52 protein-coding genes and 1 pseudogene (2 of these 53 cut by a window edge) are annotated in these 56,673 nt (G+C 62.2%); 26 read left to right on the top strand and 27 right to left on the bottom strand.

The window, feature by feature from the left end:
- Positions 1-1,054, top strand: partial view of a methyltransferase family protein gene (locus DLM46_RS11485; RefSeq protein WP_115100874.1) — the 3' portion only. Its footprint begins 215 nt before the window's first position; the window shows 1,054 of its 1,269 coding nt (coding positions 216-1,269); its start codon lies off the left edge, out of view; the stop codon is at positions 1,052-1,054.
- Between the two features lie 94 nt (positions 1,055-1,148).
- Here the strand turns inward: DLM46_RS11485 and DLM46_RS11480 are convergent, their stop codons facing one another.
- Positions 1,149-2,015: an EAL domain-containing protein gene (locus tag DLM46_RS11480; RefSeq protein ID WP_244306088.1), complete on the bottom strand. Its 867-nt coding sequence runs from the start codon at positions 2,013-2,015 to the stop codon at positions 1,149-1,151.
- A gap of 385 nt (positions 2,016-2,400) precedes the next feature.
- On the opposite strand from DLM46_RS11480, the gene DLM46_RS11475 reads away from it, so the two are divergent.
- Complete coding sequence (locus tag DLM46_RS11475) at positions 2,401-2,673, top strand: transposase (protein ID WP_115100872.1); 273 nt, start codon at positions 2,401-2,403, stop codon at positions 2,671-2,673.
- A gap of 149 nt (positions 2,674-2,822) precedes the next feature.
- Here DLM46_RS11475 and DLM46_RS11470 read toward each other — a convergent pair whose 3' ends face one another.
- Together DLM46_RS11470 and DLM46_RS11465 are read right to left on the bottom strand one after the other, a co-directional pair.
- Positions 2,823-3,242, bottom strand: a complete 420-nt coding sequence (locus tag DLM46_RS11470) for a histidine kinase (RefSeq protein ID WP_115100951.1) — start codon at positions 3,240-3,242, stop codon at positions 2,823-2,825.
- Between the two features lie 109 nt (positions 3,243-3,351).
- Complete coding sequence (locus tag DLM46_RS11465; protein ID WP_115100871.1) at positions 3,352-4,107, bottom strand: COG4705 family protein; 756 nt, start codon at positions 4,105-4,107, stop codon at positions 3,352-3,354.
- A 500-nt stretch (positions 4,108-4,607) separates the two neighbouring features.
- Here DLM46_RS11465 and DLM46_RS11460 point away from each other — a divergent pair, with 500 nt between their 5' ends.
- The 4 genes from DLM46_RS11460 to DLM46_RS11445 all read left to right on the top strand — a co-directional run bounded on the left by DLM46_RS11460 (position 4,608) and on the right by DLM46_RS11445 (position 8,903).
- On the top strand, positions 4,608-5,798 hold the full coding sequence (locus DLM46_RS11460; RefSeq protein WP_115100870.1) for a CaiB/BaiF CoA transferase family protein: 1,191 nt from the start codon (positions 4,608-4,610) through the stop codon (positions 5,796-5,798).
- Between the two features lie 15 nt (positions 5,799-5,813).
- A complete protein-coding gene (locus DLM46_RS11455; protein ID WP_115100869.1) occupies positions 5,814-6,788 on the top strand; it encodes a hydroxymethylglutaryl-CoA lyase in 975 nt (324 codons plus the stop codon).
- A 1-nt stretch (position 6,789) separates the two neighbouring features.
- On the top strand, positions 6,790-7,176 hold the full coding sequence (locus tag DLM46_RS11450) for a VOC family protein (RefSeq protein WP_115100868.1): 387 nt from the start codon (positions 6,790-6,792) through the stop codon (positions 7,174-7,176).
- A 269-nt stretch (positions 7,177-7,445) separates the two neighbouring features.
- Positions 7,446-8,903: an MFS transporter gene (locus DLM46_RS11445; protein WP_115100867.1), complete on the top strand. Its 1,458-nt coding sequence runs from the start codon at positions 7,446-7,448 to the stop codon at positions 8,901-8,903.
- Between the two features lie 74 nt (positions 8,904-8,977).
- Here the strand turns inward: DLM46_RS11445 and DLM46_RS11440 are convergent, their stop codons facing one another.
- Positions 8,978-9,904, bottom strand: a complete 927-nt coding sequence (locus tag DLM46_RS11440) for a LysR family transcriptional regulator (RefSeq protein ID WP_115100866.1) — start codon at positions 9,902-9,904, stop codon at positions 8,978-8,980.
- Between the two features lie 230 nt (positions 9,905-10,134).
- On the opposite strand from DLM46_RS11440, the gene DLM46_RS11435 reads away from it, so the two are divergent.
- Entirely contained in the window at positions 10,135-11,124 is a 990-nt protein-coding gene (locus DLM46_RS11435; RefSeq protein WP_115100865.1) for a D-2-hydroxyacid dehydrogenase, read from the top strand.
- Between the two features lie 28 nt (positions 11,125-11,152).
- Here the strand turns inward: DLM46_RS11435 and DLM46_RS11430 are convergent.
- The 6 genes and pseudogenes from DLM46_RS11430 to DLM46_RS11405 all read right to left on the bottom strand — a co-directional run.
- A pseudogene (locus DLM46_RS11430) lies at positions 11,153-11,425 on the bottom strand (IS30 family transposase); the annotation flags it as partial.
- On the bottom strand, positions 11,419-13,011 hold the full coding sequence (locus DLM46_RS11425; protein WP_115100864.1) for a T6SS phospholipase effector Tle1-like catalytic domain-containing protein: 1,593 nt from the start codon (positions 13,009-13,011) through the stop codon (positions 11,419-11,421). The pseudogene DLM46_RS11430 and the gene DLM46_RS11425, both read right to left, overlap by 7 nt.
- A gap of 22 nt (positions 13,012-13,033) precedes the next feature.
- Positions 13,034-13,513 carry a DUF3304 domain-containing protein gene (locus tag DLM46_RS11420; RefSeq protein WP_165847957.1) on the bottom strand — a complete coding sequence of 160 codons (480 nt, stop codon included), beginning with the start codon at positions 13,511-13,513 and terminating at the stop codon, positions 13,034-13,036.
- Positions 13,514-13,562: 49 nt separating this feature from the next.
- Positions 13,563-14,021 carry a hypothetical protein gene (locus DLM46_RS11415; protein ID WP_133300327.1) on the bottom strand — a complete coding sequence of 153 codons (459 nt, stop codon included), beginning with the start codon at positions 14,019-14,021 and terminating at the stop codon, positions 13,563-13,565.
- 100 nt (positions 14,022-14,121) lie between these two features.
- A complete protein-coding gene (locus DLM46_RS11410) occupies positions 14,122-14,916 on the bottom strand; it encodes a DUF4123 domain-containing protein (RefSeq protein WP_115100862.1) in 795 nt (264 codons plus the stop codon).
- Positions 14,916-17,549, bottom strand: coding sequence for a type VI secretion system Vgr family protein (locus DLM46_RS11405; protein WP_244306084.1), 2,634 nt, complete (start codon positions 17,547-17,549; stop codon positions 14,916-14,918). The genes DLM46_RS11410 and DLM46_RS11405 overlap by 1 nt, the downstream gene beginning before the upstream one ends.
- 568 nt (positions 17,550-18,117) lie before the next feature.
- Here DLM46_RS11405 and DLM46_RS11400 point away from each other — a divergent pair.
- Positions 18,118-18,618, top strand: a complete 501-nt coding sequence (locus DLM46_RS11400; protein ID WP_165847956.1) for a CPBP family intramembrane glutamic endopeptidase — start codon at positions 18,118-18,120, stop codon at positions 18,616-18,618.
- A 58-nt stretch (positions 18,619-18,676) separates the two neighbouring features.
- Here DLM46_RS11400 and DLM46_RS11395 read toward each other — a convergent pair whose 3' ends face one another.
- The 4 genes from DLM46_RS11395 to DLM46_RS11380 form a co-directional block, all read right to left on the bottom strand.
- Positions 18,677-21,790: an efflux RND transporter permease subunit gene (locus DLM46_RS11395; protein ID WP_115100860.1), complete on the bottom strand. Its 3,114-nt coding sequence runs from the start codon at positions 21,788-21,790 to the stop codon at positions 18,677-18,679.
- Positions 21,787-23,136, bottom strand: coding sequence for an efflux RND transporter periplasmic adaptor subunit (locus DLM46_RS39830; protein WP_115100859.1), 1,350 nt, complete (start codon positions 23,134-23,136; stop codon positions 21,787-21,789). The genes DLM46_RS11395 and DLM46_RS39830 overlap by 4 nt, the downstream gene beginning before the upstream one ends.
- Positions 23,133-24,545: an efflux transporter outer membrane subunit gene (locus DLM46_RS11385; protein ID WP_165847955.1), complete on the bottom strand. Its 1,413-nt coding sequence runs from the start codon at positions 24,543-24,545 to the stop codon at positions 23,133-23,135. Before DLM46_RS11385 ends, DLM46_RS39830 begins: the two co-directional genes overlap by 4 nt.
- Before the next feature lie 216 nt (positions 24,546-24,761).
- Positions 24,762-25,439 carry a response regulator transcription factor gene (locus DLM46_RS11380; protein WP_115100857.1) on the bottom strand — a complete coding sequence of 226 codons (678 nt, stop codon included), beginning with the start codon at positions 25,437-25,439 and terminating at the stop codon, positions 24,762-24,764.
- A gap of 223 nt (positions 25,440-25,662) precedes the next feature.
- On the opposite strand from DLM46_RS11380, the gene DLM46_RS11375 reads away from it, so the two are divergent.
- Positions 25,663-26,346, top strand: a complete 684-nt coding sequence (locus DLM46_RS11375; RefSeq protein WP_115100856.1) for a response regulator transcription factor — start codon at positions 25,663-25,665, stop codon at positions 26,344-26,346.
- Entirely contained in the window at positions 26,333-27,688 is a 1,356-nt protein-coding gene (locus tag DLM46_RS11370) for a sensor histidine kinase (protein WP_115100855.1), read from the top strand. Before DLM46_RS11375 ends, DLM46_RS11370 begins: the two co-directional genes overlap by 14 nt.
- A 64-nt stretch (positions 27,689-27,752) precedes the next feature.
- Here DLM46_RS11370 and DLM46_RS11365 read toward each other — a convergent pair whose 3' ends face one another.
- Positions 27,753-28,451 (bottom strand): response regulator transcription factor, encoded by a 699-nt coding sequence (locus DLM46_RS11365; RefSeq protein WP_115100854.1) that lies wholly within the window; start codon positions 28,449-28,451, stop codon positions 27,753-27,755.
- On the bottom strand, positions 28,448-29,860 hold the full coding sequence (locus DLM46_RS11360) for a sensor histidine kinase (protein WP_115100853.1): 1,413 nt from the start codon (positions 29,858-29,860) through the stop codon (positions 28,448-28,450). The genes DLM46_RS11365 and DLM46_RS11360 overlap by 4 nt, the downstream gene beginning before the upstream one ends.
- A 92-nt stretch (positions 29,861-29,952) precedes the next feature.
- On the opposite strand from DLM46_RS11360, the gene DLM46_RS39370 reads away from it, so the two are divergent.
- On the top strand, positions 29,953-30,159 hold the full coding sequence (locus DLM46_RS39370; RefSeq protein WP_165847953.1) for a hypothetical protein: 207 nt from the start codon (positions 29,953-29,955) through the stop codon (positions 30,157-30,159).
- Positions 30,160-30,321: 162 nt separating this feature from the next.
- Here the strand turns inward: DLM46_RS39370 and DLM46_RS11350 are convergent, their stop codons facing one another.
- Together DLM46_RS11350 and DLM46_RS11345 are read right to left on the bottom strand one after the other, a co-directional pair.
- Positions 30,322-31,716, bottom strand: a complete 1,395-nt coding sequence (locus DLM46_RS11350) for a sensor histidine kinase (RefSeq protein ID WP_115100852.1) — start codon at positions 31,714-31,716, stop codon at positions 30,322-30,324.
- On the bottom strand, positions 31,706-32,383 hold the full coding sequence (locus DLM46_RS11345) for a response regulator (protein ID WP_115100851.1): 678 nt from the start codon (positions 32,381-32,383) through the stop codon (positions 31,706-31,708). Before DLM46_RS11345 ends, DLM46_RS11350 begins: the two co-directional genes overlap by 11 nt.
- 294 nt (positions 32,384-32,677) lie before the next feature.
- Here DLM46_RS11345 and DLM46_RS11340 point away from each other — a divergent pair, with 294 nt between their 5' ends.
- The 7 genes from DLM46_RS11340 to DLM46_RS11310 all read left to right on the top strand — a co-directional run bounded on the left by DLM46_RS11340 (position 32,678) and on the right by DLM46_RS11310 (position 40,210).
- Positions 32,678-33,700, top strand: coding sequence for an ABC transporter substrate-binding protein (locus tag DLM46_RS11340; protein WP_115100850.1), 1,023 nt, complete (start codon positions 32,678-32,680; stop codon positions 33,698-33,700).
- A gap of 39 nt (positions 33,701-33,739) precedes the next feature.
- The gene (locus DLM46_RS11335; RefSeq protein ID WP_115100849.1) at positions 33,740-34,534 is read left to right on the top strand and encodes an ABC transporter ATP-binding protein; all 795 of its coding nucleotides are present in this window, start codon (positions 33,740-33,742) and stop codon (positions 34,532-34,534) included.
- A 16-nt stretch (positions 34,535-34,550) separates the two neighbouring features.
- On the top strand, positions 34,551-35,414 hold the full coding sequence (locus DLM46_RS11330; protein WP_115100848.1) for an ABC transporter permease: 864 nt from the start codon (positions 34,551-34,553) through the stop codon (positions 35,412-35,414).
- 490 nt (positions 35,415-35,904) lie between these two features.
- The gene (locus DLM46_RS11325; RefSeq protein WP_133300326.1) at positions 35,905-36,165 is read left to right on the top strand and encodes a hypothetical protein; all 261 of its coding nucleotides are present in this window, start codon (positions 35,905-35,907) and stop codon (positions 36,163-36,165) included.
- A gap of 335 nt (positions 36,166-36,500) precedes the next feature.
- Positions 36,501-37,964, top strand: coding sequence for a tetratricopeptide repeat protein (locus DLM46_RS11320; RefSeq protein ID WP_115100846.1), 1,464 nt, complete (start codon positions 36,501-36,503; stop codon positions 37,962-37,964).
- Between the two features lie 191 nt (positions 37,965-38,155).
- The gene (locus tag DLM46_RS11315; RefSeq protein ID WP_115100948.1) at positions 38,156-39,709 is read left to right on the top strand and encodes an alkaline phosphatase family protein; all 1,554 of its coding nucleotides are present in this window, start codon (positions 38,156-38,158) and stop codon (positions 39,707-39,709) included.
- A 183-nt stretch (positions 39,710-39,892) separates the two neighbouring features.
- Complete coding sequence (locus DLM46_RS11310) at positions 39,893-40,210, top strand: DUF4148 domain-containing protein (RefSeq protein ID WP_115100845.1); 318 nt, start codon at positions 39,893-39,895, stop codon at positions 40,208-40,210.
- 458 nt (positions 40,211-40,668) lie between these two features.
- On the opposite strand, the gene DLM46_RS11305 is transcribed toward DLM46_RS11310, so the two are convergent.
- The 4 genes from DLM46_RS11305 to DLM46_RS11290 form a co-directional block, all read right to left on the bottom strand.
- The gene (locus tag DLM46_RS11305; protein WP_115100844.1) at positions 40,669-40,917 is read right to left on the bottom strand and encodes a hypothetical protein; all 249 of its coding nucleotides are present in this window, start codon (positions 40,915-40,917) and stop codon (positions 40,669-40,671) included.
- Positions 40,918-41,094: 177 nt separating this feature from the next.
- Positions 41,095-42,219 carry an aminotransferase gene (locus DLM46_RS11300; protein ID WP_115100843.1) on the bottom strand — a complete coding sequence of 375 codons (1,125 nt, stop codon included), beginning with the start codon at positions 42,217-42,219 and terminating at the stop codon, positions 41,095-41,097.
- Positions 42,220-42,268: 49 nt separating this feature from the next.
- Complete coding sequence (locus DLM46_RS11295) at positions 42,269-43,510, bottom strand: NAD(P)/FAD-dependent oxidoreductase (RefSeq protein ID WP_115100842.1); 1,242 nt, start codon at positions 43,508-43,510, stop codon at positions 42,269-42,271.
- 66 nt (positions 43,511-43,576) lie between these two features.
- Positions 43,577-44,365 (bottom strand): ABC transporter substrate-binding protein, encoded by a 789-nt coding sequence (locus DLM46_RS11290; protein ID WP_115100841.1) that lies wholly within the window; start codon positions 44,363-44,365, stop codon positions 43,577-43,579.
- A 227-nt stretch (positions 44,366-44,592) separates the two neighbouring features.
- Between DLM46_RS11290 and DLM46_RS11285 the strand changes: the two genes are divergently transcribed.
- Both DLM46_RS11285 and DLM46_RS11280 read left to right on the top strand, forming a co-directional pair.
- Positions 44,593-45,567 carry an ornithine cyclodeaminase family protein gene (locus DLM46_RS11285; RefSeq protein ID WP_115100840.1) on the top strand — a complete coding sequence of 325 codons (975 nt, stop codon included), beginning with the start codon at positions 44,593-44,595 and terminating at the stop codon, positions 45,565-45,567.
- Between the two features lie 96 nt (positions 45,568-45,663).
- Complete coding sequence (locus tag DLM46_RS11280; protein WP_115100839.1) at positions 45,664-46,308, top strand: helix-turn-helix transcriptional regulator; 645 nt, start codon at positions 45,664-45,666, stop codon at positions 46,306-46,308.
- A gap of 2 nt (positions 46,309-46,310) precedes the next feature.
- On the opposite strand, the gene DLM46_RS11275 is transcribed toward DLM46_RS11280, so the two are convergent.
- Positions 46,311-47,363: a phytoene/squalene synthase family protein gene (locus tag DLM46_RS11275; protein ID WP_115100838.1), complete on the bottom strand. Its 1,053-nt coding sequence runs from the start codon at positions 47,361-47,363 to the stop codon at positions 46,311-46,313.
- A 351-nt stretch (positions 47,364-47,714) separates the two neighbouring features.
- Positions 47,715-47,846 carry a hypothetical protein gene (locus tag DLM46_RS40905; protein WP_279635182.1) on the bottom strand — a complete coding sequence of 44 codons (132 nt, stop codon included), beginning with the start codon at positions 47,844-47,846 and terminating at the stop codon, positions 47,715-47,717.
- 209 nt (positions 47,847-48,055) lie between these two features.
- On the opposite strand from DLM46_RS40905, the gene DLM46_RS11265 reads away from it, so the two are divergent.
- The 5 genes from DLM46_RS11265 to tehA are packed head-to-tail and all read left to right on the top strand — an operon-like array spanning position 48,056 to position 52,581.
- Positions 48,056-48,400 carry a DUF2345 domain-containing protein gene (locus DLM46_RS11265; RefSeq protein WP_115100947.1) on the top strand — a complete coding sequence of 115 codons (345 nt, stop codon included), beginning with the start codon at positions 48,056-48,058 and terminating at the stop codon, positions 48,398-48,400.
- A 4-nt stretch (positions 48,401-48,404) separates the two neighbouring features.
- On the top strand, positions 48,405-49,355 hold the full coding sequence (locus tag DLM46_RS40175; RefSeq protein ID WP_244306081.1) for a M23 family metallopeptidase: 951 nt from the start codon (positions 48,405-48,407) through the stop codon (positions 49,353-49,355).
- Positions 49,267-51,342, top strand: coding sequence for an ImcF-related family protein (locus DLM46_RS11255; protein WP_244306078.1), 2,076 nt, complete (start codon positions 49,267-49,269; stop codon positions 51,340-51,342). The genes DLM46_RS40175 and DLM46_RS11255 overlap by 89 nt, the downstream gene beginning before the upstream one ends.
- Positions 51,339-51,512, top strand: a complete 174-nt coding sequence (locus DLM46_RS39365) for a hypothetical protein (protein ID WP_165847952.1) — start codon at positions 51,339-51,341, stop codon at positions 51,510-51,512. The genes DLM46_RS11255 and DLM46_RS39365 overlap by 4 nt, the downstream gene beginning before the upstream one ends.
- Before the next feature lie 58 nt (positions 51,513-51,570).
- Entirely contained in the window at positions 51,571-52,581 is a 1,011-nt protein-coding gene (tehA, locus tag DLM46_RS11250) for a dicarboxylate transporter/tellurite-resistance protein TehA (RefSeq protein ID WP_115100835.1), read from the top strand.
- Here the strand turns inward: tehA and bla are convergent.
- Positions 52,574-53,512 (bottom strand): class A beta-lactamase, encoded by a 939-nt coding sequence (gene bla, locus DLM46_RS11245; protein ID WP_115100834.1) that lies wholly within the window; start codon positions 53,510-53,512, stop codon positions 52,574-52,576. The two genes, tehA and bla, sit on opposite strands and share 8 nt — an antisense overlap.
- Positions 53,513-53,611: 99 nt before the next feature.
- On the opposite strand from bla, the gene DLM46_RS11240 reads away from it, so the two are divergent.
- Complete coding sequence (locus DLM46_RS11240) at positions 53,612-54,490, top strand: LysR family transcriptional regulator (protein WP_115100833.1); 879 nt, start codon at positions 53,612-53,614, stop codon at positions 54,488-54,490.
- A gap of 56 nt (positions 54,491-54,546) precedes the next feature.
- Here DLM46_RS11240 and DLM46_RS11235 read toward each other — a convergent pair whose 3' ends face one another.
- Both DLM46_RS11235 and DLM46_RS11230 read right to left on the bottom strand, forming a co-directional pair.
- Entirely contained in the window at positions 54,547-55,824 is a 1,278-nt protein-coding gene (locus DLM46_RS11235) for an NAD(P)/FAD-dependent oxidoreductase (protein WP_115100832.1), read from the bottom strand.
- Between the two features lie 72 nt (positions 55,825-55,896).
- Positions 55,897-56,673 carry the 3' portion of an ABC transporter substrate-binding protein gene (locus DLM46_RS11230; RefSeq protein ID WP_115100946.1) on the bottom strand. The gene runs 756 nt beyond the window's last position, so the window shows 777 of its 1,533 coding nt (coding positions 757-1,533); its start codon lies off the right edge, out of view — the gene reads right to left on this strand; it ends in the stop codon at positions 55,897-55,899.

Here is a 56,673-nt window from a genome sequence, read left to right as displayed (position 1 = left end):
GTATCTGCGCCCAAGCGCCGGACTGGCCGGCTGCGCCGTTCGGCCGCTGAGCACCGCGCGCGTCGGTTTGCGTCTTGCCGCGCTTGCCTCCGTGTATGCAGGCATCGGTTTGCTCTACTGGCTCTTGCCCGAGTATCACGGCGCGTTCTACAACCCGTTCTGGTCGCTGATCGGCACGCTCGCGCCGTATCTCATCGTGGCTGCGCCGTTTTACTTTGCGTGGATGGACAGGCATCAGCGCGAGCTCGACGATGCCTATATGTTGTGGGGCCGCCTGCTGTTTCGCGGACAGCGCCCGGCCAACTGGCGCCCCGTGCGTGAAATGCTGGCCGGATGGCTGGTGAAGGCGTTCTTCCTGCCGCTGATGATCGTCTATCTTTCGACCGATGCGGATCATCTCAATGCCTCACTAGCGACGGCGCTAAACGCACCGTTCTCGCTTTCGACGTTCAGGTTCATGTACGACTTGTCCTTCACGATGGACCTGATGTTCGGCACGGTGGGCTACCTGTGCACGCTGCGCATTCTGGACAGCCACGTGCGCAGCGCGGAACCGACCGTGCTCGGCTGGCTGGTCGCGGTGATCTGCTATCAGCCGTTCTGGTCGCTGATCGCCAACCAGTACATCCACTACGAAGGCTCGATGTTCTGGGACAGCTGGCTGATATCGATGCCGGCTGTCAGAGTGATCTGGGGCACGGCAATCATTGCCCTGCTGATGTGCTACGCGCTCGCCACCATCTCGTTCGGACTGCGATTCTCGAACCTGACCAATCGAGGCATCATCACCTCCGGGCCTTACCGGTTCACCAGGCATCCTGCGTACATCGCGAAGAATCTCTCGTACTGGATGGTCTCGGTGCCGTTCATCGAGCCGTTGGGCTGGCGGCCGGCGCTCACGCACTGCGCGGCGCTCGTCGCGGTCAATCTGCTGTATTTCCTGCGCGCCAAAACCGAGGAAAGACATCTGATGAACGATCCCGACTATCGCGCCTATGCTGAATGGATTGCAAGGAATGGCCTGTTGGCAAAGCTCTCGCGTGCGTTTGCCTGACGGCCGCCGAATCAATGGCACTGTGCATCTTGCGATAAGCCGTGACACCCTTCGCGGTTGTCACGGTATGCCGCGTGGCGCCGAGGTCCCTGCTCTAACCAAGCAGGCTATCCAGATCGGGCTTTGGCCGCGAGAAGAGCGCCCCCTGCGCAAGCACGCCTGGCCACGCGCTCAGCCACTGCAACTGCGCCTTCGTGTCGACGCCGTGCATCAGGACTCGCACGTCAAGGGCATGAAGCAGATCCAGCACCGCCGACGTCACGACGCATGCACGAGGGTTGCGGGGGACCGCGGCCATCAACTCGCGCGCCAACGTCACCGCGTCCACATCGAGCGCGCCTAGCGATGCGAGCGACGAAGCGCCATTGCCCCATTCGCCGAGCGAGATACCGGCGCCCGTTGCCCGGAGTCCGGCCGTCAAGGTACGCAACGACAACAGCTGCGCCGCATCGGCGCTATCGGGCACGTCGATTTCCAGCAAGGCTGTGTCAACGCCATATGAGCGGGCCACGCTGGCAAGGTGCGCCGCAAACGAATCGAGCACGGCCACCTGAGCCGGCACGGTGATCGCGATCGGTTGAAGCAGCACGTTGGAGGACAGGTAGTCGCGAAGCTCGCGGCACACACCGTCGATCGCGAACGAAGCCATTTCGATCGCCACCTGCGGATGCTCGAGCGGCATCAGAAAGCTGCCGGGGAGCAATAGTCCGTAGTCCGGATGCGTCCACCGGACCTGCGCATGGATGCGCGCCAATGCTCCGGTCGCCGCGTGGTAGGCGCCTTGAAAGACAAGATGAAACTCGCCCGCGCGCAGTCCCTCGCAGACGCGGCTTTCGAGTTCGCTCAGTGCCACGGGCTCACCGCCGGAGTCGTTCCAACCGGTCTGCGCAGCGCGTACGGTACCCGTACCGAGCGCGAGTGCGATATGCGAAGCAGGTTTTTCATAATCGAGCGTGTGCATGGCGTAAGCGTGTTTTTTATCGCGTCGATTTACGCACATGTCGTGCCAGGTGAAGTGTCCACCGCGCAAGCCAATCGGACGCCAACCGGACGCGAGGTCCGGGACGCCCGCTGGGCGGGGGTTAGCGGAGAATCGATCGAAACACTTTGCGCGTGATTCGCCACGCCGAACGATCGCGAACCGGTCACGAAAAAGTCACGAAGCGACCGACGTTACGTAGCGTGCGTTGGCCACGTTACGCTACATCGCACATTGGCAGAATCAAAGATTTACCGTCATGCACTGCAACAAGACTATTTGACCGAGCAAAATAGATTGACTAGTATCGGCACGAACGCAGCACGCAACGACTGCGACCTTCCAATACAGACATTCCGGGTGGCCGATGCTCCAGATTCCCCTCACTGACGCCGATTGGGATCGCGTCCAGCGTTTCTTTCCGGCGATATCGTCGGCGCGCGGCCGACCACGCCGCAACGATCGGGACATCCTCAACGCAATCCTGTGGATCCAGCAGAACAAGGAAAAATGGCACAGGCTCCCCGCGACTTTTCCGCCGCAGCAGACCTGCTACCTTCGCTATATGACGTGGAAGAAGATGGGGGTGCTCGATCAGGTGAATGATCTTCTGGTCCGCGACACGGCTCTTGCCATTTGAAGGCGCATAGCGGCGCCGAGTCGATTCCGGTTGCTTTAAACGCCGGTTTCAAGCGTCATGCGAACCCGACGATGATTCGCACACCATATCGATCGATGGCGCCACTCGTGGTCTCGCGGATGGCGCCAGATTCGATTACGGTGAGGACGTCAGGCCTTGCCGCTCATCCGGTCGATAACGGCCAGCAGATCAGCGAGCGATTGCTTGCAATCCGCCGCATTCGGCGTGCCGGCGCGCAATGCGCTCAATGCGCGATCGATTGCCTTGTCGACGGTGTGCCAGTCGGCTGCGGCGCGTGGCTTCAGCGATGGCTCGGCATCGTCCCAAGCGAGCTCCAGATCCTTGATGCGCGCTTTGCCGCCCGCGAGATCGCCTTTGCCGACCAGGGCCGCGGTATCGGCGGCAATCTTGCGGAACGGCGACAGGTCGCCGAGCTTCGACGCCTTGGCCGGTTCGGCAGCCACCGCGGACGAAAAGCCGATCCTGCCCGGCTCGAGGTGGCCAAAACTGGCTGCGGAGATCGCGATGAACGAAGCAATGACGGCTCGACTCAGGGTACGTTGATTCATGATTGTTCTCTTCGGTTGGATTCGATATTCGGTGACAAACGAAGGCATCGCGCGTGGCTTTCCGCACGACGCGGATTCAGGGCTCGAGGTTCAAGGTTCGCGCACAGGTTCAAGGTTCGCGTACGGTGACCGCGCGCATGGACCGCTGTTCGATAGCGCTGGCGAAGATAACCAGCACGACGATCGCGCTCAGGAACAACACGCTCGTATTGATCGTGCCCAGGCCGAGACCGCCGTATGCGCGTGACTGCGAGAGCAGATCGCCGAACGAGGCGCCCAACGGCCGCGTCAGAATGTAGGCAATCCAGAAGGTCAGCACAGGATTTCCGCCGACGTAATAGCCGATGCCCACCACCGCAATCAGCGCGCCGAACGCCACCACACCGATCATGAAGCCGAGTCCCAAGGCTTCTGTCGCGAGATCGCCGGCGGCGGTGCCCAATGCGAACGTAAATAAGATGGTGGCCCAGTAAAACAGTTCTCTGCGTGTCGTGACGATCGTGTGGATCGATAGCGTTCGCTCGCTGCGATACCAGAGCGCGAACACCACGGCGAGCGCAAGGGAAAACGCAATCGTGCTGGCGTAAAGACTGACGCCGAGACCGTCGGTCAGCGCATCGGTGATCTGCGTGCCGACCACGCTGACCAGAACCACGGTCAGCCAATAAATCCACGGTACGTACTTGCGCTTACGAAGCTGCGCGGTCAGTGCGGCGAGCAGCAACGCAAGCATCATCCCGCCGGTGAGCGCCGTGCCGAGACCGACGTGCACGGCCAGATAGTCCGCACCGGTCTCGCCGACGGTGGTTGCCATGATCTTGATCGCCCAGAAGACAAGTGTCGCTTCAGGCACTTTGTTGCTCATGTCGGCAACGCGATGGTTCGAGATCTCTGCCAAGCTGGTTCTCCCGTTAACAGGCATATAGATCGACGCTGCGAGCGAGGCGGCTCGCGTTTCGTCCAGGCGCCAATATGCGACGGGGAACCTTATGGAAGGCTTACGACGATGCAAAAAAGATTCGCGAGTCGCTGTCGTCGCCCGCATCAGGAAGACAAGCTTCGATCGAGCCTTAAGAGATGCTTAAGGGCCGCGCGAAATGCCAGAAATATACCGCTCAAGCACTCGGGTTCCAGGCTGATAGACAGAGCGCAGTATGAACGTCTTCTCTCGGAGGATTTAGATATCCTGAACTGACGCCACGGCGGCGAAACTACCGCGCGGGGCCGGCCATCCCGTTACAAGCATGAGGTCACCGTTCCCGCGCCTTTCCCGCCCGGAAAGCATGCTTGACGATCCGTCGATTATCGCGCCCGCGAAAATCCCGCAACATGGTCGCCATGGATTTCACATAGGGAGACAGGGTGATGCAGCGCCCTCTGGAAGGCATTCGGGTACTTGAGATGGGGCAGCTCATTGCTGGCCCTTTCGCCGGAAAAATGTTGGCGGAGTTCGGCGCCGACGTCATCAAGATCGAGCCGCCGGGAACCGGTGATCCGCTGCGCAAATGGCGCCTGCTTCATGAAGGTACCTCGGTCTGGTGGGTGGTGCAGTCCCGCAACAAGAAGTCCGTGTCGCTCGATCTGCGCTCCACTGAGGGTCAGGAAGTCGCTCGTCGCCTGATTGCACAAAGCGACGTGTTGATCGAAAACTTTCGTCCCGGCACGCTCGAGAACTGGGGGCTCGGCTGGGACGAGCTGCGACAGATCAATCCCGGTCTGGTCATGTTGCGCGTGTCCGGATACGGCCAATCCGGGCCGTATCGCGACCGGCCGGGCTTCGGCGTCGTGGCCGAAGCGATGGGCGGATTGCGGCACCTGACGGGCGAGCCCGGCCGCACGCCCGTGCGCGTCGGCATCTCGCTCGGCGACTCGCTTGCCGCACTGCATGGCGTCATCGGCATACTGCTTGCCCTTCGGCACCGGGAGCAACAGGGAGGGCTGGGGCAGGTGGTCGACGTCGCCCTCTACGAGTCCGTGTTCAACATGATGGAGAGTCTGCTTCCCGAGTACGCGGTGTTCGGCACGGTCCGGCAGCCTGCCGGCAGCAGCCTGCCAGGCATCGCACCGACCAACGCGTACAAGTGCCGCGACGGCAAATACGCGCTGATTGCCGGCAACGGCGACAGCATCTTTCGTCGGCTCATGGAGCTGATTGACCGGCCCGATCTCGGCATCGACCCGGCACTCGCACAGAACGACGGCCGCGTGAAGCAGGTGGAACGCATAGACGCCGCCATCGGCGCGTGGACGGCCCAGCTCTCGCTCGACGACGTCCTCGCCGCGCTCAACGAAGCGAAGATTCCCGCAGGCCGCATCTACGACGTCGCCGACATCGCCGCCGACCCGCACTACAGGGCACGCGACATGATCTTGAATGCCGAGCTTCCCGACGGCACGTCCGTCCAGGTGCCGGGCATCGTGCCGAAGCTGAGCGAGACGCCCGGCGCGATCGCGCATCCTGCCCCGGCGCTCGGCGAGCACACCGACGAGGTGCTCGCCGAGCTGGGCATCGATGCGGACACCCGCGCCGCATGGCGCTCGCGCAATGTTATCTAGCAAGGAGCCGACGACATGTCGACAGCACCAAAGAGACTAAATATCCACGAAGTCGCCACGCGCGACGGCTTGCAGAACGAAGCGCGATTCGTGGACACGGACGCGAAGATCGCGCTGGTGAACCGTCTGAGCCAGTGCGGATTCGCCAAGATCGAGGTCACCTCGTTCACCTCGCCGCGAGCCATCCCGGCGCTGCGCGATGCCGAAGCCGTGATGCAGCAGATCACGCGTGTGCCCGGCGTGATCTATACGGTGCTCGTGCCCAACGTGCGCGGTGCGCAACGGGCGATGTCGTGTGGCGTCGACGAGGTCAATCTCGTCATGTCGATCAGCGAGAGCCACAACCGCACCAATCTGCGCATGACACGAGAGCAGTCATTTGCGCAGCTTCGCGACGTTGTTTCTGTCATGCGCGAAACCGGCGTTGCGATCAACGTCTCGCTTTCCACCGCGATGGGCTGTCCGATGGAAGGCGACGTGCCCGTCGCGAAAGTGCTGGGCTGGATGCGGCGCTTCGCCGATCTCGGCGTGCATGGCATCACCCTGTGCGACACGACGGGCATGGCTTTCCCATCCCAAGTGAGCGATCTGTGCCGTCAAGCGATCGACGCCTTGCCCCAGCTCGAACTCACTCTCCATTTCCACAATACCCGCGGCATGGCGCTCGCTAATACGCTCGCAGCGCTCGATGCCGGCATCGACCGTTTCGATTCGTCGCTCGGAGGCCTCGGCGGTTGCCCGTATGCGCCCGGCGCAACGGGAAACGTCTGCACGGAAGAGCTCGTTCACATGCTGGATCTCGACGGCTACGACACAGGCGTCGATCTTGCCGCGGTACTCGATGCGGCAGCCCTTCTGCCGGACCTCATCGGTCACGACGTCCCAAGCCAGCTGCTAAAAGCCGGCCACCGCCTCGACCTTCACCCAATGCCCGCTTTCGCGGCCGACGGCATTCCCGAACAGCGCGCGTTCGCGCAACAAGGAGCATGAAATGGCTCTGATCGATCATCTCGATCACCTGGTCCTCACCTGTGTGGACCCCGAGGCAACGAAAGACTTCTACACCCGCGTGTTGCAGATGGAACTGGAAACCTTCGGTGCGGGCCGCCTTGCATTTCGTTTCGGCAACCAGAAGATCAACCTGCACGTGCGTGGCGCCGAGTTCGAGCCCAAGGCGCACGTGCCGGTGCCTGGCGCACTGGACCTCTGCTTCATCGCCACGGTGCCGCTCGACGACGTCATTGCGCATCTGAACCGGATGGAATGGCCGATCATCGAAGGCCCCGTCGTGCGTACTGGCGCCACGCAGAAGATCCGTTCGGTATACGTGCGAGACCCCGACCTGAACCTGATCGAGATTTCCGAAGTTTCGAAGTAACACCCAAGGACCTGCTTTCGCACCGGGGCAAAGACCCCGGGCCGCACGGTCATACCTGTACACATCAAGCTTTGCATGGGACCCGAGTAGGTGCTTTGCATGGGACCGGAGTAACACGCTAAAGCGTGAACTCCGGTCGACAGCTAAAGCGCCAACTCCGGTCGACCGCTGCGGGCCTGGAGTAAGTGCTCAAGCACTAACTCCAGGCAACCTCAGCATGGGACCGGAGTAAGCGCTAAAGCGCCAACTCCGGTCGACAAGGAGACGTCATGAGCATCAACCAGTTCGATCTGCGCGGCGACGCGGCCGCGGGCACCCCGATACCCATCCCTCACGACAGCGTCGCGCAGGATCCGATCAGCCGGTTCGCCGGAGACGCAACGCTCGGCAGCCTGATGGACGACATGCCCGTAGGCGCGCTGCACAGGTTCGTCGTCTGGGTCGTCGGCATTGGCCTTTTCTTCGACATGTACGAGATATTCCTCGTCAGCTCGATCGGATCCGCGCTGCAGCACGAGTTCGGTATCAACAGGCAAAGCGCCGACTTCAAGCTGCTGCTGGCGTCGGCCTTCATCGGCATGTTTTTCGGCGCGTTCTGCCTTGGAAGCCTCGCCGATCGCATCGGCCGGCGCAAGGCGTTCGTATTTACTCTGCTCTGGTACAGCGCCTTTTCGCTAATCGGCGCATTTTCGGTCAACGCCAGCATGCTTGTGGCCTGCCGGTTTCTTACGGGTATCGGCGTGGGTGCGATCTATCCGGTTGCGGACAGCTACCTGTCCGAAATCCTGCCCCGGGAGCGCAGAGGCCGGCTGGCCGCATGGGCCTACACGACGTCGTACGTCGCGGTGCCTCTGGTCGGCTTTCTCGCGGTGTGGCTCAATCCGCTGCAGGTCGGCACCGTGGCGGGATGGCGCATCATTCTGGCCGTCGGCAGCCTCGGCGCCGTGTTCGTGCTGCTCGTCCAGCACAGGCTGCCGGAAAGCCCGCGCTGGCTGCTGGCCCGCGGGCGCGTCGAGGAGGCGCACGCCGAGCTGCGCCGCTTCGCCGATAGTGCAGGCGCGAGCCTGCCCGCGATCGTCTCCGCTGGCCCTGCAAAGCCGCACGCGTTGGGCATAGGCGAGCGCATCGCGGCGCTGCGTCAGGCACCTTATGGCAAGCGGTATCTGATGCTCGCAGTCTTTCACCTGTTTCAGGCATTCGGCTACTATGGCTTCGGCACACTGGCGAGCACCGTCGTGAAAAGCAGAGGCTTCGACGTCACCGACGGAACGCTGTTCATGGCCCTGTCTTTCCTCGGTTATCCCGTGGGTTCGCTGCTGTCGATACCGCTGCTCAACTGGATCGAGCGCCGTACGCTCGTCGTCGCGTCCATCCTGTCGATCGCTGTGTTCGGTCTTTGCTTCGCGTATTCCGCCAACACAGTCCTGATCGTCACGTTCGGCGTGCTCACGACCTGCGCTTCGAACGTGTTCAGCAACGCGTACCATATTTACCAGGCCGAAATCTTTCCTGCACGCGTGCGCTCGACGGCGATCGGCAGCACCTATGCGTTGTCCCGCATCATGAGCGGCTCGCTGCCTTTCCTTCTGTTACCGGTGTTGAACCAATATGGACCCGGCGCCATGTTTGGGGTCATCTCCGTAGCGCTGTTGATCGTGGCATTCGTCGTGCGCGTGCTTGGTCCGCTGACCACTCGCCGCAGCCAGGACGAAATCAACCCTGTCTAAAGGCTCGTCGAGGCAACGACGAACACGCTGGCCGCGGGCGGTATTCGACGATCGCCGCCTGCGGCAATCTTCCGTCAGCGCCGGGAACTCGTGGGCTCCACATCTGCCTCGCCCGACAGGAAGTCGAACAGCCTGGCGACCTCCGGCGCGGCCATCGCCGAATCGTTCACGCCGATCCACAGTGTTCTGGCCGCCCATGGATCCGTGAGCCTTACCATGCGCAACCGGGTGGTGACCAGCTCCGGCCTCACGGCCGCGCGCGGCAGGATGCCGATGCCGAGCCCGCACTCGATCATGCGGCAAATGCCGTCGAAGCTAGACACCTGAATCCTGAGCTTGAGCGGCCGCCCGGCCTCGAATGAGGCGTCGGTCATCCTTGCAAGCAGCGAGCTGCCGGTACTCAGTCCGACATAGTCTTCGTCGAGCGTATCCACGAAGTCGATATGTTCCTCGCGAGCCAGTGAATGAGACTGCGGAACGAGCAGGACCAGTTCGTCCTGCCTGTACAGACGCCGCTCGATCCCGTACGCGGGCACGTTGTCCGCGAACACGCCGAGATCGGCCTTGCCCGACTTCACCGCATCGACGATCTCACCGCTGAGCCGCTCCTCGAGGCTGATCTTGATGGTCTGGTTCGCATCGAGGAACCGCGCGAGATCGGCTGGCAGAAACTGGACGATGGACGAAGTGTTGGCCCACAGTCTGACGTGTCCCCGCACGCCGACGGCGTAATCGCCCATTTCGCTGGCCATGCTGTTCACCTGATCGAGGATGCGGGACGCGTGCTCGACCAATCCCCGGCCTGCTGCCGTGAGCTCGACGCCACGCGGCCGGCGAATCAGAAGCGGACAGTCTGTCACGCTCTCCAGTTCCGCGATGCGCTTGCTGATTGCCGATAGCGTGAGCTGGCCGCGCTCGGCCGCTTTTGTCAGGCTGCCATGCTCGGCGACGAGCAGAAAAACTCTCAGGGATTGCAGGTCGAAGTGCGTGGGGTTGACCATGGCGGCTATTCCGGCGGATGAGATTCAGTGAGACGGCCCGATAGAGTCTACACGCCCGTGTCACGAGCCATCCTGCCAGTCGCCCGACCCTTTCCCTGACGCCAAGCATCGTGGAGCAAGCAGCAACCGAAACATGGAGCGAACTGCGCACAATGCCGGTTGGAGGCGTACTTCGTTCGGTTGACGAGTCGCCAATGCCCGAACGCATTTTTTCTACATGAGGTTCCGATATGCATGGCACTGCGCGACCGCTGCGAGTGGTCTTTCTCGACCGGGCTACGATTTCGCCCCAGACGAAATTGAAAGAACTGCCGTTTCCGCACGTGTTCGAACTTTTCGACCACACAGCAGCCGAGCAGGTCTCGTCGCGCATCCGATACGCTGATATCGTCCTGACCAACAAGGTGCGCCTGACTGCGCGCGATATCGCGGACGCCAGCAACCTGAAGATGATCGCCGTTGCGGCAACCGGCACTGACCACATCGACCTGCAAGCTTGCGTTGCACGCGGTGTGGTCGTGAGCAACATACGGAACTACGCGGTGCAAACCGTCCCGGAACATACGTTCGCGCTGATCTTCGCCTTGCGCAGGAGCCTCACAGCCTACCGTGACGCCGTGCGTGCCGGGCGCTGGTTTGAGTCGGGCCAGTTCTGCTTTTTCGATTATCCGATCCGGGACCTGAAGGGTTCGACACTCGGCGTCATCGGCGACGGTGTACTGGGCCGGGCCGTTGCCGAAATCGGCCGGGCGCTCGGCATGCGCGTGCTCTTCTCCGCGTACAAGGACCGAACCGACATGGGACCGTTGTACACGCCGTTCGACGAGTTGCTCCAGCAATCCGACGTTATCACCCTGCATTGCCCGTTGACAGCAGCCACACGAAACCTGATCGCTGAACCCGAGTTCGCGCGGATAGCGAAAGGAAGACGGCGGCCGCTGATTGTGAATACCGCTCGTGGGGGTCTTGTCGACGAAGCAGCGCTCGTCGCCGCGCTGAAGGCCGGAACTATCTCAGGCGCAGGGTTCGACGTCGTCACACAGGAACCGCTGCCGGAAGACCACCTGTTCAATGAAGTGCTTGGCCACCCCGCGTTTATCCTGACTCCCCACGTGGCCTGGGCAAGTGACGAGGCCATCCAGTGTCTTGCCGACCAATTGGTTGAGAACATAGTTACGTTCGTCGAGGGCAGACCCGCCCATGTCGTCACGCCGCAGTAGGACGTGCCGGTCGCCAAAAACGGCGGATTCAACCGGTGGATGCAATAGTTTGCTGGAATCGCTCGGCTGGCGTTTCGTAGTCCAGGGTCTTTCTCGGACGCTCATTCAATCGTCTCGCCACGGCGTTGAGTTTGGCCTGTGAATACACTGACAGGTCGGTCCCTTTAGGGAACTACTGTCTTAACAGGCCGTTCGTATTTTCGTTTGATCCGCGCTGCCATGGATGCTGAGGATCGCAGAAGTAGACCTGGATATCAGTGGCCACGGTGAAACGTTTGTGCCCCGCCATCTCCATTACGCGACCACCACGTCGTTTTGTCTGACTGGGTCGTTTTCAGCGAGATAACACTTGTCGTCGCAATAGATTCCGCGCTGGTCCCACAGCGCGCAGGGCCACGACGTAAAAGCGGCAACGGAATCGTGAACGTACTCGGCCAGTAAGCGATCGACGACCAACAAAGGCGGCTCCGGCTCGTCCCACGCCGACAGGATCATTTTCTCGTAAGGTGTCAGTTCGCGCGGCGTTGGCGGGTAGCTATTCGGGCCTGGGCGGCGTTCGATCGGGTTGCGCAGGAACTCGATATGCCGCTCTAGCCGCCGCTGCTCGCGCAAAAGCTGGTTTGCCTGCTCTTGCGGATCCTTCGGCACGTCATACATCCACTCGTTCGGCTGACAGGCCGGATGGTCCGCGTCCGTACCGGCCGGTACGGCTCGGCAAAACGACTCGCCGACCTTTGCATACAAATGACCCAACACGCGCTCGTCCGCATGGTGTCGAGCGAGGATGCTTCGCCAGCGGAAGTTCAGGTGGCGATGCGGCTGGATTAGCTCTTCGAGTGTGTCGCCACTGGCGGGCGACAGTGCCGCCATGTATTCGCTATAAAGCTTCACGATAGGCGCATCGTCGACCAGTTCGAAATCCCTCCTGAGACGCGGCTCCATTTGACTCGGCGACGTTAACGGCACACCCGCCCGTAAAGCCTCAGCCATCATGTGCCGAAGCGGAATTGCCGAAAGATCCTGACTGCGCCCCTGTTCCTCCGGCCCGTAGCCTCCGCCAACGTCGGAATGCACGCCGGGATACACCACTTCTTCACAATTGCCCGGATAGGTCTTATCGACGCGAACCGAATCGAGTGGAAACGCTCGACGCACTTCATGCGCCGCAACGAAATGCACGCAACGCTCGACCTCGGCAGGAATAGCCAGTTCGGAAGCCCAGCTCATATTCAGCGCGGGGCCGCCGACCGACGCGACAGTATCGAATAGCCCCATGAAATTGATGCGCATTCGTACACGCATGCCGTTCGGAGCTTGCCAATACAGCTTGCCACTGTCTTTCAAACACTTCTGCTCCACGAATCGACGCGCGAACACCCGAGCTTGTGTCGCACCCCGGGAGAATCCGAAAATCGCGATCGTAATCTCCCGCATATGCTTCCATGAACCGGCACCCCAATCCACTTCCAGTCGACGTGAAAATTCCGCCAGTGCAAACTCGATTCGCAGATCACCGCCCGCACCAAATCCCAATCCGATAGTTCCGCCTTCATCATCCTTCAAATGGTCTGTATAGCCGACCACTTTGACAAATCTGAAGGGAGTGCCGACGCCGGGCAGATATACGCGAACCGCATCCACCGCGATGGAGTCCTTTGCCGCACGGAACAATTTTGCGACATTCGAGTGCTTTTTGAGCGGAATATCTCGATCCATATTGTTATTCGTGCCATCGAAGAAGAACGACAGCTTTGGGTAGAGGCGGCATGCAACCATATCGGACTTATCGGTTGGATATTGATTGCGCGCAACGTCCAGCCCCCCGTCAATCGCCACCTGCTTAAGTTCTTCGTTAGTGATAGGCAAAACAGCTTGGCGTACCGTCACGATAGTTCCTGTCGGAAAGATATTATTTGCTCAAGCACCCTGATCCGCTCGGCGAGAATGCCAAGGCCGCAGTATTGCGATCTCGAAGAATGACGCAAAGATATGCGTCGGTCTTATGCCAATCCGGGTCCTGATGCGGCCCCTCCGGCGGGAAGCGAACTTGCACACTGTGCTTTTCGTCAGGTAGCGTTACAGCTTTGGTCTTCGGGTCTTCCTCGTATCCCCATTCCCATGTCACAGTAACAGGCTTGCTCCAGTCCTTCACGCCCGGAAAACAGCATGCCGAGCTACCGCCACCGCCTTGCCTACTTACATCCCCCGCCCAGTATTTCTCGACAAAGACGTTCACTGCATAGCGATCGGTATGGTTGACAGGTACCATTGCCAGCGCCGGCCCCGAACCAGCAAGCGGATCGTCAGGAGCCTTATTGTCGGCACATGCAGTCAGCGCGAACGCTGCGACTGTCGAGATCAACATATTTCTTAGAACTTTTGCAAACATGATCGAAGGCACCCTAATAAGCAACGCGCGTCACATACAAATGAGACAACTATTTACTCCTTTTCTCGCAATCCTCACTGCTTCGCCCAAAATCAAGGTCAACTTTGTCGACATCGCGAAATATCACACAAATCACCGGCTTAATTTTCTCTTCCTTTAATTTTTTCAAAACATCTAGTTTATTTTCCTGGAAATTAGCAACTATCATATCCTCACTATCCGGCTTAAAAAGCATGCCTCCTTTATCCTGAGAAAACTCCGCTTCCCACTGAAAATAAATGCGAACCGGGCGACTCCAATCTTTTTTTGCTGAGACACAGCACATCGGAACCTCAACATATCCCGGATACACTCCAATGCCAATCCCATCTCCATCCATTTGAATGTTGGCTATGTAGTGATGCGAGTTATTAACCGTTGTAACCAGCACAGTTTCTTGTTCATCATCCTTTGCAACGTGTGAAGATGTCGCAAATGATTCAGAGGAAAAGCAAAGTAACCCGGACATAGCCAAGCAAATCAAAAACACACACCGAACTGCACATCGACAAAAATTCACATTTCCCTCCACCAAATTCTCACCTTCATTAGTCAGATCAACTCGTCAATCAGTGCGAATCGAAGAAATCACCCCGCATCAGGACGTGAGTGCAGTAATCCATCCATGCGCCCGTTCCCTCGATGCCGAGCTGCCGCGCGCGCTCAATCTGGCGGCAGACAAACCCGTAGCGCTCGTGCTCAGGCACATCGGCCAGCGCATCCGGCGCATGCTCGCCGATATGCTGGAGCAACCCGTCCGGCACACTCGCATCAATCAACGCATCGACCTGCACCTGTTCCAGCTTGAGCGGCGGCCGAAGCGGCGCGGCGGATGCCGGCATCCGCTCCTGGGTCCAGTCGACCTGACGCAGCACGCCGCCGCGATCCCAATACGACCAGCGCAGCACTGGCGCAAGAAACGCCTGACGCTGCGCGTCGGTCAGCACCGGTCCTTTCACAAACAGCGTTTCGTCATCGCGCGAGCCGATCAACGTCGCAAGAATCGCCGGGTCCCAAAACGCCAGCACGATCAGCTCGCCGTCCGGCAGGTGCACCCGAAGGAATTGCTTCAGGTGACCGGCCAGCGCCACGAGCGGCAGGGGCGACGCCAGCAAGGATGCGCACGGCGCAGCCGGCGCATGCTGATCGAGCCACACACGCACCGAGTCAAAGTTACCTGGGGGGATGTAGACAAGGTGGGGAGACACGGCCTGCACATCCGACCCGCCGTCCATCAGGCAAACGATATGGTCCGGTCGAGCGGATAAGGCGCCGGGAAGCGCGGCGTTCTGCACCGGGTCGACGAGCGCATAGAGGTGCGCGCCCAACGGCTCAACTTCGGCAAACGCGAGCTGCGTATCCATCACGCCCCCGTCGTCACGAAGGGCGAGCGCCCTGCCGCGCGCTTCATCATGCACGGCACGCACACCGCGTCCGGCAAGGTCGGCATCTGGAACGGCATGCTGGCCGGCCCATTGAAGCTATGCAGGCTGCCCTTCACGTCGATCTTGCCGGGCGCGTGGATCTCGATGTTGCCCTTCGCGATGCGAATATAGGCTTCCCCGCAGGTGATCAGGATTTCCTGATCGGCCGCGATCTCGATACGTCCTGTCGTCGACAGGATCTGGAGGATTTTCTGGGCGATGAGCCCGATGTTGTCGCCGTGGGACTCGATCTGCACCGGCCCCTTCGAGAACATCTTCACGCCTTCTTGCGCGAACAGACTGGCCGCTTCCCCAACGCTCATCGCAAGCGACTTGCCGGTCGCCACGAAAGCGCCCTTGCCCGCCACGACATTCACGTGCTGGTCAGCAGCGACCTGAATCGATTGCGGCGTCGACAACCCGATCCCGGCCGCACTGCCGAGCAGCATCAGCGGGGCCCTGAACGTGTTCGCGCTACCCGTCCCACCGCCCGCCGTCCGGCCGCCCTTCGTCTCAGGCGCTGACGACTGCTGCGTCGCGTCCGTAAAATGCGTCAGGGCAGCGTGTCCGTCCTTCAGGCTGGCCGCGCGATGCTGCTCGGCGAGTGACGACTGCGCCGCCATCACGTCGGCCGCGTCTTTCAGCTGCTCGCGCGCCTCGTCGACGTCGAGCTGGTCGCCGTCGTGTCGCGCCTCGTATGTACCCACATAGAGGCCGCGGTTCGCCCGGATCGCGCCGTAGCGATCGGCATGCAAGGTATATCCCAGCCCGAGAAACCGGCCGCGCGTGTTGCCCTGCTGAACGATCGCATAGCCAAGCGTCAGGTGACTATAGTCGCTGCCCGTCGTACTCAGGAGCCGCGCACGGGTCTGCCCGGTCGCATCGTCGAGCTGGACCTCGTTGTAGCCACCGCCACCGCCGTATTCACGCGACTGAAAGCCTGAGAACAACCCGTGCGAATGCCACATCGGCGGCGTTGCCCCGCCAGGTGCGCGAGACACGACATAGGGCCGGTCGCAATCACCGCCGACGAAATCGATGTAGATGGTCTCGCCCCTGCGCGGGACGTGGACGCCGCCGTATCGCTCGCCCGTGTCGGACTGCGCGATCAGCAGCGCGGGCGACGTATTGAACGCTTCGGCCGGGCTTTGCCGATCCCAGTGGAATCGCACCTTGACCCGGTTCAGCGCATCGGTCCAGATCTCCTCGCCGTTCGGCGTTACCACCGTCGCCATCTCGACCGTCATGACGGGCTTGGGATGGTCAAACGGGCTGCGATACTCGACGTCGGTCCGCTGCGCCTCGACCTCGACCACGTAGACACCGACCGAGCCGTCCTGCGGGTGCGAGGCGATCGCCAACGCCGAGCCGGTTGAAGAGCGGACACGCTCGACGTCCGCTTGCAGGCTGTACGGGAGGTGCGCCCCCGGCTGCACAATCGGGACGTTGTTCTGGATCGTCCAGCGCACCGCGACGGCCACGAATTCCCGCTGTCGTGCATCCGTCTCGGTGTGCGCCGGGTGATCGTCCAGCACGAAGCGTCCGCCAATGTCGATCCAGCGCGAACCGCCGACGCCGAAGAATCGCCGCGATCGCGACTCGTATTCCTCGGCGCGAATCTGCGCCCAACTCCCGCCGCGATCCGAGTCGGGATAGCGGTACGCGCCGGCGCTGTAATGCTCCAGTTGCGGGTACGGGATTTTCTTCTCTTCCTCGGTCCGCCAGTTCACCTGTTCCGTGTAGCTGGTCGTCTGGACCGTGCTTTGCACTTCGAACGGGCTGGTCGGCCGTTTGTAGTCGCCCGAGCGCGATGCGACGGCTACGCTGTTCAACTGGCGCAGCGCCGTCCACTGCGTGAACCGGTCGACTTCATCGCCGACGTCGCCGCGATAGAAACCGATCGGCTTCGCGTCGGGCAACGTGCTGACGCGATCGACAATGACGTAGGTCGTTTTCTGCTCGTTATCGGCGTGCGCCCAGTAGCCGTAAAGCCCTTCATCCTCCATCAGCCGTTCAGCGAAATTCCAATCCGTCTCGCTCTGCCGGCAATACGAACGCACGGCGAGCGGCCGGCTCAGCTTGAACTGGAACGCGCCCTGAAGCTGCGGGTAGCGGTTGAACACGTCGGACAGAATGGCCGTCGCGTCGCGATCGAGCCAGTAGTGTTCGTCGCGGCGGTGGCGCAGAAAGTGCAATGCCGACGAGAACCCAATTTGATACGTCGTGAGCCCTCCATCGGCCCCGAGGCGTTGCACCTTGTGGACGTAGCCGTGGATCGGACGATACTCGGAATCGAAGTCGAATGTCCCGCGCGGCAACTGCAACCACAACGTGACCGGCTGCGCCATCAACGCATCGAGATTCAGATCGTCACGCGTCGACGCGGCGTCGATCGTCCATGTATAGTCGCGGCCGAGCCTGGCCTCCCCAATCGCGCGCAGCGGAATCAGGGCGTTGGCCCCGAGCGGCGTGTCGAGCTTCAGTAACCGGTCCCGCTGCAACAGGCCGCGATGGATGGCCTCAAAAATCGGCTGAGGCGACAGGCCGCCGAACGCGCGCGGCTGCATCGTCATCGTTCATTTCCTTGTTCTCAAGTTCTCCGGACGGCACGCGTGGCCACCCCTCCCCTTATTGAGCGCTTCGCTTGATTCTGAGGCAGAGAGATCGCCCTATCCGGGCAGCAAGAATATCAAATCATCAGACGAAAACTGCAAATCGGCCGGTTGAAAGCGCGCCGTGCATCAAAATTTCACAAAAATTGACAGTGGAGACGCCGTCGTTTCACCGATTCGTCGCTGCCGATCGTGCGAGCCGATCAAAGCTCCATTAGTAAGCACACCGGTATATCACCCGTCGAGATTCACCTTGCGCCCGGTTACTATCTGCAAGTGCGACGTGAATGTCGCTTGATTCGTTGTTTCACCGCTGAGGTTAGCGGGAGGAAACCGGGCGTTCCGTCGTCCGTAGTCTATCGGTGCATGCAAGGCCGGCAACAGCCTTGTATGAAGCCACCGAGACAATGGAGCCCTGTGCAAGCCACGCCAAGGTCTGGATACCGAAGCGTCTCTGCGAGTGTCAATGCGGAGGGGGCGCTGGACTGAATGGCATGGTCAAGATTACTTTTCCGGAGGGCGTATCTCGATGATCAAATTTCCAACTTTAGTTGGTTCTTGCTATAGCAATCTGAAAGTGATGCTTTTCGGATTGCCGACAGTGAAACTCATTCCACTCGCGCTATTGCTAACTTATGTTGCAACGCTACCGTCCGTCATTTCCGTTCTGGTCAGTCCCGAATCTCCTATCGGCGGGCCCGGCTGGGGCAAGCAAGACGTCTTTCGGATGATTCTGTTCGGATGCGTGCTTGCGCCGTTGCTCGAAACGGCATTTCATCAGTGGGCCTGTCTCCGCATACTTCAGAAGCTCCGTTGTCGAGCAAGCGTTGCTATTCTTGTCTCCTCGGCGGTGTTCGGTCTGGCTCACGACTACAGCATTCCATACATGGCGACGGCGTTCCTGGGCGGGGTCGTCCTATCGACGGTCTTTGTGATCGAGAGCAAACGGAATGGCCATCCATTTCTAGCTACGCTGACTGTCCACGCCTTGCGAAACTGGATAACAACCACGTACATACTTTTAGTGTGAGCCAGTCCCGCCATTGATCTGCTTCATTGGTCCGATTCATTGGTCCAATGGTGAGCGCTCAACCCACGGATTCCGTTTCGACCACACTGCCGCTCGAGCGCTGCTTCTCCAGCCAATGCGACAGACGGTCGAACCACAAATGCACCACCGGCGTCGTGAACAGCGTCAGCATCTGCGAAACGATCAGGCCGCCGACAATCGCAATCCCGAGCGGCACGCGCAACTCGGCGCCCGCACCATGCCCGAGCGCGAGCGGCAACGCGCCGAACAGAGCCGCAAGCGTGGTCATCATAATCGGCCGGAAGCGCAGCACGCAGGCCTGCCGGATCGCTTCGCGCGGCGACAGGCCCTGCTCCCGTTCCGCCACGAGCGCGAAGTCGATCATCATGATCGCGTTCTTCTTCACAATGCCGATCAGCAGGATGATGCCGATCATCCCCATGATCGAGAGATCCTGACCGCACAGCATCAACGCAAGCAGAGCGCCCACGCCCGCTGAAGGCAGCGTCGAGATAATGGTGAGCGGATGAATCGCGCTCTCGTACAGGATGCCGAGTATCAGATAGACCACCACGAGCGCCGCGGCGATCAGATACGGCTCGCTCGCGAGCGATGCCTGGAACGCCTGCGCGGTACCCTGAAACGAGCCCGCCAGACTATCGGGCTTGCCAGCCGCAACCTCGGCCTGGTGAATCGCCGTCACCGCGTTACCGAGCGACTGCCCCGCCGCGAGATTGAACGAGATCGTCACGGACGGGAACAGCCCCTGATGATTCACCGAAATCGGCGACACGTTGTTCTCGAGTTTCGCCAGCGTGTCGAGCGGCACCAGTTCGTTGGTCAACGGCGAGCGCACGTAGAGGTGCGCGAGCGCATCCATAGTCAACTGAAAAGCCGGGCTGACTTCCTCGACGACATGGTACTGATTCAGTTGCGTGAAGAGCGTCGCGATCTGCCGCTGGCCAAACGCATCGTAAAGCGTGTCGTCGATCGCCTGCGCGGTGATGCCGAAACGCGAAGCCGTGCTGCGGTCGATCACGAGCGTCGCGCTGGTGGCGGCGGCTTGCTGGTCGGAAGTGACTTCGGCGAGTTGCGGCAGCTTCGACAGCCGGTCGGTCAGCACGCCGGCCCATCGGTTCAGTTCGCCGATGTCGGGGTCCTGCAACGTGTACTGATACTGCGCGGCGCTGATCCGGCCGCCCACCTGAATGTCCTGCCGCACCTGCATCGACAGTGAAATGCCCATGATCTTCGCCAGTTCCGGCTTCAGGCGATTGAGCACCTGCGCCGCGCTGTCCTTGCGCTGATTGAACGGCTTCAGGTTGATCATGACGCGCCCCTGGCTCACGGTCGGATTCGGGCCCATCCAGTAGTAGACGTTATCGACAGCCGGATCGGCTTCGATCAGATTGCCCAGTTGCTGCATCTTGACCGACATCGAGCGAGGCGAGATGTCCGGCGCGGCCTGGGCGACGCCCATGATCAAGCCGGAGTCTTCCTGCGGAAAGAAGCCCTTCGGGATCACGACGAACAACGCGCCGGTGGCCGCAATCGTGGCGACCGTCACCGCCAGCATCAGCTTCTGATGACTCAGCACCCAATCGAGGCCACGCTCGTAGCGCCGCTCCACCGCGGTAAAGCCCGCTTCGAGCCACGCTTCCAACTTGCGCATCGGGCTTGCGTCATCCGGCTCGGGCAAACGGATCAGCCAGCCGCACAGCATCGGCGTCACGGTCAGCGATACCAGCGCCGACATCACGATCGCCACGCTCACCGTCACCGCGAATTCGCGGAACAGACGGCCGACAATGCCGCCCATCAGCAGGATCGGAATGAAGACGGCGATCAGCGAGATCGTCATCGAAACGATGGTGAAGCGCACTTCCATTGCGCCGAGCAGGGCGGCTTTCATTCTGGGCACACCCTCTTCGATATGCCGCATCACGTTTTCGATCACGACGATCGCATCGTCCACCACGAAGCCCACCGCGATCGTCAGACCCATCAGCGACAGATTGTCGAGGCTATAGCCAAGCAGATACATCACGCCGAACGTGGCCACCAACGAAAGCGGAATCGTCAGGCTCGGAATCACCGTCGCCCACAGGTTGCGCAGGAACGAGAAAATGACCATCACGACCAAGGCGATCGTCAGCATCAGCGTGAACTGCACGTCGTGCACCGACGCGTCGATGGTCTGCGTTCGATCGCCCACAACGTGCAGATGCGCGGCCGCGGGCAGCGTCGCTTCGAGCGCCGGCAGCGTCGCCTTGATGTTGGCGATGGTCTGCACGACGTTGAAGCCGGGTTGCTTGTGAATGTCGAGAATGATCGCGCGCTCGTGTTGCAGCCACGCGGCCTGCTGGTTGTCTTCGGCGGCGTTCAGAACCGTGCCGAGATCGGACACGCGAATCGGCGCGCCGTTCTTGTACGCCACCACCAGATCGCGATACTCCGAGGCGCTCGTGATCTGGTCGGTCGCATTGAAGATGACCGAGCGGTCCGGGCCGTTCAGACTGCCCTTCGGCGCATTCACTGTTTGCACGCTCACGATCGAGCGCACGTCTTCCAGCGTCAAGCCGCGCGCGGTGAGCTTGTCCGGATCGAGCTGGATGCGCACCGCGGGCCGCTGCTGGCCGTGGAAATCGACGAGGCCGACGCCGGGCATCTGCGAGATCTGTTGCGCCAGATAATCTTCGGCGTAGCTGTCGAGCTGCGTGAGCGTCAGCGAAGGCGACGTCAGCGCCAGCGACAGCAACGTGAAGTCGGCCGGGTTGACCTTCTGATAGGTCGGCGGGTTCGGCAGATTCTTCGGCAGATTACCGCCGGCAGCGTTGATCGCGGTCTGCACGTCCTGTGCCGCGCCGTTGATGTCGCGCGACAGGTCGAACTGCACGGCAATGTTCGTGGTGCCGAGCGAGCTCGACGACGTCATCTGCGTCACGCCGGAAATCAGCGAAAGTTGCCGCTCCAATGGCGTCGCCACCGAAGTCGCCATCGTTTCCGCACTTGCGCCGGGCAACTTCGCAACGATCTGGATGGTCGGAAAGTCGACTTGCGGCAAGGGCGCGACGGGCAGCAGAAAATACGCTACCGCGCCGACCAGCAGCACCGCGATCGCCAGAAAACTGGTCGCGACGCGCCGCTTGATGAACAACTCCATGAAACTCATGACGGATGGTCCTGGTTAGCCTGGTTGTCCGCTGCGTTGGTGTTGGCGTTGGTGTTGGTGTTGGTGTTGGTGTTGGTGTTGGTGTTGGTGTTGGTGTTGGTGTTGGTGTTGGTGTTGGTGTTGGTGTTGGTGTTGGTGTTGGTGTTGGTGTTGGTGTTGGTGTTGGTGTTGGCGTTGGCCTGCGGCGCTTCGGCCACCGTCGCCACCATGGTCGCCGCCACCTGCACGCCCGGGTTCAGCCGGCTTTGTCCGTCGAACACGATCAGATCCGCCGGGGCAATGCCGCTGCGTATCTCCGTCATGCCGTCGACCGCGACGCCGGTTTGCACCGGCCGCATCCGCGCCGTGCCGTTCGCGTCGATCACATACAGTTGCGTGCCGTTCTGCGTATTCACCACGGCGCGGCTCGGCACCGCGAGACGCTGCGAATCGGTACGCATCAGCACGCGCGCGTTCACCAGTTCGCCCGGCCAGAGCGTGCGGTCCTTGTTGGTGAACGAGGCCTTGAGCCTGATCTGGCCGGTTGTCGCATCCACCGTGCTGTCGATGAACACGAGCGTGCCCTCCGCAAGCGGCGTACTGCCGGAACGCGTGGTGACGTTCACCGCGAGCGGCGCTTTCGCCTGATTGGCGAGCAGGTCGGGCAGCACGTCCTGAGGCACCGAGAACTGCACGGTGATCGGCTCCATTTGCGTGACCGTGACGATGCCGGTCGTGTCGGCCGGATGCACGATCGCGCCGATGTCGGCTTCGCGCGCGCCGACGCGGCCGGTGAACGGCGCGCATAGCGTCGTGAAGCTGAGTTGCAGGCGCTCGCTCTGCACCAGCGCAGCATCCGCGGCGACGGTCGCGGCGAGTGCTTCCACTTGCGACCTCGCCGTGTCGACCGCCTGGGTGGTCGCCGCGCCGATGCCGACCAGCTTCGAATAACGCGCGAAATCGAGCCGCGCGTTGTCGAGCGACGCCTGGTCCTTGCGCTGCGCCGCTTCCGCCTGGTGCAGCTGGGCGCTCAGCGGTCCCTGATCGAGTTGCGCGAGCAGTTGTCCGGCTTTCACATCCTGCCCTTCGGTGAAGGCGATGCGCTGCAACTGGCCGTCGACGCGCACCTTGACGTCCACGGTATTGAGCGCCAGAACCGTGCCCACCGCCGCGACGCGGATCGGAAAGTCGCGCTTCGCCGCGTGGCCGGCGTTGACCGGCACGGCCTGCACCGATTTGACAGCCGGGTGCCTCGGCCAGAACCACGCCACGAGAATCACGACGAGAACGGCCACCGCCGCGATCAACGGCGCGCGGTTTCTGCGCGCACGCGGCGCCTCATGGTTCGGAAGGTCAGCAGGTTTCATGAGCGGGAAGGCGTAGAAGAGGAAGCGGGACTGGCGTCGCTATCGCCGGTGATGCCGAAGCCGCCGCCGAATGCGCGAAACAGACTGACCGACGCTTGCAGGCGCGCGAGCCGCGCCTGCACCAGCGTGTCTTCGGACTGGTACAGCGTGCGTTGGGCGTCGAGTACGGTCAGAAAATCGACGGTGCCGAGCGTGTACTGGGTTTGCGCGAGCGTGGCGGCCTTGCGGGCGGCGTCGGCGGCGTTCTGGTCGGCGGCCTCCGCGAGTTGCTGCTGCTGCGCCGCCGACAGCGAATCCTCGACGTCCTGCAGCGCGCTCACCACGGCCTGCCGGTAATCCGCCACGCTCTTCGTCTGCGCCGCCTGACTCGCATGCAGTTGGCCGCGCAGCGCGCCGCCGTCGAAGATCGGCGCCGCCAGCGAAGCGGCGATGCTGGCGAACGGGCTCGACAGGAAGTGCGACAGCGACTTGCTGCTGAGGCCGCCGTCGGCGGTCAGCACGAGGTTCGGCAGAAACGCCGCGCGCGCCGCGCCGACGCTCTGATTGGCCGCTTGCAACTGCGCTTCCTTGGAACGGACGTCGGGGCGCGTTTCGAGCAGACTCGCGGGCAGATTCGCGCGCGGCTGCGGAATGACGACGTCGGCGAGCGCGGTTTCGCTGACCGTGAATTGTTCGGGCGCCGTGCCCACCAGCACAGCGAGCGCATGCACGCTGGTGTCGAGTTGCTGCTGCAGCGCCGGCACCGCGGCCTGGAAGGTGGCGAGCGCATTGCGTTGCTGCTGCACTTGCAATTCGGTCGCGACGCCGGCGGCTTGTTGCGCGAGCAACAATTGCAGAATGCGTGCTGCGTCGTCGGAAATGGTCCGTGCGATCGCGAGACGGCGGCGCAGACTCTGCACCTGAAAATACGTGTCCGCAACCGAGGCAGTCAGCGTCAGCGCAACCGTATCGCGATCGAATTCGGACGCGCGTGCGAGCAGGTCGGCGGCATTGGCGTTGGCGGCATTCAAGCCCCAGAAATCGATTTCGTAGCTGGCTTCGGCGAAGAGGCTTTGGTTTTTGGTGGTCGAGCCGCGGCCCTGGTGACTGCGAGTAAACGTCCCCCCGACCGACAGCGAAGGATACTGCGGCGCGCCGGCTTTCTCGGCATTGCCGCGCGCCTGTTCGACGCTCGCGACGGCCGACGCCAGCGTGAAGTTGTTGCGCAGGCTGCGCTCGACCAGCGCGTCGAGCGCGGGGTCGTGATACTCGCGCCACCAGCCGCTTCTGACCGGCACCGTATCGGTCAGCGAGGCCCCTGCCGCGCCGTCGAAGGTTTGCGCCAGCGGCGTACTGGGCCGCTGATAGACAGGCGCGAGCGAGCAGCCGGCCAGAACCGCGGCAGCCAGCGTGCACACGGCAGCGCGCATGGCGCAGGAACTCCGCGCATGAGGACTGACGACGGGAGAAAACGGCGCCGGACGGAACAGCCCTGACATGGAAAGGCCTCAGGCAACAAAGAATCTCGCCAGATTAGCCAGTGGGTTCTGTCGGCGCTTTCGCCCAATGATTAAAAAAATTTAATGCGGCGCAGCATGCTTGTGGAACGGCTCGAGCAACGGCCTGTGCGCGACCGTTGACGGCATTCAGGGCGCGGGATTGAGCACATAGCCCGCGCCGACCACGGTGTGAATCAGCGCCACCGGAAAGTCGCGATCCACTTTCATCCGCAGGCGATGCATATGCATATCGATGATGTTGCCTCGCGGCTCGAAATCGTAATTCCACGCTGCCTCGAGCAGCATGCTGCGCGTCACGACCTGCCCCTCGCGGCGCGCGAGGCATTCGAGCAACAGGAACTCGCGATGCTGCAGGCGCAGATCGCGGCCCGCGCGGCTAGCGCTCCGCGCCCGCGTGTCGAGCACCAGATCCGCGCACTCGAGCCGCTCGCTCATCCTGCTGCGATCCGCGCGCCGTGCAAGCGCTTCGATTCTCGCCAGCACTTCGACGAACGCGTAGGGTTTCAACAGATAGTCGTCGCAACCCGCGCGTATCCCCTCGACACGTTCGTTCAGCCCGCCGAGCGCCGACAGCATCAGCACCGGCGTCGTGTCGCCGCCGGCGCGCAGTTGTTGCACGAGCGCGATGCCGTCGAGCGCGGGCAAGCGCCGATCGGTCACAATCACGTCGTAAATGCCCTCGCGCGCATAGGCGAGCCCGGTCGCACCGTCGGCCACCGTGTCGACAATGAGACCGCTCTCGCTCAAGCCTCGCGCCAGGAACTGGCTGGCGCGCATATCGTCTTCGATCAGAAGGATTCGCATCCGCAAGCGGGCTTACATTAAAATTTTTTCATGTTGGCGCGAAACGCCTGTGCAGCTTCGCGCGGCATACTGCGGAGATCGCGCGTATGGGCATAGTGTAAAACGGCCGGCCGCGGTGCGCCGCGCGTTGATTGCGTTGGCTGATTGGGTTGACTAACCGCGTTGACTAACTGAGCTGTCTGATTGAGCCGCTCATCGAGCGGCTCATTGACTGGATATAGGCATGTCGAATGTACTGGTCGTCGAGGACGACGAGCAAACCCTCGCCGAAATCGTCGAGGCCCTCACCGATCATGGCTGCACGGTGCAAGCCGCGAGCACGGGCCGCGACGGCCTGATGCTCGCGGTCGCCAACACATACGACGCTATCGTGCTCGATCGCATGTTGCCAGGCGGCCTCGAAGGGCTCGGCATGCTGGCGGCGTTGCGCAGCGCCGGCGTGCTCACGCCGGTGTTGATTCTCAGCGCGCTGTCCGCGGTCGATGAACGCGTGCGCGGTTTGCGTGCCGGCGGCGACGATTATCTGACCAAGCCGTTCGAATTCATCGAACTGACCGCGCGGCTCGACGCGCTGATGCGCCGGCGCGAAGCGGCGCCGGGTGTGCAGGAGTACCAGGTCGGGCCCTTGCGGCTCGACCCGCTCAAACGCGAAGTCACCTGCGGCGGCCGTCCGGTGCCGCTGCTGCCGCGTGAATACCGCTTGCTCGAATATCTGATGCAGCACGAAGGCCAGGTGGTGAGCCGCACCATGCTGTTCGAAGCGGTGTGGGATTACCGGCTCGACGAGCGGACCAATGTGATCGACGTGCACATCAGCCGTCTGAGGAAAAAGCTGGACCCGGACGGGTCGGCGCCGATGATCGATACCGTGCGCGGTTCGGGGTACATGCTGCATGCGCCTGACTGAACTGCACCGCACCACCGGTTTTCGCCTCGCCACGCTGTTTCTGGTGTTGTTCGGCGTGATCGCCATTTTGCTGTTCGGCTATCTCTACCGCGAGATCACCGGCTTCGAACAGGAACGCATCGACGACTGGCTGGTTCGGGAACACGTGGAGCTGATACGCGAAGACCCGAACGAACTGGTCGCGCGATTCCAGCATCAAGGCCTGTTCGACCCGCGCCACCAGCGCCCGTTCGCGCTGTTCGACAGCAGCGGCAAACATCTTGCGGGCGGCTATCCGGGCGAGCAGCCATCGATTCCCGCTTTCGACAAGCCGTTTTCGATGCGCCTCGCGAATCTACCGGGCCACCCGCCCGGACGATGCATCGCCGCGCGGCTGTCCGACGGCCGCGTCGCCTTGCTATGCCAGAACACTCGCGAGCTCGATCACTTCGACGAAGAACTGCTGCACGCGCTGCTGTCCACGGCCATGCTGACGTTGGCGATCGGCCTGATCGGCGCGAGCCTGATCGGCATCTCGGCGATGCGGCGGCTCGATGCGGTGACCGCGTCGATCGAAGAGATCGTCGCCGGCAATCTCAGCAGGCGTTTACCCGTGCATTCGAAACGCGACGACGTCGATCGTCTCGTCGGCGTCGTGAACGGCATGCTCGATGAGATCGAGCGGCTGATGCACGAAGTCAAAGGCGTGTGCGATGCGATTGCGCACGATCTGCGCACACCGCTCACGCGGATGCTCGGCGCGCTCGAACGCGCGCAGCGGCGCGCCAAAACCGAAGCGGAGTATCGCGCGGCGATCGACGACACCATTGTCGAGACCACCGGCCTGCTGCGCACCTTCAACGCGCTGCTGCGTATTTCGGAAATCGAGAGCGGCGTGCGCCGTGAGGGTTTTACGAATGTCGATCTGGCAGCCGTCGCCGATGACGTGTTCGAGTTGTACGAGCCGACCGCCGAAGACAAGCAGATCGCCTTCGACGTGCAGCGGACTAGCGCCGGTCCGCTGGAAATTCAGGGCGACCCGAGTCTGCTCTTCGAAGCGCTGGCGAATCTGGTGGAGAACGCCATCAAGTTCGCGCCGCATGGCGGCAAGGTACGGCTCACGGTGTTTCGCGACCGCACGGGCGCGGGCGTCAGCGTATCCGACGACGGGCCGGGCATCGCCCCCGCCGAACAGCAAGCCGTGCTACGGCGCTTCTATCGCGGCGAGGCAAGCCGCCATACGCCGGGCAGTGGGCTCGGCCTGAGTCTGGCGCTGGCGGTGGCCGGCATGCACGGCATGTCGATCCGTTTCAACGACGCCACGCCTGGCTGCGAGGTGATGCTGTACAAGCCGAATGAGTAGCGCCGCTCCGGGCGGCGCGACCGAATGAACGGGGCAGCATGACGGAATACGGCTACAGCGGCGGCTACAGCGCCCCGGCAAACGCTTCGCGAGGCTCTTCTTCGCGCAGGATGTAGCCCAGTCCGCGCAAGGTCATGATCTTCGCGTTCGAACTCGCGAGATGCTTGCGCAGACGGTGAATGTAGATGTCGATCGCATCGGCGCTCGGTTCGTCGTCGAGATTGAAGACGCTGTCCATCAGCGTGGTCTTCGAGACGGTCTTGCCCTGCTTGAGAATCAGCGCTTCGAGGATCGCGTGTTCGCGCCGGCGCAGCGGCAACAGCTCGTTTTGCAGCAGGAATTCGCGTGTGTCGAACAGATAGCGCAGATCGCCGCAGTCGATCGACTGGCCCTTGTCGCCCGCCGCCTGACGGCGGATCAGCGCCTTGATGCGCGCCACCAGTTCGCGTGCGTCGAAGGGCTTGACGACGTAGTCGTCTGCGCCGGCCGAGAAGCAGGCGACCTTGTCGTCGGTCGAGCCGTTGGCGGTCAGCATCAGCACCGGCACGTTGTCGCGCTTGCGGCGCAAACGCGCGAGCACATCCTTGCCGCCGATGCCCGGCAGGCGCATATCGAGCAGCACCGCGTCGTAGCATTGCGATCCGAGCAGCGTCTCCGCACTCTCGCCGTCCTGCGCCCAGTCCAGCGCGAAATTTTCGACCTGCATCAGGTTGATGACCCAGCGCGCCAGGTCTGCGTCGTCTTCGACAAGCAGCAGTTTCATATGTCTCCCCTTGCCGCGTTTCGGACCGCGGCTGCCCACAAGCGCATCTCGACGGTCGCGACGAGGCCGACACCGTCTTCTCCCGGCCCGAGTGTGACGGTGCCGCCCTGCCGATGGGCGATCTCGCGCACGATCGGCAAACCGAGGCCGGTTCCGTCCGCGTGGTTCGATGCGCGATAGAAGCGCTCGAACACGCGCGCCCTCGCCTCGGCCTTGATACCCGGCCCGTTGTCGACGACCCGCACGATCGCCATGTCGTTGCTGCGCTGCGTCTGCACCGTGACGCGGCCGCCCGCTTGCGTATAGCGCAGCGCGTTATCGACGAGATTGGTCACCAGCGCCGCGGTCAGCGCCTCGTCTCCGGTAACTTGCAAACCGTCTTCCAGCTCCGCGCCCAGATCGATTTCACGCGACTGGGCGAATGCAATCAGTTCTTCGAGCACGCCCGCGATCAATGCGCTCAGATCGACGCGTTCGTGTTCTTTCGACGGCGCAGCGGACTCCGCCTGAGCGAGCAGCAGCAGCTTGTTGGTCAGCGTCGTCATCTTGCGGCTGCTCTTGTGCATGCCGGCCAGTGCTTCGGCGAGCCGCGCGTCGCGATTCTCGCGCTGCCGTGCGAACTGGATCTGCGCATCGAGCAGCGTGAGCGGCGTGCGCAGCTGATGCGCGGCATCGGAGATGAACTGCCGCTGCGCGGTGGCCTGCTGGCGCATGCGCGCGATGCACTGATTGATCGCCTCGACGATCGGCCGCAGCTCCACATGAAGCCGCGCCACGCGAATCGGTTCGAGCTGCGATGGATTGCGATCCTCGACATCGTCTTTCACTTTCATCAGCGGACGCAGTTCGAAGGTCAACCCGAGATAGACGAAGACCATCGCGAGCACCAGCGTGAGCACCTCGCCGAACAGTTGGGGACGCAGCAGGCGCCACACCATCGCGTCGCGCGAGCCTTCCGTCTTGGCGACCGCCACCACGACTTCCTCGGTACGCCCCGAGTCGTACAGCTGCCGCACGTAAGTGGCGGCGCGCACGGCACGGCCATCGTCGAGATGGGTGGCATAGAGCCTGGGGCCGACGCCGGCGCCGGCGCCAGGTGGCAACGGCAGATCGGGGGTACCCGCCAGCAGACGATGCCCGCTCGCCTCGACGCGATAGAACACGCTGTCCTGCTCGGGCGATTCGAACAGTTCGAGCGCGGCCGGCGGAATCTGAATCACGATGTTGCCGTTATCCCAGTCGACGTCCTCGCCGATGATCCGCATCGACGAAAGCAACGCATTGTCCTGCACCAGATCGGCCGTGGTCTGCGCGTTGCGGAACGAAATCATGCCGGAAATGGAAACGAACGCAGCCAGCGGCAGCAATAGCCACCACAGCAAACGTCCGCGCAAACTGCCTGAAAACACGATTCGGCGTTCCTCTTGTCTCAGGAGGCCGGCGCACCTCGCGGCGCGCCCGGCATCCATCTGATGGTTTGACCTGTTTCACGAACTGACTCGTGAAAGCTCTCGACTCCTCGATATGGCGGTCCTTCATCGCAGGATTGAAGCCCGCGAGCACCGTCAGCACCTTCAGCACCTTCAGCACCTTCAGCACCTTCAGCACCTTCAGCACCTTCAGCACCGAAGCAGCCAGGAACAGTGGGAGCGACGCCGCAACCATGGCACGGACGGCGCGCGAAGCCCGTCAGGACATGGCTCGTTGAGAATGTCTCCGTTTTGTCCCGTATCCGGGCGGGCGTCTAATCGGTCGCCCGCGAAAATTCTAGAGGCGCAAATCCTTCTATAAGCTTTCGGTTGTTCGTTTCCTGCGTCAATTGCGGGTTTGTCCCGACGCCGGCCGAACCCGATACGCGCCGAGGTGTTCGTCAGAGCGGCGGCGGCACTTCTGCCGCCGCTCGCGGGAACGACACCGTTACGTGCACGCCTTTGCCGCCCTCGCCGGGCTTGAGCGTGATTTCGCCGTGATGCGCATCCGCGATCTCGCGCACGATCGCGAGGCCGAGCCCGGTCCCTTCGGTATCCGTCGACGCCCGGAAGAACGGTTCAAACACACGGCTGCGCGACTCGGGCGGAATGCCCGGCCCGTCGTCGAGCACGCTGAGCGTGACCGTTTGCGCGTCGGCGCTGACGGCGACGGTGACATGGCCGCCCTTGCCGGAGTAGCGAATCGCGTTCTCCGCCAGATTCGCGATCATCGCCTGCAGCAGGCCGCGGTGCCCCGCCACCGGCGCGGACCCGTTCAGCTCGGCGCCCAGATCGATGTCGCGGGCCTGTGCGAGCAGCGCCAGGTCTTCCACCACTTCCATGGCCAGCGGCACGAAATCCACCGTTTCCACGGCCAACTGCGTGTTGTCGGCCGCCTCGGCCTGCGCGAGCAGCAGCAGCTTGTTGGTCAGCCCGACCATCGAACCGTTGCTGCGATGCATGGCCGCGAGTGCTTCAGCGAGCGCGGGCGTCAAGCCGTCCTGCTGGCGCGCGAACTGCAACTGCGTGCCCAGCAGCGTAAGCGGCGTGCGCAACTGGTGCGCGGCATCGGCGATGAAGCGCCGTTGCGCGGCCACCTGGACACCCAGCCGCGCGATACATTGGTTGATCGCCTCGACGATCGGTCGCAACTCCGTGTGCAGGCGCTCGACGCGAATCGGCTCCAACTGCATCGGATCGCGATCGGCCACCTCCTCCTTCACTTTCATCAGAGGACGCAACTCGAAGGTCAGGCCGATGCACACCAGCGCGACCGCCAGCACGATCATCTCGATCTGCCGCACGAGCTGCGGCTGCCACAGCTGCTGCGCCATCGCATCGCGCGAGCGCACGGTCTTGCCGACGGTCACGAGCACGTGACGCGTCGCGCCGTTATCGTACATTTGCCGAACCAGGCCGACGGCGCGCACAGGCTGGCCATGCAGGTCGGCGTAGTAGTGATCGGGCGTGTCGGGTGCCTGCGCCTTACGCTGCGGGAAATCCGGCGTGCCCGCCAGCAGCCGCCCGTCGTCGACGCTCACGCTGTAGAACACCTGGTCGCGGTACGGCGACACGAACACTTCGAGCGCCGCGGGCGGCACATCGACACGCAGGAACCCGTCCACCCATTCCACTTCGCCCGCGATCATACGCGCCGACGAAATCAGCTGATTGTCCTGCACCAGATCCGCGGTGCGCCGCGCGTTGTCGTACTCGGCCTTGCCCGTGACGAACACGTATAACGCAAGCGGCACCAGCAGCCACCACAGCAAACGCATGCGCAGGCTATTGGTCATCGTCTTTCTTGCGCAGCAGATAGCCGAGCCCGCGCAGCGTGACGATCGCCGCCGAACTGCCATCCAGCTTCTTGCGCAGCCGCGAGATATAGATTTCAATCGCGTCTTCGCTCGGCTCGTCTGCGAGCGTGAAGATCGCGTCCGCCAGCGCCGGTTTCGTCACCGTCTTGCCGAGCCGCAGAATCAGCGTTTCGAGCACCGTGCGCTCGCGCGGCGTGACGTTCAGCGGCGCGCCTTTCAGCGTGAACTGGCGCGTGTCGATATCGAAAGCGAGGTCGCCGCACATCACCTCGCCGGCCTTCGACGGCGTCTGCCGCCGGATCAGCACCTTGATGCGCGCCACCAGTTCCCGCACTTCGAACGGCTTGACCAGGTAGTCGTCCGCGCCGGCGCCGAGCAATTCCACTTTTTCGTCGATCGAACCGCTCGCGGTCAGGATCAGCACCGGCGTCGCGTCGCCGCGCTGCCGCAGCCGCCGCAGCACGTTCTTGCCCGACAGCTTCGGCAGATTCAGGTCGAGCAGGATCACGTCGTAGTGGTTGGTGCGCAGAAGCTGGTCGGCGGCATCGCCGTCCTGCACGGCGTCGAGCGCGAACGACTCCTGCTCCAGCATCTTCGCGAGCCAGTGCGCCAGCGTGGGGTTGTCTTCGATGAGCAGCAGCTTCATGGCGGGAACGGCAAAAGTCAGGACGCCGATTGTGCCGTAAAACAAGAGCTTTGCGCGCGTCTCGCGTGCTTTGCGGCGTACGTCGTGGTGTTCAAGGCGCGCTGGCGGCCCGGTTTCGCCCGGGTTCCAGCTCAGTTCCGGCTCATTTCCGGCTCAGTTCCGGGTTAACACCCATGATTTGCCTGCAGCCCAGAAAGCTGCCAGAAGGTTTCCGATTTCTATAATCCTCGACATTCATCCAGAAAGCGCCGCATTTTTTCACCCCGCGGCGACCATACCTAAGGAGACTGCTCCATGCGTACCTTGCGCCAGATTGCCGCTGTGACAGGTGTTGCGTTCACCCTTGCCGCCGCGTCGGCCGCCGCTCATGCCGAGAAGCTCACCATCATGGTCGGCGGCGCTACCAAGATCATCTACCTGCCGGCCAAGCTCACGGAACAGCTCGGCTACTTCAAGGACGAAGGTCTCGACGTCGAAATCCTCTCGCAACCGGCGGGCGTCGATGCGGAAAACGAACTGCTCGCGGGCGCCGTGCAAGGCGTGGTGGGCTTCTACGATCACACCATCGATCTGCAGAGCAAGGGCAAGGAAGTCCAGGCGCTGGTGATTTTCGGCCAGGTGCCGGGTGAAGTCGAAATGGTCTCCACCAAGGCCTCCGAAACGATCAAGAGCATGGCCGACGTGAAGGGCAAGACGCTTGGCGTGACCGGCCTCGGCTCGTCCACCAGCTTCCTCACGCAATACCTCGCGCAGCGCGCGGGCGTGCCGTCGACGCAATACACGCTGCTGCCGGTCGGCGCGGACAACAGCTTCATCGCCGCCATCAAGCAGAACCGGATCGACGCCGGCATGACGACCGAGCCGACCGTGTCGCAGCTGCTGAAGACCGGCGACGCGAAGGTGCTGGTCGACATGCGCACGCTGGAAGGCACGCGCGCCGCACTCGGCGGCACGTATCCGGCTTCGAGCTTCTACGTGCAGCGCGCGTGGGCCGACTCGCACAAGGACGACGCAGCGAAACTCTCGCACGCGTTCGCGAAGACGCTGAACTTCATCGCCACGCATAGCGCCGACGAGATCGCGGCCAAGATGCCGAAGGACTACTACGGCAATAACAAGGACCTTTACGTCGGCGCGCTGAAGGCATCGCTGCCGATGTTCACGAAGGACGGCAAGATGCCCGCCGACGGCCCCGACACGGTGCTGAAGGTGCTGTCGGCCTTCAATCCTTCCGTCAAGGGTAAGCATATCGACCTCGCCAAGACCTACACCAACGACTTCGTGTCGTCGGCACCGGTCAAGACCGCGGCGAAGTAACACACTTTCAACATTACGAGAACAGCGAGGCATCAGCCGATGAATCAACCTATGTCACGCGATACGCCAGCCATCGAGTTCCGCAACGTATCGTGCCGTTTCATTTCTCCCGACGGCAAGGCGACCATCGCGTTGCGCGACTTCAGCATGTCGGTGGCGCGCGGCGAGTTCGTCGCCGTAGTCGGCCCGACGGGCTGCGGCAAATCGACGACGCTCAGCATGATCACCGGCCTCCTGAAGCCGACCACCGGTGAAGTGCGCGTCATGGGCGCACCGGTGGACGGCATCGATCCGCGCATCGGCTTCGTGTTCCAGGCCGACGCCGTGTTCCCGTGGCGCTCGGTGATCGACAACGTCGCGGCCGGCCCGCTGTATCGCGGCCGCTCGAAATCCGCCGCCTACGACGAAGCCAACGAATGGCTGCGCCGCGTCGGCCTCGACAAGTTCGGCAAACACTATCCGCATCAGCTGTCGGGCGGTATGCGCAAGCGCGTGGCGCTCGCGCAGACCTTCATCAACAAGCCGGAAATCCTGCTGATGGACGAGCCCTTCTCGGCGCTCGACATGCAAACCCGCACGCTGATGCAGGACGAACTGCTGCAACTGTGGGGCGGTGCCGGCTCGGTGGTGTTCGTCACGCACGATCTGGAAGAAGCGATTGCGCTCGCCGATCGCGTGTTCGTTCTGACCGCACGCCCGGCTACGCTGAAGAAAGTGTACGAAATCGATCTGCCGCGTCCGCGCGTCACGTCGGAAGTTCGCTACGACCAACGCTTTATCGAAATCTCGCGCGACATCTGGCACGACCTGCGCGAAGAAGTGCAGATCGGTTAATCAAGGAACGGCAAACATGTCTACTACCTCTCAACAAATGATGCCTTCGGGTATCGATCCGGCGGCGCTTGCGCAAGTCGAACGCATCGCGCAAAAACGCATCCGGCAACGTCATGCGTTGGTGATTTCGCTGCGCATTCTCGTGCTGGTGGTCGTGCTTGGCGGCTGGGAACTGTCGGCGCGCCTGAAGTGGATCGATCCGTTCTTCTTCTCGATGCCGAGCGCGATCTTCGCACAGATCATCGACTGGTTCGTGAACGGCACTTCGCAGGGTCCGTTGCTCACGCAAGTGTGGGTCACGCTGGAGGAAACCGGGCTCGGCTTCATCATCGGTTCGGTGGCCGGCGTGTTCTGCGGCATCGTGCTCGGCCGCAACAAGTTGCTGTCCGACGTGTTCAGTCTCTACATCAAGATCGCCAATTCGATTCCGCGTGTGGTGCTCGGCTCGGTGTTCGTGATCGCGCTCGGTCTCGGGATGGCGTCGAAGGTGGCGCTCGCCGTGGTGATGGTGTTCTTCGTCGTGTTCGCCAACGCGTTCCAGGGCGTGCGTGAAGCCGACCGTTACATGATCGCGAATGCGCAGATTCTCGGTGCGTCGCGCCGCCAGGTAACGACTTCGGTTGTGATTCCGTCGGCGCTCAGCTGGATTCTCGCGAGCTTGCACGTGAGCTTCGGCTTCGCGCTGGTCGGCGCGGTGGTCGGCGAGTTCCTCGGTTCGAAGCAAGGTATCGGCTTGCTGATCTCCACGGCTCAAGGCGCCTTCAACGCAAGCGGTGTGTTCGCGGCGATGATTGTGTTGGCGGTGGTCGCACTGGCGGCGGACTATCTGTTGACCGCTGTCGAACAGCGGTTGTTGAAGTGGCGGCCGACGGCGGCTTAACCGGACCGTCAGGTTGTACAGTGCAAAGGGCGCCTCGGGCGCCCTTTGTCGTTTACGCGCTGGCGCCAGGCGCCCGCCAGATTCGCCTGTTTGGCGAGGGTTTCGACGGCTATCCCCCACGCACTGCCCCACAGCAATCGTCGTATAAAAATATCAAATCCGAACCCGCCTATTCCGCATTAAGGATGGCTGATTAATGCTTAAGTTTCATTGCGGCTGGCTCGTCTCATTCTCATAGTGGACGCAAGCCGCTTCTCTGAGGTCCGTCAAACGACAATGCCACAGCATGCACCTTTCCGTTGCGAGAGGAAGGTCTTCCGGTAACGCACTTCTCTGGTGCGCTGCGCAGAACTTGTTTGACACTCAAAGCCAGTGACTGTCTCCACTCTGTGTCTCGTCAGACCGCTCGGCCGTTATCGCGAGTAATCCGACGGGGGTTTTTGCAATGAGGTGTCGCGAGGGCGACGCCAGCAGTTTGAAGGAGATGGAAATGAAGAAGGTTTTGATGATCGCAGGCGGACTACTTTGCGCGCTTTCCTGGCAAGCACGTGCCCAGGACGCCAGCACGGAGACGACCGCGCAAGCACCGCAGGCCGTTGTCGACTCCGTCGGCGGGCAGCCTGCAACCACCACGATGTCGGGTGGTCCCGCACAGGGGCTAACGCGCGAGCAGGTTTACCAGCAGCTTCTGCAATCGCAGCGAAGTGGTGAAGCTGCTCGAATGCAGGAGCTTTTCAGGGGAGGCAATTGAGCTGGCAGGCTGATTTCTCGACGCCACTGCTCCAACCCAGGTAAGACGCCGCGTCGCTTGCTACGGCATGCAGGCTAACGCGGCGCCTGCTCGAATACACCGACTCCTTGCGCCTGCAACCGCTTTTGCGCGTCCCCGTTCCCGCCTGTGTGTCCCTCGACCGAACTTCTGATCCGCATCCGTTGCCCGAGGGACAACACTGTGTACACCTCGATATCGTCGCAGAGACGCCTCAAGCCCGCCAGACAACGCTCAGCGCGTGATGGCACGGACGATGCATGACAGCCGTCACCCAAGTCGGGTACTTACCTATTCCGGTCGAATCGAGGTGAATCATGTCGAGTTTCCAGGGCCAGCATCGGACAATGAACTGGCGAGGCCGCCCGTTCTACCGAACCGGCAACGCGGGCCGCCGTAGCAGCAGCCATTCAAGTGGGTTTTTACAAGCCTTACTTCGCGCCGCGGAACGGATCTGGCACGGCCCGAAAGAACTCTGGCCGTACGTGTTGCCGTGGCTGGGCGTGCTTCTGGCCATCGTGTTTTTGGGCCTCGTGGTGCGCGGCGTGCTCACGCGACAGTTGCTGGTGCCGCCGGTCGAAACGCCAAAGTCGCTGGTGGAACGCGGCTATACCTCCAATTTCCTCGCAGAGCGAATCATGTCCGCGATGAGGGAGATCAGTCAGGACGCCGAGTCGATTCCACACGACGCATTGACCGACTACGACGCGCAACCGGATATCCAGATTCCCGGTCAGGACGTATCCTATGCATCGACGGTCCGCTTCATCAAGGGCATCGTCAATCGTCCGGATGTGGCCGTTCACGTCGGCATCATGAAGATGGACGACGGCGCCGATTCCTACCTAGCGCACGTGCAGATCGAAGGCGGCCCGTTCGACTCCCGCGAGCGTACGGTGCGGTTCGTCGGGACCGACCTGGAAAAATTCGTCAGCGACATCGCCATCGAGGCAATGCGGCTCGCCGAGCCGAACATACTCGCAAGCCATCTTTACTCCGACATTCAGAAGACCAGGTGTTCGTTGGCGCAATGCGACTACGGCGAGATCGTCAAGATATATGACGAGGTGCTTGCACTGCCGGCTTCCGAGCAAGGCGAATGGGCGCAGGCGGGCAAAGCGTGGCTGCTCGTCAGTCAGGGGCTGTCAAAAAAAGCGGAACAGCAAAGCCGCGAGGCGCTGACCGTGTACAAGGATTCGGCGGTTCTGCGGGCCAGCCTCGGGGTCGCACTCGAACAGCAGCACCGCATCGACGACGCGCTCGACGCTCTCCAGGCCGGCGCAGGCGAAAAATCGAGGACGGCCGAAAACCTGCGTCTTCTCGGTGACGTGCTGTTGCATGCAAAGCACTATCCAGAAGCGCTCGACGCCTTCACAAAGGCAAACAGGATGGCGCCGGGCTCCGTGAACAATCTGCACGACTGGGCTGAGGCGCTCGTGGCCGTCGGCCGCTACGACGAAGCGATCGACAAGCTCTCCCGCGCGGTGGCGCTGCGCCCCGACCTTGCGCCGTCGTATGTCGAATGGGGCCAGGCGCTCGAACTTAAAGGCGATCCGCTCGGCGCCGGGTACAAATATGCGCAAGCATTGGAACTCGACCCGGACACTTTGTCGGCTCGGGAGAATCACATGGCTCGGCTCAGCAAGGCGTTTCGGGGCGCCGATAGTCCTGACACGCCCTCGCCCGACGCGAAGGCCAGACCCGTTTCGAATCCGCCTGCGGCCTCCGGGCTTCAGGCAGCCCAAATCGATGCCCGATGGGTCGCAACGCCGACGGCCTAGCTCAAACGCATCGCTTGTTGCAGGGGCAAACATCGCTGGAGAGGAGATGGTCGATTCCCGTTCAAGGCACTGAGACTCTTTCGCCGCGCCGCGTTTTGCGCTACGTTTGCAACGCTGGCAAGCTCAAACGATCAGGCTCGAACGGTAGTGCGCACACTGAATCCATCCAATCCCCTGCTGGAGCGATGAATATGAGTGACGTCCACAACGGCGAAGCGGCGGTAAGCAACGCAAGTACAACGAACGCTGCACAGCAGGATCACATCGACCATGTGGTTCTGCTGCTGATGGAAAACCACTCGTTCGATCAGATGCTCGGATGTCTGGACACAGTGCACAAGGGGCTGGACGGCATCCGGAACGCATCGTCGAAATCGAACGACGACGGCAAAGGCCACACGTTTTACCCCCGCGCGACAAGCGAGCGGCAGATGAAGCTCGATCCCAATCACGGACACGCGGCCGTGTTAGAGCAACTCCAGGGTGACAACGGCGGCTTCGTTCGATCCTTTGCAACGGACTACCCGAAGAGCAGCCTCGCCGCGCGGCAAGACGTCATGGGCTACTATCCGCTCAACTTTCTGCCGGCATTGCACACACTAGGCGCGCAATTCACCGTTTGCGACAGATGGTTCTCGTCATTGCCTGGCCCGACCTGGCCGAACCGGTATTTCGCTCTGACGGGCACATCGATGGGTCAGGTCGAGATGCCCTCGGGACTCGACGCGCTAAATCCGAAGTGGTACACCGAGCAAACCCAGGACACGATTTTCGACCGCCTGAACGAGGCGAAGAAAACGTGGAAGATTTACTTCTACGATTTTCCCGCGTCACTGCTGTTGACGAATCAGAGGCGCGCCGAAAACCTCGCGAACTACCGCTTGTTCAACGAGTTCTTCGACGACGCAGCCGGCCCCGAGAATGAGTTTCCGGCGTTCGTGCTGATCGAGCCCAAGTACTTCGGCGAAGCGCAGAACGACGATCATCCGCCGCACAACATCATGAAGGCGGAGAAGCTGATCGCCGATACCTACAATGCGCTGCGCTCCAATCAGGCCTTGTGGGAGCGCACGCTGCTAGTCGTGCTGTACGACGAGCATGGCGGTTTCTTCGACCACGTGCCGCCGCCGTCCGATGCGGTCGCACCCGATGAGCACGTCGATGCATTCGATTTCACCCGGCTCGGCGTGCGCGTGCCCGCCATTCTGATTTCACCGTGGTGCGATCCCGGTGTGTGTCACGTGCAATTCGATCATTCAAGCCTGCTGAAGTATCTCACTGACAAGTGGACGCTTGGACCGCTCGGCCAACGCGTGCAGGCCGCGGCAAGCGCCGGGTTGGCGATCCGGTCGATCGGCGTTGCCCGGACAGATACGCCACCGTTTATCCGCGTCACCAATCAGTCGCTGATTCCTGAGCACGTGGACCTCGAACGGAAGTCTTCTAATGGCAATCAGCACGGGCTCAATCATTTCGCCGATCACCTGCACGCCGAACTCGACTTGCTGGCCGCGGGCCTGGTGGAATCGGCCGCACAACTCGCCCGCACGGAGACCGTCTGGATACGTTTGAAAAGCGCACTCGGCTCCGCGATGGTGAGTTTCGGACAATGGCTGAGCAAAGACTTTTATGAAGCACAAAGTGAACGGGAAAAGCGCACCGGCCACGCATTCACGCGTTTGAAGCAATCCGCAGCCAATACCGCCAATGCGCCGGCCGCCGGCAGCACGGTGACGCCGCCCTAGCGTTGGCAGCGCGCTGTTGTTGCCAACAGAAGGCCGTGCTCCCCGCTTTTATCTCAAATCTCGCAACAAACTTTACCTGAAGTGGCGATTACTCCAGCCAGATCGCAAATCTACAATGCAATCACTGACTACGAACAAGAACGCTCGTAGTAAAGATAAGGACCGAACTGGAGGTAGTTCATCATGAAATCGCTCATTCAAGCCGTTGTTATTGCCGCTGTACTCGCCGCGCCGGTTGCCTCGTTTGCGCAGTCCAACCAGCCGGTGACCCGCGCACAAGTGCGCGCCGAACTGGTTCAACTCGAGAAAGCCGGCTACCAGCCGGGCCGCTCGGATCCGTATTACCCGGCCGACATCCAGGCTGCGCAAACCCGTGTCGCCGCGCAAAACGGCACAGCTCAACCGGCCGCAAGCGCTTACGGCGGTGTGGCCGGAGGCTCGTCGCAGACGGGACATGCGGTTCCGGTTGACGGCCCGAAGTCGGTGTATTTCGGCAACTAAGTTTTGACAGCCGAGCTTTGACAACCAAGCTTTGGCAGCGAGGCTTTGGAAACGAGGCTTTGGGAACCACGCTTCGGCAACCACGCTTTGGCAACCACGCTTCGGCAACCACGCTTCGGCAACCACGCTTCGGCAACCACGCTTCGGCAGCGACGCTTCGGCAGCCAGGCTTTGGAAACGAGGCTTCGGCAACCAAGCTCTGACAACCAAGCTTCGCGACCCAGGCTGCCAGCGGCACGAACCGCTGACGCCTTGCTGACCGGCTGTTGAGCGCGAGAAACGCCCACGCGCTGCTTCAAAAAGAACTGGCCCGCTATCGAGCATCCCCGATCGCGGGCCAGTTCCGTATTCGATACCTCCGTCATCGGGCTCCCGATGACTTCGCCTGGACCTTCGCGGTCTGGGCGCTTTTTCGTCGACGCGTTTTCGTTACGCGATCTCTGCGCGGAACGCGCCGCTCAATCGCGTGCGATCAGATCGCCCACTTGTCCGCGACCCGTAACAAGGCAGCTCGACAGGAAATTTTCGCCCTGGCTGCTGGCTCCGGCCTCGCCGAATCCCTTTTTCAACGCGTCCAGTTTGATCATCTCCGCGCCTCTTGCGCAGGTTATCGTCCCCACCTCTCCCGCCTGGGCGCGCATCAACGCCCTATCCGCCATCAGATAGCCAAGCAGCAACACCACGGCAATATTGAACACTTGTCGCATGGTTCGTCTCCTCTTTTGAAGAGACTAACGCGAACCATGGATGCAGGATGCTAGGGGTTTCCCGATTGGCCGGTGTGAGATGATGCAGATTGAATGCGCGCTTTCGCGGTTGAAAGCCTCGCTTGCCATGACAGACTTGAAGTCGCGGTGCAGCGAAGCCTGCTCACGCCACCGCGTTCATCCGCCCCGCTTCGCGAGGAATTGGGACACTTTGGCCAAGCCAGCCTCGAGCACATTGCGGTTATTGGCGTAGCCGATGCGCACGTAGCCTTCCATGTCGAGCGCGCTGCCCGGCGTGAACATCACCCCGGTCTGCTCGATCAGCGCCGTGCAGAAATCGCGCGACGACATCGGCAAAGCGTATTTCAGCAGCGCCGTAGTGCCGGATTTCGGCTTGATGTACGAGATTGCCGGCTCCTTTTCGACCCAAGCGTCGACGATCGCCAGATTGGTGCGCACGATGTCGTGATTGCGCGCGAGAATCGCGGCGCGGTGTTCAAGCGCGACGGTCGCGAAGTGATCGTCGATCATGCCCACGCTGATCGTGTTGTAGTCGCGATGAATCGCGACCGCATGGATCAATTCCTTCGGACCCGCAATCCAGCCGAGCCGCAGCCCCGCCAACGAATAGGTCTTGGACATGCTTGCTGTGCTGATGCCGCGCTCGTAGACGTCCGCAATGGAGACCGTGTAGCCGCTACCGTGCTGATCGGTGCCGCGATACACCTCGTCGCACAGCAGGTATGCGCCGCACGATCGCGCGATCTCGCTCACCTCGCCGAGAAACTTCTCGTCCATCAACGATCCCGTCGGGTTGTTAGGATTGTTGATCGCTATCAGCTTTGTTCTGCCGTTGACGAGGCTTCGCAGTTCGGCGAGATCCGGCAGGAACGCATTTTCCTCGCGCAGCTTGAGAATGCGCACGTCCGCACCATAGCTCTGCGGAATCGAATAGTGTTGCTGGTACGTCGGCAGCACCGAGATCACCGTATCGCCGGGTTCGACCAGCGTCTCGTACACCAGTGCATTGCCGCCGATCGCGCCATGCGTGACGATCACATTAGCCGGCGTTTGATGTTCGTACATCGCCGAGATCGCCTCTCGCAAACGCATGGAGCCCTCGATGGCGCCGTAGGTGAGCTTGAGCGCACGCAACTCGTCGAGGATGCTGTCCTGCTTGCCCGTGAGGGTCAGCAACTGATCGACCGTCAGCGATTCGACGCAGGTTTCCGCGAGGTTGTACGTGCATTGGTTTTCATAGAGGTCCATCCAGCGCTCGACGCCGAATTCCCTGATCTTCATTTCACGCTCCTGATTTTTCAAATCGCGCCGACGTCTCCGGCCAGTCTAGCTAGCGGAACCGCTCTGGACGAAACGGATGTACGTCGGCAAACGGCGTAGCGCCGGTCATCATTTCCGCCAGCAGGCGCCCTGTGACGGGACCGAGCGTCAAGCCATGATGGTTATGTCCAAAAGAAAACCAGAGGCCGCGATGCCGGGGTGCAGGTCCGATCACGGGCCGCATGTCGGGCGTGCACGGACGCAGCCCGAGCCATGGTTTCTCATCGAGACGATCCCCCAGACCGAATACCGGCCTGGCGATACGTTCCGCGCGGTCGAGTTGAACCGCGGTGGGCGCCGCATCGCGCGCGGCGATCTCGACGCCGGTGGTGAGACGCAAGCCGCCGCGCATCGGTGCGATCACGTAGCCTTCCTCAGTATCGACAACCGGCACCGACAGCATCGCTTGCATGGGCCGGTAGTGCATGTGATACCCGCGTTTCGCGCGCAACGGAATGCGGTAGCCGAGCGGCGCGAATACCGTGTCCGACCACGCTCCAAGCGCGACTACCACTTCCTTTGCACTGATTTTCCCGACACTTGTCTGGACGGTCCAGGCATCGCCTTCGGCCCGCACGGTGGCCGCGTCGCCGGTCAGCAGCGTGCCGCCGCCGTCTTCGAACAGACGCGCGTAGCCCTTCGTCAGCGCGCCGGGATCGGAGATGCTCTTCGGGTCCTGCCAGTGCAGCGCGCCACAAAAGCCCAAGCCAATGCCGGGCTCCCGCTTGCGGAGCGCCGCCGCATCGAGCGGCACGAGGCGCAGGCCATGCTGGCGCGCGGAGACTTCGGCGGCGGCCGCCTGCTGATCGAACTCGGCCCGCGTGCGAAACGCTTCGATCCAGCCGCCGTCGCGCGCGAGGTTGCCAAGACCGGCGCGCTCGATCAGCGCATCGTGTTCGGCGACGCTTTTCCGGATCAACGGCAGCATGTCGCGCGCAGCCATCGCGAGACGCTCCGGTGACGACTCCCACCAGAAACGCCCGAGCCACGTCGCGAACGCAGGGAGTGCCCGGTAGTCCCAATAGAGGTCGGTTGACCGATTGCGGGCGTAGCGCAGCAGCGTGCCGAGACGGCGCGGAAACCCATAAGGCACGATCGACGACGACTCGATCAAGCCCGCGTTGCCGAAGCTGGTTTCCTCGCCGGGGCCACGCCGGTCGACCAGCGCGACGCGGCGTCCGCGATCCTGCAGATGCAGCGCGGACGACACGCCGACAATGCCGGCGCCCAGTACGATTACATCGAAATCCATAAACTCGCTCTGTGTTGCGCACCGGCTTGCGCGGATCGGATCTGTCGGCCCCGGCCCTGGAGCCGGTTACTTCGCAATGATGTCGCGCTTGAAGTACTTCATCGACAGATTGCTCAGCGTGCCGTCCTTCTTCAGCGCGGCGAGCGCGGCGTTGATCTTGCCGCCCAGCGCCTTGTCGCCCTTGCGCATGCCGAAGCCGGTGCCTTCGCCGAGCGTGGCCGGATCTTTGAGCGGTTCGCCGACGATCACATAGTCGTGGCCGGCCGGCTTGTCCAGAAACCCGTCCTGCGCGGTCTGCGCTTCCTGGACCGCCGCATCCAGACGTCCGGCGACCAGGTCCGCATAGACCTGATCCTGGTCCTGATACGACACGATCTTGACGCCTGCATTCTCCCAGTGCTGCTTGAGGAAATCTTCCTGCGACGACGCCTGCAATACCCCGACGCGCTTGCCCTGAAGACTCTTCGCATCGGGCAACAGCGTGGAGCCGCGCTTCGCGACCATCACGATCGGCACGACGTAGATCGCCGGCGTGAAATCGATACTCTGCTTACGCTTGGCAGTGATGTTCATCGCCGAATTGATGGCGTCGAATTTGCGCGCCTGCAACGCGGGAATCAGACCATCGAACGAGTTTTCCACCCACACGCATTTCACGCCCATCTTCGCGCAGACGGCATTGCCGACGTCGATGTCGAACCCCTGCAACTGGCCGGTCGGCGACTTGCTTTCGAACGGCGGGTAAGCGGCTTCGATACCGAAACGCAAGCTGCCTGCGGTTTCGGCGTTGACCGTGCCGGCCACGCTGACTAACGCGGCGGCGAGACAGAGTGAAAGCGAAATCTTGAGATTCATGATGGTTCCAGCCGTGGTGGGTATCGCTAGAAATAGGGTTCGGGTGAAACAGCCATGAGACCGCCGGCGCCGGTGGGCATGAACCGAGTCCATCGCTGTTCTGGAACACAAGTCTATTCTGGACTCAGACAATTGCAAGCATTTTTCAAAAATAATAGTCCAGACTGGACTTTGAATTTAGAATTGCGTCATCGCCGGAACCCGGCAACGACTTGGAGAGCAGGCCAATGAGCAATCGCCAAACGAACGACACACCGCTGATCGTCCAGCAGGACGCCGTGCGCAAGTCCCTGCCAGATCTGGATGTGCGCCGCGCGCTGACGCAGATGTTTCGCGCGCTCGGTCATGAAGATGCGGTCCAGCCGCCGCAAAGCCTCACGCTGTTTCCCGCCGACGCGGGCGATTTCATCACGTACCTCGGCGTCATCGCCGAGGCCAAGGTATTCGGCGCGAAGCTGTCGCCGTACATCGTGACAGGCGCGAATCCGATCATCACCGCCTGGACGGCGCTGATGTCGATGGAAACCGGCCAGCCGCTGATGTGGTGCGACGCCGGCCTGCTCACCATCGAGCGCACGGCCGGCGCGACGGCGCTCGCGGTCGAACATCTTGCGGCAACCGGCGCGCGCCGCCTGGCGATCGTCGGCGCCGGAGCGGTCGGACAAGCGCACCTGCGCCATATCGCGCCGTTGCGGCATTGGGACTCGATCCAGGTGTTCTCGCCCGGACTGCACGGCAACGAGGCGAAACGCGCGGCGGTTACCGCGCTGAATGCACAGGTGACGATCAGCGCCACACTCGCAGAATGCGTACGCGACGCGGACGTGGTGGCGCTGTGCACTTCATCGGGCACGCCCGTGTTGCCGGAGGGCATGCTGGCGAAACCGGCGCTGATCACCTCGATCAGCACAAACGCCGCGAATGCACACGAGATCCCGCCCGCGTGGCTGACGGAGATGGACGTATATTGCGACTACCGGCGCACCACGCCCGCCAGCGCGGGAGAAATGAAGCTGGCGGCCGAGCGGCACGGATGGTCGCCGCAAAGCGTGGTGGCTGACCTGCCTGAATTAGTTTGCGGCAGGGCCGATAAACCGTCTTACCGGAAGCACGCTTTTTTTCGCTCGATCGGACTCGGACTGGAGGATGTGGCAATCGCGTACGAGCTGTGGCGGCATCTGACGTTGAAAATCGCCGCATAAACGCCGTGGCAAAATAGCACGGACCACACGGATCGGCGGCTGCGTGAACAATCCGATGCCGGACATCGCTGCCACCTGAAAACTGCACCCATCTCCATGCGAAAGACAAAAACCACACCGGCTCGCCGGCTTCTGCTCGAGCGATATAGCCGTGTCGCCGACGGTATCGCGCTGCTCTTTTTCCCGTATGTCGAGATCGTCATTCACGACCTTCGGAGCCAGACAGTCGCGTATATCGCCAACAATCTGTCGAAGCGCGAGTTGGGCGATGAATCAGCGCTGGAAGAGATCGACCACGTCGCGACGCCAGGCACGATCGGTCCATACGAGAAGATCAATTGGGACGGTCGGCGCATGCGCTGTGTCAGCACGGTGTTGTTCGACGACGCCGGCGCCGCTGTCGGCGTGATGTGCATCAACTACAACATTGCCGTCTTCGATGAAGTGAAACACGTCATCGACCTTGTCGTTTCAGGCGCGGGCGTCGTGAAGCAACCCGAGGAACTGTTCAAGGACGACTGGCAGGAACGCATCAACACGTTCCTTCACGCATGGCTTCGGGAACGCCAGTTGGCGTTGAACTCATTGACCCGCGATCACCGGCGCGAACTCGTCGAAGCGCTTTGGGCGGAGGGCGCCTTCAAAGGAAAGAGCGCAGCGAACTACGTTGCCAACGTTCTGGGAATGGGACGCGCAACGGTGTATCAGCACATCAGGGATCTGCGGGACGCGGCGGAGTAGCGTCACATTCCGAGGCGCGCTTCGATTTTTTCGATCCGCCGCTCCACCGACTTGCGCACAAGCGCATTCGACGGCACCAGCAGCATTGAAGACGCGATGATCTTGTACACGTCGTTGCGCCGCACCTTGGAGACCTTGGCCGGGTCGAGCCAGGCGTCGTTATCGGCCAGCAACAACAGCGTGTCGAGGCCGATCAGCACCGGCCACAAACAGGCCAGACGCAAGCGCACGGAAAACGCGGGAATCGCGAGCGTGTATGCCAGAGCCTCGCGGAAGTGATCCAGAGCCTTGCGCACGAGTTCCACCATCAGTGGCCGCGCGCGGGCCGAATTGCCCGGCAACAGGAGGTCTTGCGCGCTCAAGCCGAAGCGATCCAGCATCGTGCCGGGAAGATAGCAGCGGCCGATCCGCAGATCTTTGCCGCAATCGCGCAGCACATTGGTCATCTGCAGCGCTTTGCCGAAGCGCACACCCCGGCGCGTCATCGTCCCGGGTTGCTCCTTCAGCGTGCCGGGCATGTGCGCGTAGGTCATCGTGGTCCAGAATTCGCCGACACATCCCGCCACCAGATAGGTGTAACGGTCGAGCTCGTCATAGTCGCGAAGCGCGACGATCTGCCCGGATTGCTCGTCGGGAAAGGCTCGAAGATCGAACTCCATGCCTTCGGTCAGCGTCGAGACGATCCCGCGCACGGCCTTCAAATCGGACTCGCTCAGTTGCGACAACACCTCCAGCGTGGGTCCGAGCGACTCGAGCAACACCTTTTCATCCGACTGGATCTGCTGACCGGTCACTTCGGCTGCTATGCGCCGGATCGAAGCACCATCGTCCGAAGCGCCGTTGACCTGGTCGCGCAGCGACAACAGCAACGCGAGACGTTGTTCCGGCGGAATCAGCGACGTGTCCGCGATCGTGTCGGCGGCGCGCGCCAACAGGTACGCGAGGCCGATCGGATCGCGCATCCCGGCGGGCAGCACGCGCAGGGTGAGGTAAAAGGAGCGTGAAACGCCTTTCAGGAGCGGGCCGAGAAGAAAGGCCCGGGTGGGATTAGGCATGAATGGGATCAGGTCGGTATTGGGCAGAAATCAGGTGCTGCCGAATTGTATACGCCGTAACGCTCCTGCTGTGCGGCGCGGAATGCTCGAACTCCGCGCGACTGACCTTCCGTATCTCAAGGCAAGCGTCTGGACGCTCAGTCGCTCAACCCGAGCAGGCCGATCGCGTTCTGCTTCAGAATCAGGGGCTGCACCTCGTCCCTGAAGCCGGCCTGTCTGAAATCCTCCAGCCACGTCGCCGAGAGGGATCGGCTCCGAATACTCCAGACTCAGCTCTCCACCATTGCGCATGTCCGGGCCCATGCCGGAATGTCCGCGATGAAACACGATCGTCGGACGATGTTCGGCGATTCACTCGTACTGCGGATAAGCGAGCCGGACATTGGCAAATAACGCTTGCATCGTCGGATGAGACTTGAAGCCCCGCACACCGTTTTCCTCCACTCGCTTGCGCGCCTCCCGAACGCCCAGCCAGATCGCCATCGAAGCCGCACATTTAGCGAGTGACTGATTCACCTGCCGACGAATGCTTCCGCCTCATCTCAAAATAACAACTGCAAACAATCGCCTACCTCGGATTTGTCTTATAGACACGCTTTGGTCTGCCGATTTAGCGTGTAGCCCCGAATGGCATTGGCCCGCTCGCATGCGTGTCCCTGTCGATCGACAAGAAAACGGAGATCACTGCTGTCATGCGAACCATCAAAGATGTTCTGCAGCATCCGAGTGCCAGGCTGACCCAACACCTCGGTTTTCAGGCGCAGAGCGATGCACTGGATCTGTTCGCCGACCAGCAGCTGCGCGTGGCGAGCGCGAGCCAGGACGTGCTGGTGGCCGGGAATACGAAGGCGGTCATGGCCAGCGGCGGCGCCGCGCTCACGATCGAGGACGGTAATGTTGTATTCCACTGTCCAGGCGAGTTCCGGATCAAGGCGGCGTCGTTCACCTTCGAGGGACCCGCGAATTTTGAAACCGCGCTGCCCAATTTGCCGCAAGGCGAATTGACAGTTACGAAGCTCTACAACATGTCGCGCTAAGACGATGATTGTCAGCCCTCCTTTTCTGCCCATTGCGGGCACGACGTCAACCAACCTCGCGCTCACCGACCCGATGATGAGCATCGTGGACGATTTCGAACTGGCGCATGGTATCTATCCGATCGCGTTCGACCGCCGCTGGCACACCGGTGTGCATCTCTACCCGGCCACGCGAAACGAGAAAGTACGCGCCATTGCGGACGGTGAAGTCGTGGCGTATCGGGAGTGCCAGCACGCCATTGATGGCGGCAGCGCGCTCGACAGCAACGCGGGTTTCGTACTGCTCAAACATACTAGTGAAACGGGTGACGGCCGGACGCTGACGTTTTACTCGCTATACATGCATTTGCTGGAGTTGAGCGCATACAACAGCGTTGGCGTAAGCGGGAACGATCTGCCGGAATTTCTGCGCATGCCTTCGCCCGGAGGAATCCTGAATCCCGCCGTGGCGCCTCCCGCACAAGCAGGGAGCGGAAAAAAGGTTTCCCGGAAGGACGTGCTCGGACTCCCGGGGCGTTGCCACGGGCAGCGGCATATCCACTTCGAGATCTTTATGCTGCCCGATGATTTCGATCATTATTTCGGCGCGACGCAACTCGGGAACACACAACCCCATACGCCCGCGGGTACCGACTACTGGGGGCATAGCTACTTCATTATTCCGGCGGGTCAAACGTTCGTGGCGCAGCCGCCGGGTACGGTCGATGGCAAATTGCAGGGCATCGCTTTTGATGCCCTGCAAAGCGGTCAAAACGAGCAACCTTTGCATATCGAATCGTACTTTCACAGAGGCAGCAGGTACACGAGCGTGTGGAGTGTCGCAACCGTACCGGACCGCTGCGGACCGCAACCTGCAGCGCCCGGTCGTGCAGACCCTTCAGGCCACGCTCACCGATCTCGCGCAGGTGCGCGCCGATGCGCTGCAGAGCCACGATGCGCAGCGGCACGGCTATAACGCACTCAAGGCGTACCTGATGCTTGCCGAACCCGGCCGCACCGATCCCGCGTTCCTCAAGGACCAGGTCCTCGCCGCGTGGCCCGCACAGCCGGCGATGTCGACCGGCGAATGGTTTGACACGTCGCTACGTCTCGCCAGCTTCTATGCGGATCACCTGAAAGCCCATCCCGAGTGGCGCATCAACGCGTCCGACGGCATCGTGACTGCCTCGCGCAATATGCTCGTCAACCAGATTGGACTCGCGAATGCCGACGACACCGTGTACGAGAACGTGCTCGAAGACGCGAAAGGCAAGTACGCAGACGCGTCGCTCACGACGCTGCTCAACGGCGCGGACGCGCGTGGCCTGTTCGCCACTGCGCGGACAGTACCGGGTATCTACACCCGTGCAGCGTGGGACGGCATGATTGCCGACGCCATCGACAAGGCCGCGAGCGGCAAGCGCGTGAGCGGTGACTGGGTCCTGTCAGGCGGTAGTCCGGCGCAGTCCGTGGGCAATGCCGTCGTGACCACAGCGGCAGCTATCGACGGGACACGGGCAAGCGACGACCTCAAGGCACGGCTGACCGCCCGCTACTTCGCTGAATACGCCGCGGCGTGGCAGGGCCTGCTCAACAGCATCCAGTGGCAGCCGGCAGCGAACCTGAACGGCGCGATCGACCAGCTCACGCGCCTCGCGGACGCACAAACCTCGCCATTGATCGCGCTGATGAAGTCCGTGCAGTACCAGGCGCAGGCGGGCCGTCCGTCGCAGGCACTGACCGACACGCTGGTGCGCAAGGCGCAAAGCCTGATCCCCCAAGGGGACTTCCTTCGGGGCGTCGGCAGCGATGACAAGGCGCGGGAATTCGCCGTCAATCCGCTCGACAAGCCGTTCGGGCCACTGCTCGCGCTGTTGGGTGACAGTGGCACGAGCGCGAACAACGCAGGCACTGCAGCGAATACACCGACCGCCCTCAACGGCGTGAGCCTCGCGCGCTACCTGACGGTGGCGACCACGATGCGCCTGAAGCTCCAGCAGATCGCGGCGAGTCCCGATGCCCAGGCGATGGCCCGCTCGCTCGCACAGGCCGTGTTCCAGGGCAAGCTCTCGGAACTCGCGCAGGCACGCGACGACGCAGCGCTCACGGCAGCCAGCCTCGGCACGCAGTGGGCCGGCTTCGGCGACGCCGTGTTCGCGCGCCCCCTCGATACCGCCTGGCAGACGATCCTTCAGCCGGCCGCAGCGAGCCTGAACGAAGCATGGCGCGCAAGCGTCGCCACACCTTTCAGGAGCACATTCAACGGTCGCTATCCATTCTTCGAGTCGAATGCCGACGCGTCCTTTGCGGAACTGGGGCGCTACGTGCGTCCCGACACCGGGCTGATCGCCCGCTTCGTCACGACGCAGCTGGCTGGTGTACTGAAGCCGCAAGGCGACCAGTGGGTGCCCGATGAGCTGGCGCCGCAGGCGCTGCAGTTCGATCCGGCGTTCCTTGCCGCGATCCGCCAGTTGTCGACGCTCGGCGCGCAACTGTATGCGCAGGGTGACGCGGGCTATCGCTTCGAGATCATGGCGCTGCCTTCCGCGAACGTGACCCGTACGGAACTCACCGTCGACGGCAAGCCCGTCGTCTACTTCAACCAGCGGGAATCCTGGAGCGCGCTGGTGTGGCCGGGTAACGGCCTGAACGGCCGTGCGGGCCTGATGTGGGAGATGGTCAATGCGGGCCTGCGCCAGGCATTCGATGCGACCGGCGACTGGGCCTTCCTGCGGCTGCTCGCCCAGGCCCAGATCAAGCCGCTCGACAGCAGCCGCTACGAACTGACGTGGGACCAGCCGGATGCCGCGCCGCTGCGCTACTTGCTGCGCACGCAGGTCGGCGCGGGACCGCTCGATCTGCTCAAGCTCCGGGGCTTCACAATGCCCGAGCGCATCTTTATGGTCAGCAAGGCGGGCGCCGTGCCCGTGCTTCCCCCTTTACCGCCGGAGATGACGCCATGAGTGACCAGGACAATCCGCTTCTGAAATACCACGAAGCGGAGATGCGCTATCTGCGCAACGCGAGCAGTGAGTTCGCGGCACAGCCCGCCCGGCGATTCCACCTTGAGACGATCGCGCAATTTATTGAGTCTTGCCCGCGTTCGCCGTTCTGCCGCCGCCCTCTACAGTGAGCCATCGATCGCGCAAAGCCAGAACATCGGCGCGCGACGCAACTTTCGGAGGTCGGTGATGAACAGCAATCGTGGCTCGATTCCGGTGGCTTTCTTCAGTATCGCGGTGGGCGCATTGGCATTCGCCAATATGTGGCGCGTCGCAATCAGGGTTTGGCATCTGCCCGCCGTCGCAACGGGAGTGCTGAGCGTCGCGGCGCTCGCCGTGTGGCTGGTCATTCTGCTTGCCTACGAGCATAAGTGGCTGACGCGCGCGGCGGACGCTCGCGCGGAAATGCAGCACCCTGTGCAATCGTCGTTTGCCGCGCTCGGGCCGGTTTCCAGCATGCTCGCGGCGCAGCTCCTGCAACCCTATGCGCACACCGCCGCGCTTGCGCTGTTCGGCGTAGCAGCCGTCGTCCAGCTTGCGCTCGGCATGTTTCTGCATGGACGGCTCTGGCAAGGCGGACGCAAGCCGGAATTGATCACGCCGGCCATTTATCTGCCGACCGTGGCGCCGAGTTTCGTCGCGGGCACCGCGGCCGCCGCCTTTGGCTTTCATCAGCTCGGCGGACTGTTCTTCGGCGCCGGCCTATTGTTGTGGCTCGCGATCGAATCGTTGATCCTGCACCGCGCCGCCGTTCATGAACCGCTGCCCGAAGCCTTGCGCCCGATCCTCGGCGTGCAGCTCGCGCCGCCGGTGGTGGGCGGCGTGACCTACCTGAGCCTGACCAAGGGCACGCCCGACCTGTTCGCGCTGATCCTGCTCGGTTATGGACTGTACCAGGCTCTGCTGCTGTTGCGCCTGCTGCCGTGGATTCACCGCCAAGCCTTCGTGCCGGGCTATTGGGCCTTCAGTTTCGGCGTCGCCGCGTTGCCGACGATGGCCATGCGGATGGTCGAACGCGGCGCAACGGGTCCGCTTGAATGGACCGCGCCGGTTCTCTTCGTGGTCGCGAATCTGGTGATCGGGCTGCTGGTGGTGAAGACGCTCGAATTGCTGCTGCGCGGCAAACTGCTTCCCGCCGCCCCGGCGGCCCAGGCCGTTGCCCAGGTCCCCGCCGATTCGCGCATCGCTCGCGCTAGCTGAGCGATGCGGACACCAACGCTCCAACCTTTGCAATCGCAGCGTTGTTGCGCTTCGCGTTGCCGCTCGTTTCGGTGAGATAGACCGACACCAGAATTGGCGCACGTCCGGGCGGCCAAAGAATCGCCACATCGTTCGCCGTGCCGCGATCGCCAGTGCCGGTTTTGTCGCCGACGCGCCAATCCTTCGGCAGCTTTGCGCGGATCCGCTCGTCGCCGGTCTGGTTGGCGACGAGCCATGCCTTCAGTTGCTCACGCGACGACGCGGACAAACGCTCGCCCAGTAGAAGCTCGCGCAGATTGCCGAGCATCGCGTTGGGCGTGGTGGTATCGCGCGGATCGCCGGGAATCGCTTCGTTCAGCGTCGGCTCGATACGATCCAGACGCGTGACGCTGTCGCCCACGCTGCGCGCAAACGCCGTCAAACCCGCTGGACCGCCGAAACTCGCCAGCAGCAGATTGGCCGCGGTGTTGTCGCTGCGGGTGATCGCCGCGTTGCACAGATCGGCGACACTCATGCCCGCGCCGCCGGTGCGCTCGCGCGTGTGCTCGCCCGTGACCGGCGAGTTCGGCAGAAGATCGGCCTTGGAGAATAGGATGCGCCGCTGCAGATCTTCCTGCCCGCGATCCGTGCGCGCCAGCATGGCCGCCGCCGCCAGCAGCTTGAATGTGCTGCACATCGGAAAGCGCTCGTCCATGCGCAAGCCGGCATGCAATCCGGACGCCGTATCGAGTATCGCCACGCCTAAGCGCCCGCCGGTTTCGGCTTCGATTTGCGCGAGCTGCTGACGGATTCGGTCCGCGTTCCCTGCACCGCTTCTTTGCGAGCTTGCGCTCGCTTCCACCACCTTGCCGAACGCACCAACCGACTCAAGCGCAATCCCAGCTATCGAAACGCCCAGCACCGCTCCCGCAAACTTTCGTCTCGTGATCATCGCCGCTCCTTGTGTGAAGCCGCCACTATCGGTTTTCCAGTGCGCGCTGACAAACGATGATAAGTTAGTCGATCCACAAGAAAATCTTATGCCTTCGCTATGCGCCCCTACCTGCCATTGAACGCGCTGCGCGCCTTCGAATCGTCCGCGCGGCATCTGAGCTTCACGCGCGCGGCGCTCGAATTGAATGTGACGCAAGCCGCCGTGAGCCAACAGGTCAGAGCGCTCGAGGAGCGGCTGGGCACCACGCTCTTCAAGCGCCTGCCGCGCGGCCTCGCGATGACCGACGAAGGCCTCGCGCTGCGTCCGGTACTGACCGATGCATTCGATCGCATCGAGGCCGTGCTCAAGCAATTCGAAGGCGGCCACTTTCACGAGGTGTTGACGGTCGGTGTAGTGGGCACATTCGCGGTCGGATGGCTGATGCCGCGGCTCAAGTCGTTTCGCGACGCGTATCCGTTTGTCGAACTCCGGCTGCTCACGAACAACAACTTGGTGGATCTCGCCACCGAAGGCCTCGACTTCGCGATTCGTTTCGGCGACGGCACGTGGCCCGGCTCGCTCGCCACCCGGCTGCTCGACGCGCCGCTTGCGATCCTGTGCTCGGCGGAGATCGCCGCGCGTTTGCGCGAGCCCGCTGATCTCGCGAACGAGACCCTGCTGCGTTCGTATCGTACGGACGACTGGATGAACTGGTTCGCCGCCGCCGGCATCCCGCCGCGACCGATCCGCGGGCCGGTATTCGATTCGTCGCGATTAATGGTGGAAGCGGCGATGCAGGGCGCGGGCATCGCGCTGGCGCCTGCGCTGATGTTCGATCACGAATTGAACACGGGCCGCCTCGTGCGCCCGTTCGAGGTGGAGGTGCATGCGGGCAGCTATTGGCTGACGTCATTGAAGGCCAGACCGATGACGCCGGCGATGCTGCTGTTCAGTCAGTGGATCGTGAGGGAAGCGGCGGGACAAACGCGCGACTAGCAAACCGCCGCGCGGCGAAAATACGCCAGTTCGACTGGCGGCGGCGCTCGGGCGTTTCAATGCAGAATGTCCTGCATTCGGTAATACGCACCGATCAGCGGCAACATCCATGCGCGGCCGGCATGGCCGGGCACTGGCGGCCATTGCAGCGTACGCCACGGATTGGCGTCGTCGGAACCGAACATCACGTCGGCCATGACGCGCCCCATGTGCGTCGACATCTGCACGCCGTGCCCGCTGTAGCCCATCGAGTAGTAAAGGCCTTCGTGCCGCCCGGCCCGCGGAAACCTGTCCACGGTGATGTCGACGAGGCCGCCCCAGCAATAGTCGATTCTCGTCGCGGCCAGTTCCGGGAAGTACCTGGCGAGTCCGTTGCGCAGCACTTCACCGCTCTTTGCGTCCGAACGGGGATCGGACATCGCGAAGCGGGCGCGCCCGCCCCACAGCAGCCGGTTATCGGGCGTCACACGAAAATAGTTGCCGATGTTCAGCGACGTCACGTAACTGCGGCGATGGGGAAAGAGCGCGTCCAGTTGCTGAACGGGAAGCGGCTCCGTCACCACGATGAAACTGCCGACCGGTGCCATGCGCTTCTGGAACCATTGCAAGGGTCCCTGCCGCGAAGGACCCGTCGCGACCAGCACGCGGTCCGCGCGGATGACGCCGCGTGTCGAGGTAACCTCGTAGCGCTCGCCCTCGATTCGCTTCAGTTGCGTCACCGCCGCGTTGTCGAAGATGCGCGCGCCGTGCCGCGCGCCCGCCTGCGCCAGCCCGACGCCGAACTTGCCCATGTGCATCTGCACGCCGTTACGCTGCAGCAAGCCGCCATGAAAACCATCCGAGCCGATTTCGCTGCGCATCTGTTGCGGAGCAATGAGCTCGACCTGCGCGTCGACTTCACGACGCAACACATCGTAGGTCCGCGCCAGTTTGTCGAAGTGCTTCGGCTTCGCGGCGAGTTTGAGTTTGCCCGTGCGGATGAAATCGCATTCGATCTGATGACGGCTCACGATGGACTCGACGCTCGCCACCGCGCTCTCATAGGCGCGATAAAAGTCGCGCGCCCGTTCGAGTCCGATCGAATCGGCAAGCGAAGCGAAATCCTGCGCGACGCCGGTGTTGCATTGTCCGCCGTTTCGCCCGGAAGCCTGGCCCGCGATGCGCCCGGCTTCGAGCAACGTGACCGACACGCCGCGCGTGGCGAGTTCGAGCGCGGCCGACAATCCCGTGAATCCGCCACCGATCACAACGACATCGGCGCGGCCTTCCACGTCCCCTTGCACGCCGCCGTTGAATACGGGAGCGGTGTCCAGCCAGTACGATTCAAGCTTCATTGATTTTCTGATTGAATGCGGCGCTGCGAGCGGACCTCGCGAGCGCCGCCATAGCCGGAACGGCGAAGTTCGTCAGGCCGCCCACCACACATGTTCAGCAAATGAAAAACCCATCATCGCGCCGGTCGGGATCGAACCCAGCCCCTTCAGGCGCTTGTCGTTCGCATCGAGCAGACTGATGAACGACGGAATGCCGATGCCGCCCGCGTCGGCCACCAGCAACTGCATCTCGCCATACATCTGTTTGCGCTTGGCGTCGTCCGTCTCGGCCCGCGCGCCAACGAGCAACTGATCGAACTTCGGATCCTTCCAGCCGGACTCGTTCCAGGGCGCATCGGACTTGAAGAACTGGGTGAACAGCACATCCGCGCTCGGCCGCGGATTGATACTGCCGAAACCGAGCGGATGCTTCATCCAGTGGTTCGACCAGTAGCCGTCGGCGGGCACGCGATTCACGGTCAGATTCACGCCGATCTTCGCGGCCGTTTGCTGCATCAACTGCGCCATTTCGACGGACCCGTTCGCATCGGTGGTCGCGTAGATCGGCGGCAATGTCGCGCCGACGGCACCCGCCTTCTGCATATAGAACCTGGCCTTGTCGAGATCGAACTTACGTTGCGGCAAGGACGCATTGAAGTATCGGTGACCGGGCGGAATCGGCTGATCGTTGCCGATCACCGCGTAGTCGAGAAAGACCGCCGAGCGGATCTGCTCGCGATCGAACAGGTACTTCATGCCCTTCACGAAATCCGGATTGCCCGTGAGCGTATTGTCGCGGCGCATGATCAGGTCGGTATAGAGACCCGACTTGGTTTCCTTGACCTCGTAGCCCGGCGTCGCGGCGATGCG

The organism is Paraburkholderia lacunae (assembly GCF_003353175.1).
Classification (GTDB): domain Bacteria; phylum Pseudomonadota; class Gammaproteobacteria; order Burkholderiales; family Burkholderiaceae; genus Paraburkholderia; species Paraburkholderia lacunae.
This window is presented reverse-complemented; position numbering and strand designations above follow the sequence as displayed.

Excerpts from the sequence above, each read along its gene's own strand:
- DLM46_RS11480 (WP_244306088.1), bottom strand. The coding sequence starts at position 2,015 with ATGCACACGCTCGATTATGAAAAACCTGCTTCGCATATCGCACTCGCG.
- DLM46_RS11475 (WP_115100872.1), top strand. The coding sequence starts at position 2,401 with ATGCTCCAGATTCCCCTCACTGACGCCGATTGGGATCGCGTCCAGCGT.
- DLM46_RS11470 (WP_115100951.1), bottom strand. The coding sequence starts at position 3,242 with ATGAATCAACGTACCCTGAGTCGAGCCGTCATTGCTTCGTTCATCGCG.
- DLM46_RS11465 (WP_115100871.1), bottom strand. The coding sequence starts at position 4,107 with ATGAGCAACAAAGTGCCTGAAGCGACACTTGTCTTCTGGGCGATCAAG.
- DLM46_RS11460 (WP_115100870.1), top strand. The coding sequence starts at position 4,608 with ATGCAGCGCCCTCTGGAAGGCATTCGGGTACTTGAGATGGGGCAGCTC.
- DLM46_RS11455 (WP_115100869.1), top strand. The coding sequence starts at position 5,814 with ATGTCGACAGCACCAAAGAGACTAAATATCCACGAAGTCGCCACGCGC.
- DLM46_RS11450 (WP_115100868.1), top strand. The coding sequence starts at position 6,790 with ATGGCTCTGATCGATCATCTCGATCACCTGGTCCTCACCTGTGTGGAC.
- DLM46_RS11445 (WP_115100867.1), top strand. The coding sequence starts at position 7,446 with ATGAGCATCAACCAGTTCGATCTGCGCGGCGACGCGGCCGCGGGCACC.
- DLM46_RS11440 (WP_115100866.1), bottom strand. The coding sequence starts at position 9,904 with ATGGTCAACCCCACGCACTTCGACCTGCAATCCCTGAGAGTTTTTCTG.
- DLM46_RS11435 (WP_115100865.1), top strand. The coding sequence starts at position 10,135 with ATGCATGGCACTGCGCGACCGCTGCGAGTGGTCTTTCTCGACCGGGCT.
- DLM46_RS11420 (WP_165847957.1), bottom strand. The coding sequence starts at position 13,513 with ATGTTTGCAAAAGTTCTAAGAAATATGTTGATCTCGACAGTCGCAGCG.
- DLM46_RS11415 (WP_133300327.1), bottom strand. The coding sequence starts at position 14,021 with ATGTCCGGGTTACTTTGCTTTTCCTCTGAATCATTTGCGACATCTTCA.
- DLM46_RS11410 (WP_115100862.1), bottom strand. The coding sequence starts at position 14,916 with ATGGATACGCAGCTCGCGTTTGCCGAAGTTGAGCCGTTGGGCGCGCAC.
- DLM46_RS11405 (WP_244306084.1), bottom strand. The coding sequence starts at position 17,549 with ATGACGATGCAGCCGCGCGCGTTCGGCGGCCTGTCGCCTCAGCCGATT.
- DLM46_RS11400 (WP_165847956.1), top strand. The coding sequence starts at position 18,118 with ATGATCAAATTTCCAACTTTAGTTGGTTCTTGCTATAGCAATCTGAAA.
- DLM46_RS11395 (WP_115100860.1), bottom strand. The coding sequence starts at position 21,790 with ATGAGTTTCATGGAGTTGTTCATCAAGCGGCGCGTCGCGACCAGTTTT.
- DLM46_RS39830 (WP_115100859.1), bottom strand. The coding sequence starts at position 23,136 with ATGAAACCTGCTGACCTTCCGAACCATGAGGCGCCGCGTGCGCGCAGA.
- DLM46_RS11385 (WP_165847955.1), bottom strand. The coding sequence starts at position 24,545 with ATGCGCGCTGCCGTGTGCACGCTGGCTGCCGCGGTTCTGGCCGGCTGC.
- DLM46_RS11380 (WP_115100857.1), bottom strand. The coding sequence starts at position 25,439 with ATGCGAATCCTTCTGATCGAAGACGATATGCGCGCCAGCCAGTTCCTG.
- DLM46_RS11375 (WP_115100856.1), top strand. The coding sequence starts at position 25,663 with ATGTCGAATGTACTGGTCGTCGAGGACGACGAGCAAACCCTCGCCGAA.
- DLM46_RS11370 (WP_115100855.1), top strand. The coding sequence starts at position 26,333 with ATGCGCCTGACTGAACTGCACCGCACCACCGGTTTTCGCCTCGCCACG.
- DLM46_RS11365 (WP_115100854.1), bottom strand. The coding sequence starts at position 28,451 with ATGAAACTGCTGCTTGTCGAAGACGACGCAGACCTGGCGCGCTGGGTC.
- DLM46_RS11350 (WP_115100852.1), bottom strand. The coding sequence starts at position 31,716 with ATGACCAATAGCCTGCGCATGCGTTTGCTGTGGTGGCTGCTGGTGCCG.
- DLM46_RS11345 (WP_115100851.1), bottom strand. The coding sequence starts at position 32,383 with ATGAAGCTGCTGCTCATCGAAGACAACCCCACGCTGGCGCACTGGCTC.
- DLM46_RS11340 (WP_115100850.1), top strand. The coding sequence starts at position 32,678 with ATGCGTACCTTGCGCCAGATTGCCGCTGTGACAGGTGTTGCGTTCACC.
- DLM46_RS11335 (WP_115100849.1), top strand. The coding sequence starts at position 33,740 with ATGAATCAACCTATGTCACGCGATACGCCAGCCATCGAGTTCCGCAAC.
- DLM46_RS11330 (WP_115100848.1), top strand. The coding sequence starts at position 34,551 with ATGTCTACTACCTCTCAACAAATGATGCCTTCGGGTATCGATCCGGCG.
- DLM46_RS11325 (WP_133300326.1), top strand. The coding sequence starts at position 35,905 with ATGAAGAAGGTTTTGATGATCGCAGGCGGACTACTTTGCGCGCTTTCC.
- DLM46_RS11320 (WP_115100846.1), top strand. The coding sequence starts at position 36,501 with ATGTCGAGTTTCCAGGGCCAGCATCGGACAATGAACTGGCGAGGCCGC.
- DLM46_RS11315 (WP_115100948.1), top strand. The coding sequence starts at position 38,156 with ATGAGTGACGTCCACAACGGCGAAGCGGCGGTAAGCAACGCAAGTACA.
- DLM46_RS11310 (WP_115100845.1), top strand. The coding sequence starts at position 39,893 with ATGAAATCGCTCATTCAAGCCGTTGTTATTGCCGCTGTACTCGCCGCG.
- DLM46_RS11305 (WP_115100844.1), bottom strand. The coding sequence starts at position 40,917 with ATGCGACAAGTGTTCAATATTGCCGTGGTGTTGCTGCTTGGCTATCTG.
- DLM46_RS11300 (WP_115100843.1), bottom strand. The coding sequence starts at position 42,219 with ATGAAGATCAGGGAATTCGGCGTCGAGCGCTGGATGGACCTCTATGAA.
- DLM46_RS11295 (WP_115100842.1), bottom strand. The coding sequence starts at position 43,510 with ATGGATTTCGATGTAATCGTACTGGGCGCCGGCATTGTCGGCGTGTCG.
- DLM46_RS11290 (WP_115100841.1), bottom strand. The coding sequence starts at position 44,365 with ATGAATCTCAAGATTTCGCTTTCACTCTGTCTCGCCGCCGCGTTAGTC.
- DLM46_RS11285 (WP_115100840.1), top strand. The coding sequence starts at position 44,593 with ATGAGCAATCGCCAAACGAACGACACACCGCTGATCGTCCAGCAGGAC.
- DLM46_RS11280 (WP_115100839.1), top strand. The coding sequence starts at position 45,664 with ATGCGAAAGACAAAAACCACACCGGCTCGCCGGCTTCTGCTCGAGCGA.
- DLM46_RS11275 (WP_115100838.1), bottom strand. The coding sequence starts at position 47,363 with ATGCCTAATCCCACCCGGGCCTTTCTTCTCGGCCCGCTCCTGAAAGGC.
- DLM46_RS40905 (WP_279635182.1), bottom strand. The coding sequence starts at position 47,846 with ATGGCGATCTGGCTGGGCGTTCGGGAGGCGCGCAAGCGAGTGGAGGAA.
- DLM46_RS11265 (WP_115100947.1), top strand. The coding sequence starts at position 48,056 with ATGCGAACCATCAAAGATGTTCTGCAGCATCCGAGTGCCAGGCTGACC.
- DLM46_RS40175 (WP_244306081.1), top strand. The coding sequence starts at position 48,405 with ATGATTGTCAGCCCTCCTTTTCTGCCCATTGCGGGCACGACGTCAACC.
- DLM46_RS39365 (WP_165847952.1), top strand. The coding sequence starts at position 51,339 with ATGAGTGACCAGGACAATCCGCTTCTGAAATACCACGAAGCGGAGATG.
- tehA (WP_115100835.1), top strand. The coding sequence starts at position 51,571 with ATGAACAGCAATCGTGGCTCGATTCCGGTGGCTTTCTTCAGTATCGCG.
- bla (WP_115100834.1), bottom strand. The coding sequence starts at position 53,512 with ATGATCACGAGACGAAAGTTTGCGGGAGCGGTGCTGGGCGTTTCGATA.
- DLM46_RS11240 (WP_115100833.1), top strand. The coding sequence starts at position 53,612 with ATGCGCCCCTACCTGCCATTGAACGCGCTGCGCGCCTTCGAATCGTCC.
- DLM46_RS11235 (WP_115100832.1), bottom strand. The coding sequence starts at position 55,824 with ATGAAGCTTGAATCGTACTGGCTGGACACCGCTCCCGTATTCAACGGC.